Raw genomic sequence first — 53951 nt, 5'->3', positions numbered from 1 at the left:
CCTATTGGCGGGGTATGGGTCTCAACTATCCTGAGCACCGTATCAATATTATCGATACTCCTGGGCACGTCGATTTTACGATCGAAGTAGAGCGTTCTATGCGCGTTTTGGATGGCGCTTGCATGCTCTACTGCGCGGTTGGTGGTGTTCAGCCCCAGTCGGAAACGGTGTGGCGCCAGGCTACGAAATATGGCGTTCCCCGCATCGCGTTCGTAAACAAAATGGATCGGACGGGGGCGGACTTTTTTAAGGTTTATAAGCAGATGCGTGAGCGTCTGCGCGCGAACCCGGTTCCGATTCAAATTCCCGTTGGTGCTGAAGATTCGTTCAAAGGCGTAATCGACCTTGTGAAGATGAAGGCTATTGTGTGGAACGAAGAAGACCACGGCGCGACGTTTGTGTATGCGGACATTCCCGCAGAGCTCGCGGACGCTGCTGTTGAGTGGCGGGAAAAGATGGTCGAGGCTGCGGCCGAGGCTGACGAAGAGTTGATGAATAAATATCTGGAGCAGGGTGAGCTCTCTGAAGACGAGATTAAAGGCGGGCTCCGTAAGCGGACTATCGGCCTCGAAATCGTTCCAATGCTCTGTGGCTCCGCCTTCAAGAACAAGGGTGTGCAGGCCATGTTGGACGCGGTTGTCGACTATCTGCCGTCCCCGGTGGATGTGCCTCCTATAAAAGGAGCGGATGCGGATTCCGGGCAGCCTGTTGAGCGCAGATCGGAAGATAATGAGCCGTTTTCGGCGCTTGCGTTCAAAATTATGACCGACCCGTTCGTGGGTACCCTGACCTTTGTTCGGGTTTATTCGGGTGTATTGAGCTCCGGCGATAGCGTAATTAATTCGCAATCCGGAAACAAAGAGCGCATCGGTCGATTGTTGCGCATGCATGCCAATACCCGTGAGGAGATAAAAGAGATTCGCGCTGGCGACATTGCTGCCTGCGTCGGCTTGAAGGATATTGTTACCGGGACGACCCTTTCGGCTGTGGATAAGCCGGTGGTTCTCGAGCGAATGGAGTTCCCTGAGCCGGTAATATCGGTTGCGGTGGAGCCGAAAACCAAGAGTGACCAGGAAAAGATGGGGCTCGCGCTGCAGCGACTGGCTCAGGAAGATCCGTCTTTTCGCGTTCACACTGACGAAGAGTCGGGGCAGACCATTATCTCCGGCATGGGGGAGTTGCACCTGGAGATTATCGTCGACCGAATGAAGCGCGAGTTTAAGGTTGAAGCCAACGTGGGTGCGCCCCAGGTGGCCTACCGGGAAACCATCCGCAAGTCGGTCGAGCAAGAGGGGAAATACATTCGCCAGACCGGTGGGCGCGGTCAGTATGGGCACGTGTGGTTGCGGATCGAGCCGTTAGAGACTGGCGGTTACGAGTTTGTCAACGGGATCGTAGGCGGCGTTGTTCCGAAGGAATATATTCCGGCGGTGGATAAAGGTGTGCAAGAGCAACTGCAAAATGGTATATTAGCCGGCTACCCCGTTGTTGACGTAAAAGTCACGCTGTTCGACGGTTCGTACCACGACGTAGACTCCAGCGAAATGGCATTTAAGATCGCTGGCTCGATGTGTTTCAAAGAGGGTGCCCGTAAGGCCAATCCGGTCCTGCTTGAGCCCATCATGAGTGTGGACGTCGAGACGCCGGAGGATTATATGGGTGATGTCGTGGGTGACTTGAACAGGCGGCGCGGCATGGTGCTCGGGATGGAAGATAATGCCGGCATCAAGGTGCTGAAGGCGGAAGTTCCCTTGGCGGAAATGTTTGGTTATTCGACCACTCTGCGCTCATTAAGTCAGGGTCGAGCCACTTACTCGATGGAATTCAAGAAATACCAAGAAGCCCCTGCGAACATTGCGGACGCGGTGATTAAGAAGGCATCTGTGGGTTAATGTTTAGAAAATAAGAAGTAGCGAGGTATCCAGGTCGTGTCCAAAGAGAAATTTACGCGCACAAAGCCGCATGTGAACGTCGGGACGATTGGTCACGTTGACCATGGCAAGACGACCCTGACGGCGGCTCTGACCAAGGTGGGTGCGGAGCGCTTTGGTGGCGAATTCAAGGCATACGATCAGATCGATGCGGCGCCGGAAGAGCGGGCGCGCGGCATTACGATCGCGACGGCGCACGTGGAATATGAATCCCCCACACGACACTATGCGCACGTCGACTGCCCCGGTCACGCCGACTACGTCAAGAACATGATTACCGGTGCGGCGCAGATGGATGGTGCCATTCTGGTGTGCTCGGCCGCGGATGGTCCGATGCCGCAGACCCGTGAGCACATCCTGTTGGCGCGTCAGGTTGGGGTGCCCTATATCGTAGTCTTTCTGAACAAGGCCGATATGGTGGATGATCCCGAGCTGCTCGAATTGGTCGAGATGGAAGTGCGCGAGCTGCTGTCCAAGTACGATTTCCCCGGAGACGACACTCCGATCGTGCGTGGCTCGGCGCTGAAGGCGCTGGAAGGGGATCAGAGCGAGATCGGTGTGCCGGCGATTTTGAAGCTGGTGGATGCGCTCGATGCGTATATTCCGGAGCCGAAGCGCGACATTGAGAAGCCGTTCCTGATGCCGATCGAAGACGTGTTCTCGATTTCGGGGCGCGGCACGGTGGTGACGGGGCGGATCGAGCGCGGCAAGGTCAAGGTTGGGGACGAGATTTCCATTGTTGGTCTGCGTGAGACCACCAAGACTACCTGCACCGGTGTCGAGATGTTCCGGAAGCTCCTGGACGAAGGGGTGGCGGGCGATAACGTTGGGGTGTTGCTGCGCGGCACCAAGCGGGAAGATGTGGAGCGTGGTCAAGTGTTGGCGGCGCCGAACACGATTACCCCGCACACCCATTTTGAAGCGGAGATTTACGTGTTGTCCAAGGAAGAGGGTGGGCGTCATACCCCGTTCTTCAATGGCTATCGGCCGCAGTTCTACTTCCGGACGACGGATGTGACGGGGGCGGTGGAGTTGCCGGAAGGGGTGGAGATGGTCATGCCGGGGGACAACGTCAAGATCACGGTGAAATTGATCGCGCCGATCGCGATGGAGGAAGGCTTGCGCTTTGCGGTACGCGAAGGCGGCCGGACCGTCGGGGCCGGTGTCGTGTCCAAGGTGTTGGAGTAATTCTGTGCAAAAACAGCGAATCAGGATCCGTCTGAAGGCGTTTGATCATCGACTGATCGATCAGTCTGCCAGCGAAATCGTTGAAACGGCCAAGCGAACCGGTGCCCAGGTTTTGGGACCGATCCCCTTGCCGACCAAAAAAGAGCGCTACACCGTTCTCATCTCGCCACACGTCAATAAAGACGCGCGCGACCAATACGAACTGAGGACCCATAAGCGTTTGATGGACATCGTTGAGCCGACGGATAAAACGGTTGACGCTTTGATGAAGCTCGACCTTGCTGCCGGCGTAGACGTACAAATAAAGTTGAATTGACGTATTTAGGAGCGATCGATGGCGTTAGGTTTGGTTGGGCGGAAGTGCGGCATGACCCGTATTTATGCCGAAGACGGCTCCGCAGTGCCGGTTTCCGTAATCCATGTGGAGCCGAATCGCGTCGTGCAGGTCAAGGCATTGGATACAGACGGTTACCGGGCGATTCAGGTGACCGCTGGGGTTAAGAAGAGGTCCCGTTTGTCCAGGCCGGAGGCCGGGCACTACGCTAAGGCGGGTGTCGAGGCTGGGCGCGGTTTATGGGAATTTCGTGTAGAAGAGGGCGATGCGGGTCAATACTCGGTGGGCTCCGAGGTGGGCGTAGACATTTTCCAGGAAGGGCAATACGTCGATGTTCAGGGTATGAGTATCGGTAAAGGTTTTGCGGGTGTGGTTAAGCGTCACAACTTCAGAACCCAGGATGCTACGCACGGAAACTCGTTATCGCATCGTGCGCCGGGTTCTATCGGTCAGAACCAAACGCCTGGTCGCGTTTTTAAAGGCAAACGAATGGCCGGACACCTTGGTAGTGTCACGACCACCGTGCAAAGTTTGAAGGTGTGCGCGGTTGATAAGGAGCGCTCGTTGCTTCTGATCAAGGGGGCTGTGCCAGGCGCGAAAGGTGCCGAGGTCTTAATTAAGCCGGCTGTTAAGAAGTAAAGAGGGTAATATGGGGTTGCAGATTCCATCGGCTGTCGATGGCGGCACGCCGCTCGAAGTCTCCGAGGCAGTGTTTGGGCGGGATTACAATGATTCTCTTGTTCACCAGCTAGTAGTTGCGTATTTCGCTGGAGCTCGATCCGGTACAAAAGCGCAAAAGACGCGCTCAGAAGTTAGCGGCGGCGGTGCGAAGCCGTGGCGACAAAAAGGCAGTGGTCGTGCTCGTGCCGGTACAACTCGAAGCCCTCTCTGGCGTACGGGCGGTGTTACATTCGCAGCGCGTCCCCGGTCCTATGAACAGAAACTGAACAAGAAGATGTACCGGGCTGCTATGCGGTCGATTCTGTCCGAGCTGTTGCGTCAAGGGCGGTTGTATATCAGCGATGATATTCATCCTTCGGCTCCTAAAACAAAGGAGTTTCTTCAGAAGCTTCAAGGTCTCGGATTTAAGCGAGGGTTGGTTGTTACCGATGCGCTTGATGAAAACTTGTTCTTGGCTGCGCGGAATCTCCAAGACGTGTTGGTGTGCACTGCCAGCTCCGTGAATCCGGTGGCCCTCGTACATAGCGAGAAAGTGATTTTGACGTCACAAGCAGCAAAGCAACTTGAGGTCGGCCTAGCATGAGACAGCTGGAACTAATGAGCGTCATCGAGGCGCCAATTATTTCGGAAAAGAGCACTGCGGCCGCTGAAAAAGCAGGTCAGGTTGCTTTTCGTGTAAAACGGACCGCGAGTAAACCTCAGATTAAAGAGGCCGTTGAACTCATGTTCAATGTTAAGGTGGCCTCGGTTCATGTCCTGAATGTGGGCGGAAAAGTTAAGCGATCCGGGCGGTTTATAGGTAAACGTTCCGACTGGAAAAAAGCGTACGTGAAACTGAAGCCGGGATTCGATATCGATCTGTCCGTAGCGTAGGAAAAACGCGAGAACATAGAACAGTAAATAATTGCGGGAATTTCAGATGGCGCTAATTAAATCGAAACCCACCTCGGCCGGTTCACGGTTTGTGGTTCGAGTACGGACAGAAGGTCTTCACAAGGGGAAGCCTTATGCAGGTCTCGTCGAAAAAAAGACGAGAAATTCCGGTCGAAACAATCAAGGCCGAGTGACGACGCGTCATAAAGGCGGCGGCCACAAAAAGTTTTATCGTGTGATCGACTTTAAACGGGACAAGCTGGAGATACCCGGCCGAGTTGAGCGTATAGAGTACGATCCGAATAGAACAGCTCATATCGCGCTCGTGGTTTACAAAGATGGCGAGCGGCGATACGTCATTGCGCCCAAAGGGGTGACCGTCGGGGCCGAGGTTGTCTCATCGGAGTATGCGCCCATACGCCCTGGCAACTGTTTACCGATTAGAAACATCCCCATTGGTACGCTGATTCACTGCATCGAGCTCAAGCCGGGAAAAGGTGCTCAGCTAGCACGTAGCGGAGGTGCGTCCGCGCAACTCGTTGCAAAAGAGGGTGCGTACGCAACTATCCGCCTGCGGTCGAGCGAGATGCGCAAGGTGCTTGCCGAATGCAAAGCCGTGATCGGTGAAGTTTCAAATCACGAACATAACTTGATTTCTTTAGGTAAGGCTGGAGCTACCCGATGGCGCGGTATTCGGCCTACCGTGCGCGGCGTGGCGATGAATCCCGTCGACCACCCGCACGGCGGTGGTGAAGGTAGAACTTCTGGTGGCAGACACCCGGTATCTCCATGGGGTGCGCCAACCAAAGGGTATAAGACGCGAAACAACAAACGCACCGACGCCATGATCGTGCGGGGTCGTAAGCAAAAATAGATATGAGAGGTAGAAGACGTGCCACGTTCGATTAAGAAGGGACCGTTTGTCGATTATCACCTACTTAAAAAGGTAGCGGACATGGGGCAGTCTGGGGCGAAAAAGCCCATAAAGACTTGGTCTCGCCGTTCGATGATCATCCCTGAGATGATCGGATACACCTTGGCGGTACACAATGGCCGCCAACACGTTCCAGTGCTCGTGACCGACAACATGGTGGGGCACAAGCTTGGAGAGTTTGCCCCGACTCGAACGTACAAAGGCCATCAAGCCGACAAGAAGACAAAGTGATTGGAGGCGGTGAAACATGGCAACGGTAGCGAAGCTAAACAATACGCGCGTATCTGCTCAAAAGTGCAGGTTGGTGGCCGATCAAATTCGGGGACTGAGGGTCGACAAGGCGATCGATTTACTCAGCTATAGCACGAAGAAATCTGCGCGAATTTTAAAGAAAGTGCTGGAATCTGCGATAGCGAACGCCGAGCACAACGACGGCGCCGACGTGGACGAGTTGTTAGTCAGTGTGATCGAAGTGGCCGAGGGCCCTACGCTGAAGCGCATGTCGCCACGTGCCAAGGGGCGTGCTAATCGTGTCCTCAAGCGTACATGTCATATAACGATTCACGTCTCAGAGCATCGATAAAGGATATTTATGGGGCAGAAAGTTCATCCGACCGGGATACGGCTCGGCTACATCAAAGATTGGACCTCTCGCTGGTACGCGTCCAGCAAGGACTACTCGGCGTTTCTCTTCAACGACTTGAAGGTACGGGAGTTCCTAAAAAGGAAACTTGGACACGCATCGATCAGCCGTGTCCAAATTAACCGGCCGGCGAACAATGCGCATATCACCATCCACACGGCAAGACCTGGTCTAGTCATTGGAAAGAAGGGTGAGGATATCGATGCCTTGCGTCGAGAGTTGTCATCGATGATGGGCATTCCCGTTCAGGTAAGTGTAGAGGAAATTCGTAAACCTGAACTGGACGCTCAACTCGTGGCGGAAGGCGTTGCCCAGCAGTTGGAAAAGCGAATCATGTTCCGGCGTGCGATGAAGCGCGCCGTGACCAACACTCTTCGGCTTGGTGCCGAAGGAGTGAAAATTAACGTAAGCGGGCGGCTGAACGGCGCAGAAATTGCACGTAGTGAGTGGTACCGCGAGGGACGTGTTCCTCTTCACACCTTTCGTGCCGATATCGACTATGGGTTCGCCGAGGCGAAGACAACTTACGGAGTCATCGGAGTGAAAGTGTGGATTTTCAAGGGCGAGGTTTTTTCAACCGGAGAAAGCGAATCCAAAGGCGTCGCTTCATCTGAGGTATAACCGGGGCTAGTAGACCATGTTGCAGCCGAAGAGAACGAAATATAGAAAACAGCAGAAAGGCAGAAACACAGGCCTCGCCACCAAAGGTAACCGGGTCAGTTTCGGCGAGTTTGGTCTGAAGGCCGTGGAGAGGGGAAGGATCACTGCGAGGCAAGTTGAAGCCGCGCGCCGTGCTATCACACGACATGTTAAGCGTGGTGGAAAGATGTGGATTCGCGTATTTCCCGATAAACCGATATCGAAAAAGCCGCTCGAAGTTCGAATGGGGAGTGGAAAAGGAAGCGTGGAGTACTGGGTCGCGGAGATAAAGCCTGGCACGATGCTTTACGAGCTTGAGGGAGTGAGCGAAGAGTTAGCGCGTGAAGCGTTCGAGCTTGCCGCAGCTAAGCTTCCGATAAAGACAACTTTTTCGTTTCGGACGGTCATGTGATGAAAGCCAGCGAACTTAGATCGAAAACCGAGGGCGAACTTAAAGAAATGCTGCTCGAACTTCACCGAGAGCGCTTTAACCTCAGGATGCAAAAGGCTACCGGTCAATTAACCAAATCGGATCAACTGCAAGGGATTAGGCGGGACATCGCCAGGGTAAATACGGTTCTAACCGAAAAGAGCTTTTCAGTATGAGCGAAACAGTCAAGACGTCCCGTACCATCACGGGAAGAGTTATCAGCTCCAAAATGGATAAGACGATCACGGTTCTGGTGGAGCGGTTGGTATCTCATCCAGTTTATGGAAAGTTCGTACGTCGAACGAGCAAGGTGTTGGCCCATGACGAGAATAACGAGTGTCACGAGGGTGACGTCGTAGTTGTTTCTTCCTGCCGTCCGCTATCGAAGAAAAAGGTTTGGATGCTGGACAGAGTGGTCGAGCGGACTAAATGACAACGAGAAGGGCAACGGCAATAAATAAGGGGTATCGAAGATGATTCAGATGCAAAGCAACCTGGATGTGGCTGATAACAGCGGCGCTAAAAAGGTCATGTGCATCAAGGTGCTCGGTGGTTCGCATCGCCGGTATGCAAACATCGGCGACATCATCAAGGTTAGCGTTAAGGATGCTATTCCTCGCGGACGCGTTAAGAAAGGCGAGGTTTACAATGCCGTGGTTGTGCGGACAAGAAAAGGCGTTCGTCGGACAGATGGATCGGTTGTCCGGTTCGACGGCAATGCGGCAGTGTTGCTTAACAATCAGCATCAACCCATCGGCACGCGCATTTTCGGGCCGGTTACGCGAGAACTGCGGTCCGAAAAGTTCATGAAGATCATTTCGCTCGCACCTGAAGTACTTTAACGAGGATCCTTGCGTCATGCGAAAGATTAAGAAAGGCGATCAAGTTGTAGTGCTCACCGGGAAAGACAAAGGGAAGCGGGGTGCGGTCTTGTCGGTGTCCTCGGACGATCGGGTCGTCGTCGAAGGTATCAACCTGGTTCGGAAACACCAAAGACCGATTCCGATGAGGGGAATAAATGGCGGAATAGTTGAAAAGGCTATGCCGATTCACCGGTCTAATGTGGCACTGTATAACCCGGGAACAAACAAACCCGATAAAGTGGGCTTTCAGCTTTTGGCCGACGGTAGAAAGGTTCGTTATTTCAAGTCCACGAACGAAGTTATTGACGTTTGATTTTGCGGATAACAGAAATGGCTAGGCTTCAATCTATTTACAAAGAACAGGTAGTTCCGCAGCTGATCAAGCGATTTAACTACCAATCGGTAATGCAAGTTCCGCGACTGGAAAAGATCACCCTTAATATGGGAGTAGGCGAAGCCGTAGCCGACAAGAAGATACTCCAGAACGCGATGGAAGACCTGCAAAAGATCTCCGGCCAAAAACCCATCGTAACGATCGCCAGAAAGTCAATCGCCGGGTTCAAGATCAGAGAGGGCATGCCCATAGGCTGCAAAGTAACGCTGCGGCGTGATAGGATGTATGAATTTTTGGATCGGCTTGTCAATATAGCGATACCGCGGATTCGAGATTTCCGCGGATTGAGCCCAAGGTCATTCGACGGTCGTGGCAACTATAGCATGGGTGTCCGGGAGCAGATCATCTTCCCCGAGATTGATTACGACAAAATCGACGCTATACGCGGTATCGACATAACCATTACGACTTCGGCTGGCAGCGATGACGAAGCCCGTGCGCTGTTGGAGCAGTTTAAGTTTCCGTTTAGAACATAGGAACGGCAATGGCAAAAAAATCTATGATCGCACGAGAAAAGAAGCGTCAAGCGTTGGTTAGCAAGCACTACAAAAAGCGGGCTGAGCTGAAAACCATCGTTCAGAGTGTGTCGTCGACGGATGAAGAGAAATACCAAGCGCAACTAAAGCTTCAACAGCTCCCCAGAGACGCGTCGCCGTCGCGCCTCCACAACCGGTGCAGTTTGACCGGTAGGCCGCACGGGTTCTATCGGAAGTTCGGTCTCGGACGGAATAAGCTGCGTGAGTCGGTTATGCGCGGCGATGTGCCGGGCGTGACGAAGGCAAGCTGGTAAGAGTGGATCGTCGACCCAATCACCGTCTGAGCCCAACCGTTTTGTTTACGGAGAATTTGAAATGAGTATGACCGATCCGTTGGCTGATATGATCATCCGTATAAGAAACGGGCAAGCCGCCGGAAAAAACGAAGTCGTTATGCCGTCGTCGAACGTTAAAATCGCAGTATGCCGCGTATTGAAGGACGAAGGCTACATCACGGATTATCAGGTAAGCCAGGATGCCGGGAAGGCCTCGCTTTGTGTGCAGCTCAAGTATTACAAAGGGCAGCCCGTTATCGAGCAGTTCGAACGCGTCAGTAAGCCCGGCCGTCGTATTTACCGATCGAAAGACAAGCTTCCCCTGATTCTGGGCGGGCTAGGTACGGCGATCGTGTCCACCTCGAAAGGCGTTATGACAGACAAGGATGCACGAGAGGGTGGGCATGGTGGCGAGGTCCTCTGTCTGGTGTCGTAATCGAGCATAGAGACTTATCAATGTCCAGAATAGCAAAAAATCCGGTCGCTCTTCCGAAAGGAGTGGAGGCTAGCATTTCCGGTGACGTAATCACCGTAAAGGGTGCTAAAGGTGCGCTGACTCGCAGTTTGAGTCCCAAAGTTCGAGTTGAAATCGCAGACGGTCATATATCGATTTTAGCCGATAAAGCCGATAGACAAGCTAATGCGCTTGCTGGTAGCACGCGTGCAAACATTGCGAATATGGTAACGGGCGTGAGCGTTGGCTTCGCTCGTAAATTGACGATGGTTGGCGTTGGCTATAGGGCTCAAGCGAAAGGAGACGTATTGAGTCTCTCGCTGGGATTTTCCCACCCTCTTGAGCTTACCGCTCCGGAGGGTATTACGATCGAAACGCCCTCCCAGACCGAGATTGTGGTCAAGGGGTGCGACAAACAGCGGGTGGGTCAGGTTGCTGCCGACATCAGAGCATATCGACCACCGGAGCCTTATAAGGGAAAAGGTGTTCGATACGCGGAAGAGGAAGTCGTCAGAAAAGAAGCGAAAAAGAAGTAGGTGATTGATGGATAAGAAATCGGCGAGATTGAAGCGGGCGACGAAAGCCAGAGCGATCATCAAGTCATTAGGCGTGAATCGGCTTACCGTCCATCGGACGCCGCGTCATATCTATGCACAGGTAACGAGCGCCGATGGGGCGCTGGTCCTCGCGTCGGCATCTACGTTGCAGCCGGATATCAAGGCCAGCTTGGCGTCGACCGGAAACGTTGAGGCGGCCAAAGCGATTGGCAGGCTAATAGCGGAACGGGCGCTGTCGGCGGGAGTATCAAATGTGGCCTTCGATCGATCAGGATTCAAATATCACGGTCGTGTCAAAGCATTGGCTGACGCCGCGCGTGAAGCCGGGCTTGGGTTTTAGGGGGAGTTATGGCGAGCCTAAACGTTCAGAGCAGTTCGGCCGAAGGGTTTCAGGAAAAGTTGGTCGCGGTCAGGCGCGTCGCCAAAGTTGTAAAGGGCGGCCGTCAGTTCGGGTTCACCGCGTTAACTGTTGTTGGTGACGGGAATGGTCGGATCGGGTATGGCTTGTGCAAAGCGCGCGAAGTTCCTGTCGCGATCCAGAAGTCAATGGAGCAAGCCCGGAGAAATATGCGTAAGGTGAGCCTCAACGGTGACACCTTGCATTACGCAATCACTGCTAGCACTGGGGCTGCCAAGGTATTTATGCAGCCGGCATCTCAAGGTACCGGGATCATCGCGGGAGGTGCGATGCGCGCGGTATTCGAGGTTGTTGGCATACATAATGTGCTTGCCAAGTGTATTGGAACAAATAACCCCATTAACGTCGTTCGCGCAACGATTAAAGGACTGACGGAGATCAGAGACCCTCGTTCCATCGCAGCCAAGCGCGGGAAATTGGCAGATAATCGTTCGGGGAAAGATAAATGAGCGAGAAGCAACTCAAAGTTACGCAGATAAAGAGCGAGATCGGGCGTCTTAAGTCTCACCAGGCGTGTCTTCGCGGGCTTGGCATCAGACGTATGCACCGACCGGTATACGTTAGCGCAACACCGGCTAACTGCGGGATGATCAACAAGGTTGCGTACATGCTCAAGATTGAGGATGCTTAAATGTTCCTAAATTCGATTAGGCCGTCGGAAGGCAGCAGAAAAAAGAGAACCCGCGTCGGGCGCGGCATTGGCTCTACATTGGGTAAGACCAGCGGAAAAGGACATAAAGGCCAAAAAGCCCGAGCCGGAGGCTTTCATAAGGTAGGATTCGAAGGCGGACAGATGCCGCTTCAACGGAGACTGCCGAAAGTCGGATTTAAATCGAGAGTAAAAGCGTTCGTCGCTGAGGTTCGGTTAAACGAACTTAATCGGCTGGCTGGCGAGAAAGTCGATATCCAAGCGTTAAAGGCGGCAAATTTGGTTCCGGCGCAGGCTCGCTCTGTCAAGGTTATTGACTCGGGAGAGTTGACGTCCTCGGTGACCCTTGTCGGCATTAAAGTTACGAAGGGCGCGCGTTCAAAAATCGAAGCGGCTGGCGGCACAATCGAGGCATAAGTGAGCATCGCGAACTCCACCCTAAGCGAAAGGTTTGGTAGGCTCACAGAGCTTCGCCAACGGCTTCTCTTCGTAATCGGCGCTCTCGTCGTTTACCGAATTGGGGCACACGTTCCCATTCCTGGAGTTGATCCAAAGGCTTTGGCTGCGATGTTCGCGCAGCAAGGCGGGTCGATACTGGACATGGTGAACATGTTTTCAGGGGGCGCGCTGAAGCGCCTGAGTATATTTGCTCTTGGGATCATGCCGTATATCTCGGCTTCAATCATTATGCAATTGATGGCAGGCGTAATCCCGAAGCTGGAGCAGATAAAAAAAGAGGGTGAGTCAGGGCGGAAAAAAATCAACCAGTACACAAGGTACGGCACCGTTTTTCTCGCAACGTTCCAGGCCATCGGAGTCGGGCTTGCGCTACAAAACCAATCCGCCTCAGGTGTCCCTGTCGTTATTAGCCCGGGAATTCACTTCCTGTTTATCACGGCTGTGTCGCTGGTCTGCGGAACCGTGTTTTTGATGTGGCTTGGCGAGCAGGTTACGGAACGAGGGATTGGAAATGGGATATCTATCATAATTTTTGCCGGTATTGTGGCTGGGCTTCCGTCGGCAGTTGGCGGCACCCTCGAATTAGCGCGAACCGGTGAATTGAGCATGATGAGTATCGTCGCTCTGTTTGGTATTGCGCTAGCAGTAACGGCGCTCGTCGTGTTTGTTGAGCGGGGGCAGCGGCGGATTACCATTAATTATGCGAAACGGCAGGAAGGACGGCGGATGTATGCTGCTCACAAGAGTTTTCTGCCCTTGAAGTTGAATATGTCGGGTGTGATACCGCCGATATTTGCGTCTAGTATCATCCTATTTCCTGCAACGTTGGCGGGTTGGTTCGGAAACACTAAGAACCTTGGTTGGCTGCAGGATATCGCCACAACTTTATCACCCGGGCAACCGCTATACGTGTTGTGCTACGCCGGCGCGATCGTCTTTTTTTGCTTTTTCTATGCCGCGTTGGTGTTCAACTCGAATGAAACGGCGGAGAACCTGAAGAAATCGGGCGCGTTTATTCCGGGTGTCAGGCCTGGCCAGCAAACCGCAGCCTATATTGATGCCGTGATGACGCGTTTGACATTGGCGGGCGCCATTTACATTACCGCTGTATGCTTGCTGCCCGAATTTTTAATCGTTTATTGGAACGTGCCGTTCTATTTCGGCGGAACCTCTCTGCTGATCATAGTGGTGGTGGTAATGGATTTTATGTCACAAATCCAAACCTACATCATTTCGCACCAGTATGAAGGTTTACTAAAGAAGTCCAATATCAAGCTCAGTTAACCTGGTTTTAGAATCACGGTTTACAATCATCAGGGGAATTTTAATGAAGGTTCGTGCGTCAGTTAAGAAGATCTGCCGAAACTGCAAGATTTTGAAGAGAAAAGGGATTGTTCGCATAATATGTAAGGATGCGCGTCATAAGCAGCGCCAAGGCTAATCATTGAATAGCGTATTCTTAAATGACGTGGTATGATGCGAGATTCAGCCTAAGTCTAGAGAGTTGATGTGGAGGCAGGATAAATGGCACGAATTGCGGGAGTTAATATCCCGGATCACAAGCACCTAGTTATTTCGCTTACGGCGATTTATGGTATCGGCAGATCTAGGGCATCACTGATTTGTGAGAATGTTGGTCTGAGCCCCTCGGTTAAGGTCAGGGAACTCGGGGACAGTGATATCGAGCGCATCCGCGAGGAAGTTGCGAAGTTTGTTGTGGAAGGGGATCTTCGGCGCGAGAGCGCGATGAATATCAAGCGCCTAATGGACTTGGGTTGTTATCGTGGAATGCGGCATCGGCGAGGTCTCCCTGTTCGCGGGCAACGGACCCGTACTAACGCACGAACCAGAAAAGGTCCGCGACGGCCGATTCGCAAATAAATCTAAAGAGTGGTTTCGAGGTAAGACATCGACATGGCTGCATCTAGTCGTCCCGCAAAACGGATTAAACGAGATATTTCTGACGGAGTTGTTCACATCAGCGCGTCATTCAATAACACCATAATAACGATTACAGATCGTAAGGGTAATGCGCTCGCATGGGCAACTGCTGGGGCCTCGGGGTTTCGCGGGTCTCGGAAAAGCACGCCGTTTGCTGCTCAGGTCGCCGCAGAAAAGGTGGGAAGCATAGTAAAGGATTATGGCGTGAAGAATCTGGATGTGCGAATAAAGGGACCTGGGCCAGGCAGAGAGTCGGCGGTAAGGACGCTCAATAATATGGGATTTAAGATCACGAATATTATTGATGACACACCGATACCGCACAATGGGTGCCGTCCTCCAAAGAAACGGCGGGTATAAGCAGAGGGGCGAAAAATGGCTAGATATCTAGGGCCGAAGTGCAAGCTCAGTAGAAGAGAAGGCACGGATCTGTTTCTTAAATCGCGCGGCAAGTCGCTCGAAGGAAAGTGCAAGCTCGATCAACAGCCGGGGCAGCACGGCCAGAAGCGCGCCCGTATGTCGGACTACGCAACTCAGCTCCGCGAGAAGCAGAAGCTGCGCAGAATTTACGGCGTATTGGAGCGCCAATTCCGGAATTATTATAAGGCCGCGTCGAGCAGAAAGGGATCAACCGGCGAAAACTTGCTGAACCTGCTCGAGTCTCGTTTAGATAACGTGGTCTATCGCATGGGTTTTGCTTCCACCAGGGCCGAAGCGCGCCAGCTTGTTAGCCACAAAGCGATTACGGTTAATGGCAAGGTCTTGAATGTGCCGTCCTACCAAGTCGCGCCAGGAGATGTTGTCTCAGTACGGGAAAAGGCAAAGAATCAGCTAAGAGTTAAAGATGCACTGCAAGTTTTGGAACAGTATGGATTTCCTGCTTGGGTGGATGTCGACGCAAAGCAAATGCGGGGCGTGTTTAAGTCAGTGCCTGAACGTAGTGATCTGGGCGCTGAAATAAACGAGCAACTGGTTGTCGAGTTGTACTCCAAATAATTGTTGTTCCTAATCGATGCAAAACTACTTGGCGAATCTAATTAAACCGCGGTTGGTTGACGTCAATCCCATAGATCGAAACAGTGCGAGGATTGTAATCGAGCCTCTGGAAAGGGGGTTTGGTCATACCCTGGGCAATGCGCTGAGGCGAGTTCTGCTCTCCTCGATACCCGGCTGTGCAGTTACGGAAGTAACAATAGAAGGGGTATTGCATGAGTACTCTACGATAGATGGCGTTCAAGAAGACGTTATTGACATTCTTTTGAACCTTAAGAACCTCGCGATTCGTATACCGACCGGACAAGAGGTTACGCTTAAGATAAACAAGTCGGGTCCTGGCAAAGTTACCGCAAGCGACATAGAGCTTACCCACGATGCGGAAATTCTTAACCCGGAGTTGGAGATCGCGAATCTGACGCACTCCGGGAAGTTAAGCATGACGCTCAAAGTTGAAAAGGGTCGAGGATATCAGCCGGTGGGCGCGCGGAATTCCGGGCAGGCGGAAACCGCAGTTGGCGTGCTTAATATCGACGCTTCTTTTAGCCCGATTCGGCGCGTCTCGTATTTGGTAGAGAACGCTCGTGTCGAGCAGCGTACGGATCTAGATAAGCTTATTCTGGAGCTGGAAACTAATGGGACGGTTGATCCAGAAGAAGCGGTTCGACAAGCTGCATCGATTTTGAACGAACACCTATCGGTATTCGTTGCCCTCAAAAGTGAGGAGACGCCGAGAATCAGCGAAGAAAGGCCGCAGTTCGATCCGTTGCTGCTTCGGTCGGTTGATGATCTCGAACTGACTGTTCGCTCCGCTAATTGCTTGAAGGCGGAAAACATATTCTACATCGGCGATCTGATTCAAAGGACCGAAGTGGATTTGCTCAAAACCCCAAACCTTGGAAAGAAGTCGCTGACTGAAATTAAGGATGTTTTGGCGACGAAGGGTTTGTCACTTGGCATGCGACTTGAAAATTGGCCTCCCGAGGGTCTTAAACGTGACCAACAAGACTCTTAAATTTGTGTGGGTGTAACAAATGCGGCATCGTAATTCGGGTAGAAAACTAAATATTACCGGCAGTCACCGAAACGCCTTGTTTCGAAACCTAACTGCCTCCTTGATCCAACATGAGATCATTCAAACGACTTTGCCGAAAGCGAAAGAGATCAGGCGGTTTGCTGAGCCTTTGATCACCTTGTCGAAGAAGAATAGCGTAGCCGCACGACGCCTTGCGTTTGCGCGTATCAGAGACCGTGACGCAGTTGTAAAACTGTTCGACGAGTTAGGACCCCGATTTAAGGATCGGCCGGGTGGCTATTTAAGGATTTTGAAATGCGGTTTCCGCAGGGGCGATGCCACACCCATGGCATACGTAGAACTTGTTGATCGGTCAAACGCATAAGAGCCGGACGCCGGCTAAGGTGCAAGATTGGCCTGAATGGCCAATGTCGTTGGCCCGCTTATGCGGGCCAATTGCTCTGCAGCAAAGTAAAGTTTTCCGCATTGCCTAGCCTACTCATATAACGTAGGAAGCGGCTGAGAAAATATCGGTCGCTCATTTATACTACCGTCACCGAGCGGAATTTTCGGCATCTAACGGTGCTCTTGCGCGGGAACTCCGTCATGCAATATAAGCCCCTTATCATGGGGATTCTGAACGTAACTCCAGATAGCTTTTCGGATGGTGGCCGGTATTGTGTGCCAGCGGACGCGTTATTGCATGCGCAACGTATGGTATTAGAGGGTGCGGATATCATCGATATCGGTGGGGAGTCTACGCGGCCCGGCTCAGAGCCGGTTAGCGAAGAGGAGCAACTTAGCCGCGTCATTCCGGTCGTTCGTACTTTGCGCAGCCATTTGCCGTACAATGTGATGTTAAGCGTCGATACGACAAGAAGTCGCGTCGCAGAGGAAGCGATATCTGCTGGCGTAAACATGGTGAATGATATCTCGGCCGGTAGGGATGACCCAAGGATGTTCTCGGTAGCAGCAAAGGTTGGTGTGCCGTTGGTACTTATGCATATGCAGGGCGAGCCAAAAGGTATGCAAGATAACCCCGTGTATACGGATGTAGTCGAAGAAGTATTGGTGTTCTTAATGGAACGGGCAGAAGCTGCAATGAAAGAAGGGGTTGCGGCCGAGAACATTGTCATCGATCCTGGCATCGGGTTTGGAAAGCGGAAAGACGACAATCTGCGGTTGATTAAAGAGCTAAGTCGCTTCGTGGCGACGGGTTATAAGGTTTTATTAGGGACAAGCAGGAAGCGCTTTATGGGGGCGATCTGCGGCGAGAGTCATCCGCCGGAACTGGTGGGGGCGACGATAGCAACTACTGTTCTTGGAGTATCGGCTGGAGTGGCTTTGTTTCGCGTGCACGATGTTAAGCCCAACCGTCAGGCTGCGGATGTGACCGCGGCGGTTTTGCGGATGTGAATTGGCGGCACGATGGCGAACTGTCAGTTAGTCCCGGCGATTCGGCTAAGTTATTAAATGCAAACCGCTAAATCAATAGGTGACGCAGTTGAGCTCAGGCTGCTTGTATGGGTATCGACTGACCCGTCCGGACGATTTGGTTGTGTTCTCCAAGATAGATCAGTGTGGGTTTATAGCCGATGAGTTCGCTCTGATTTAACCCTACGTAGGCGCATATAATCATGATGTCTCCAGGAGCAGCAAGACGAGCGGCAGCGCCATTGACAGAAATTACGCCCGATCCCTCTTGTGCGCGAATGGCGTAGGTAGTGAACCTTTGCCCGTTGTTAACATTATAAACGTGGATTTGTTCATATTCTCTGATTCCCGAGCGTTCGAGTAGCAAACCATCAATGGCACAAGAGCCCTCATACTCGAGTTCGGAGTGTGTCACTCGAGCTCTGTGTAGCTTTGCTTTGAGCATCATCGTTTGCATACGGTAAACCTGTGAGTAGGCTCGTTCGAGTCGGGGATTATCCAGAAAAAGCTAGACAGTAGCAACCCGGCGTAGAATTAGTCGGCTTGGCGAAACCATTCATTATAGGTGATTAAGGCAGAACGTCGCAAGGAAAGTGCCAGCGATCTTGTCTCTTGGCCGGAGGGGCTGTTATGGATGATTTACCTTAGGCACTGAGGTGTCAGCGGTCGCCAAGGTCGGAGTGAAACGGGATGTCGGATGGAAGTAGTGCTAGTTTTATACGGTAGGCCTAACTTATTTAATTTTGTGCGGTCTTATTTTCGTGGTTTTAATTTGCAGTGGCCAGCTCGCTCTATGTGCCCGTAAATTCTTTAACAGTAGAATATGGCGATTACCAATGACCAAGAAACGGATGCAGAGAATCGTACTGGATCTTGGCCGGGAAAATGCCTGGTTATTTTTAACGAAGCGAATTCGGTAATATCTCTCGAGTTAACGTCACTAAAAGCATGTAGGAGTAAATTGATGGGTATCGGTATATGGGAGCTACTGCTCCTTTTCTTGATCGTACTGTTGTTGTTCGGCACCAAACGACTACGTAACATTGGCGGCGATCTGGGATCGGCAATAAAGAGTTTTCGTAGTGCGATGAGCGAGGGGGACGAAGAGAAATCCGGGAGGACGATCGACGGAGAGGCGGTCCACGAGAACAAAGACAAGACGACCTAACAACGATTCAAAAAAGCATGTTCGATATTGGCTTTTGGGAATTGGTCTTGGTAGGTGTCGTATCGCTTCTGGTGTTCGGTCCGGAGCGTCTACCCAAGGTGGCAAGAGAGGTCGCACTGTGGGTTCGAAGGGCTCGTGCAATGGCCGCTTCGGTGAGGCAAGAAATTGACCATGAGCTTCAGTTGCAAGAGTTGCGTCAATCTTTATTAGAAGAAAAGAAAAAGGTGGAGTTATTATCGACTCCGGTGCGACCTGGCAAAAAGAAAGATCGCGTGTCGATATCTGATCCGAACGAAACGGACGAAAAAGAGCCTGCTTCTAAGCACCGCGATGGTGAACTATAAAAAGTATAGTCGGGGACAGATGCAAGACACCGAGCAACCTTTTATTTCTCACCTAGTAGAACTACGGGATAGACTGCTGCGGTGCATACTCGTGGTTTTGTTTGTTTTTATGAGCATGGCCTATTTTGCCAACGAGATCTACGCTTATTTGGCAGGGCCGCTCATGAAGCATTTGCCGCCCGGTTCGCAAATGATCGCGATCGATGTCGCCTCGCCATTCCTGACACCGTTCAAGCTTACGCTGGTGGCGGCGGTTTTCCTGTCGATACCGTATATTCTTTACCAAGTTTGGGCCTTTGTCGCGCCGGGCTTATATGAGCATGAGCGCCGTCTGGTGCTGCCGCTTCTGTTTGCAAGTACAGTGCTGTTTTATGGGGGTATGGCGTTTGCCTATTATCTGGTCTTCCCTCTGATTTTCGGGTTCCTGACCGCAACGGCGCCGGCGGGAGTAGCGGTAATGACCGATATTACGCATTACCTGGATTTCGTACTAACTTTGTTCTTCGCTTTCGGGGTCTCGTTTGAGGTTCCAATTGCGACCATCGTGCTAATTTGGAGCGGCATTTCTACCCGAGAGAGCCTGTCCGAAAAACGGCCTTACATTATTGTGGCCGCTTTTGTCATCGGAATGGTGCTTTCACCTCCCGACGTGGTTTCGCAAAGTCTTTTGGCAGTGCCCATCTGGCTGCTGTTCGAGTTGGGGCTTGTATTTTCGCGATTGTTTCGGCCTAGACGCATAGAGCAGATTCCAAACCTCCAAGACGAGTAAGGTCAGACCATAGCCGTCAATCCGCTGTTGCTGACACCGATATGATTTTTCTATTTACCGATTTCGGTTCAGAGGGGCCGTATCTTGGGCAAATGGAAGCGGTGCTGCGATTGCGGGCGCCGGGAGTCGACATTGTAAATCTCGTTAGCAACGCACCCATGGGCGAGCCCCGGTGGAGTTCATATCTACTCGCAGCCCTGTGCAAACAACTTCCGACCGGTAGCGTATTTCTTGCCGTGGTCGATCCCGGCGTCGGCGGTGAACGGTTGCCGGTTGTTCTACAAGCGGATGGGCAATGGTTTGTGGGGCCGGATAACGGTCTCCTCAATACTGTGGCAGCGCAATCGGCCGAAGCGGAATGGCGGGTGATCGATTGGCGTCCAAGGATGCTCTCGTCGAGTTTCCACGGCCGCGATCTTTTCGCTCCTATCGCTGCACGCATTGCCACCCATGACTTCAGCTGGGCGAGCCACAACCATCAGAAACCGGATCTGATCGAATGGCCGTCCGATCTCGCCGAGATCATCTATTTCGATCACTACGGCAATGCCATTACTGGAATGCGGCACAGGACTGAATACTGCGGAATGACGCTCTGTGCAAATGGCCAGTCGTTACGGCAGGCTAACACATTTTGTTCGGTTCCCGCCACCCAAGCCTTCTGGTATCAAAACTCAATCGGACTGATTGAAATCGCAGTCAACTGTGGACGCGCCGATCGAGACTTAGAGCTGTCCCTCGGTACGGCCATTTCGTTCAAGGCTTAAGATTGTTGGTCGCTGGAGCGTTTAACGTCCATGTTCCTCGAGAAAAGAGAGCAAGCGTTGGCGGTTTTTCTCTTGACCAAAGGTGGCGATGTGAAATCCTTCGGTGACCCAGAGCGACTTGGGTTCGCCGGCCGCTTCGAACAGCGCGATGCTGTGACGGGCCGGCACTATGTCATCGGTTTCGCTGCAGATGATGAGCAGCGGCAATGGTGATATCTCGGCGATATTTTTGATCGGGCTATAGTCGTCCGGCATCAGTCGGGAGAGCGGATATTGTAGCGGCCACGTGATCGGGAATTGGGCCAGTTTGTCACGGGTGATTTCGCGATAGCTGGCAAACGGCGCATCCAAAACGATCGCAGTTAAGCGTTGGCGCGTTTCCGGACTCGCGCCCGCGAAGTAGGCGCCCAAGTTTGCACCCAGGCTTTGGCCTAAAAGGAAAAGGTTTCTGTTCGCTACGCGAGGCTCGCTCAAAAGCCATTGAAAGCCTGTAGCCACATCGGTCAACACTTCCGGCAGACCTGGCGAGCCGTCGGATAGTCCATAGCCGCGATAGTCGAGGAGAAACACCTGATATCCTTTTTCCGGCAGCCAGGCGACGCTATAGATGTGAGTGCTGATGTTCTGGGCATTGCCGTGGAGGAAAAATACCGTTCCGCGCGGGCCGCCGCGAGCAAACAAGAACCAGCCGTGTAATTTAATCCCGTCTGGGGTGACCAGGTTCACATCTTCGTATTTCAGGCCTAAGGCATCGGGTGTGAGCCGCATCGCCCGGTCCGGATAAAAAAGCAGGCTGGCGCATCCGGAAAGGCTAAGGGCGAACGGAATAATCAAAAGATTTCGGAAAAAGCATCGGGACACGGTAATGCTCCATCAGCGCCGGATGCAAATACGCGGCAATATTTGTTCGACTCTCAAAAATACCGCCGCACCGACAAAAGAAATTCACTCGCATAAGTACGCTCTCCCCGGTCTCGGCCGAGACGCAGGTTCAGCGCATAGTCCTTGCCTAGATTCACCGTATGGTCCAAGCGCAATCCGCCCGTGCAATACTCGTCTTCCACGATATAGCAGTCAATTCGAAAATCCAGCAGTCCCTGCCCGCCCAGGCCGCGATACAGCCAGCCGATGCGGGGGCCAAGCCCGATATCGACGTTCGGTCGAACCGACTCGCTTACTTCAAGCGTGCCGTTCACTAGGCCGAAGATCATTCCGTCGCCGATGCTGTAGCTCAAACCGACGCCTCCGTCCAGATAGCCGACCAACGGTCGGCCGGTTTCAAGCAATTTTCGCCGGGCGCCGAGGCCGACGGACCAGGACAAGGGCTGGATAAACTCTGTGCGCGGGGTTAATGATGCGATATTGATGACATCCACGGCTTCGACGCGGAATCTCTCGTCTTCGTAATACCGGACACTGGCATCGAGAAATTTGATCTGGGCTCCCAGCCGGTAGCCGGCTAAAGGATCGGTCAGATCGTGATAGGCGGAGCGCAATCGGAATGAGCCGAACGCCGTATGATCGAAAAAACCGAAGCCGAGGTCGGCGCGCCAAGGCTTGTGCCCTTCATCATCCCGAGTGGCCGGACGCTCCGGCGGTTTTAGCGGTGAAACGTCATCGATCCGGCTGCGGGCCAGCAGGAGTTTATAACTCAGACCGGCAACACGCTCCCTCGGCAATTTGTCGGCCAACGACCGGTAGCGCAAAGACTCGTATGCCGTCTCCAGTGTAGCCGCTTGTTCGGCGGCAGACATCGGTCTAAGAGCAGCGCTGTCCAGCGCGATTTTTCCATCTGCCAACTGTCTGGCCACGCGGCGTTGGTCAGACGTGAGCTGGCGGGTATGCTCGTTCAACACCGTTGCCGCGGATGGACGGTAATCCACATGCTCGACCAATCCCGCATCAACGATGGCGCGCACGGTATCCGAGGGAATGGAGCGGTAGGGAAATTTCTCCCGAAGCGCAAGAGCCGGACGCACGACATCCAGCAAGCTCAAAATACGATAAGAGCAGTTTTCTCCGATAAAGTAATAGTCGAACCGAATCGGCCGAATTTCCCAGACGTGACGGATCAGTTGCGCGGTTTCGGCGGGCGACAGGTTAAGGGAATATTCCCAAATATCGCGGTTTTCGAAGTCGCTGTATTCCTTAACTTTTTCATAAAACGGCTGTACCGAAATCACGCCCGGATAGCCACCGAACAGACCTCGGTACGCGTAGAACAATTCGTTGTCCGCCACATTCACGTCCGCCGCATAATTGATCGTATGGGCCAGCAGACGTGCATTTTCATCCTGATTTTCGCGGTCCAGGCGCAAAAAAGTATGCCCGAACATGGATGACGGGCTGTTCAGGTAGGATGCGGGAAAGATCAGGCTTACCGAATGGGCCTTCAGGGTCTCGGTCCATTCGGAAAACGCTTTGCAGTCGTGATCCGAAGATAGCGAACCGCCGAAATCGAGCCGGCTTTTTAGCCAATGATAACGAGCGGGAAATCGGCACCGAGGGTGCTCGTCTCCGTCTCCTGGCGCAAAATAGGCTAGAAGGGTGGCGGATAATTCCGCGTCGGGATCGTGTTGACCCGTTTCGGCAAGAAAAAAGGCCGGGTCGTCCGCATCGCTGGCCCAGTCTCCGAAGGGAGTGCGCCGGTAATGGCCCAGGGCCAGCCAGGTAGGGTCGTCGTGCAGACGCATCGCTCGCGCCTGTCGAAGCAGTATCGAGGGATTTTCCGACCCAAAGGCGCGGAAAGCTGCCGTCTGAAATGTCAGAGCAACAACGAGGCATAAGAGCGACTTCACGGCGGATGAAAGAAGAGGCGCTTCATATTTCGGGGAGCGCCTCGCAAGCTAGGGATCAGCCGACGTACTTCGCCAATGCGGAGTCGGACTTCATCACGACGATCAAGGCGTCCATTACCTCGTCGCTGGTAACGGATTCTCGCGGATAAATCACGGCGAAATGTTTCTTGACCAGCGCGAAAAAGGCCAGGCGATCTTCTTTTGCGATGCCCATAACTTCGGAAAGCCCGGCAAGTGTTTCGCCGTTTCCGCGAGACATGTCCTCGGCCAGCTTGGTCATGTTGGCCCCGATGTACATGCGGCCGCCCCTGTAGCGAATGGTTTGGTTGGCGTCGCAACCGTTGGTGCCGGAGGATATACCGAAAGTGTTGTTGCCGAAGCTGCCATTGGTGGTAATCGCGAGTGAATGGGCGCCGACGCCGCTGTTGCCGTCGAACAGCAACGCTCCCCAGCCGCAACCACTCGCGCCATCTCCCCTGGGACCGGCTCCTTGGGTATGGCTGGTCGCGTGGGCTAGGATAGGACTGATTAACAACAAACCACCCATCACTGTCATCATCTTTTTCATTGGAATTCTCCTTGAGGTTGTTGAACTTAGATCGACACGGGGCGCGAAATGAAGCGCCATTCCCTTAATACCAGATTGTGCCGAAGCTTGTAAATTTATCTGCTGGTTTAAGTCGAGTTTGGAGCGGATTTCAATGTTTCAGTCCGGCAAATTGGCGCGACGTTTTGCAGGCAGGTCGTATTGCAGGAATTCTTCTGGCAAAAACTAGAGATGGAACGCCGGCTCCAAAAGAGTTACGGTTTGTATACAGGAGAATACAGTTGCTTCATTTAAATACCTTAGCGCTTTGCGTATAGTTTTTGCGCAACATTCATCCTAAAAATAGTGAATAACACCCGTGGCAAACAGGCCATTAACGAAATATCAAGACAAGATCATCTCCCACGGCGCCAGCCTCCTCAGGCCGCACTATCCATTGATCGACCGTTTTAGCGATGCCCGAATTATCGCTATTGATAACGGCCGTTCCATAACTTTGGGCGAATTTTTCCGGGAAGTAATCAATCTGGCGGCAAATCTCCCCGATCGTCCTTACATGGTCAATCTCTGCGAGAACCGATACCGGTTTCTCGCGGCTTTCGCCGCAGCCGTGTTCAAAGGGCAGATCAACCTGCTGCCGCCGAGCCGGGCACCTAGGGTCTTGCAGCAAGTGACGGAACAATATCCGCAGCTCTATTGTCTAGTTGACGGTCCGGAGTCTCCGGAAGGACTTGATACGATCGTCCGTTACGATTGCAGCCCACGACAGACGCCACGCCAGGACGCTTACATCCCGGAAATTCCGGGAGATCAAGTAGTTGCAATCGCGTTTACGTCCGGTAGCACAGGCCAGCCGAAAGCTCACGTCAAAACGTGGCTGAGCTTTTGCGAGAGTGCGAAACTGATCGGGGCTGGCCTAGGTTTGAGGCCGGAGCAGTCGGCTAGTGTCATCGCCACGGTACCGCCGCAGCACATGTACGGTCTCGAGACCAGTATTCTTCTGCCGCTTTGCCTTGGCGGAATGGCGCTGCACTCCGGTAAGCCTTTTTTTTCGGCCGATATCCGCGCCGCTTTGGAATTGTGCCCGGAGCCGCGAATCCTCGTAACGACGCCGGTGCACATACGGGCACTGATCGAGGCCGGGGAAGATCTTCCGGAGATCGAGCTCATCGTCTCCGCTACGGCACCGCTTTCTCGCGACTGGGCAGCCAAGGCGGAAGGTCTGTTTCGAACCCGCGTGCTGGAGATTTACGGCTGTACGGAAGCGGGATCGATTGCCTCCCGCCGCACGAGTCGAGACGACATGTGGCATGCGTTCGACGGCGTGCGTTTTCAGGCGAAAGGTGGCGAATCATGGGTCGATGCCCACCATCTTCCCGGACCTGTCGTGTTGAACGATTTGATCGAATGTTGTGGCGCTCGGCAGTTCAAACTGTTGGGACGCAACGCGGATCTGGTCAACATCGCCGGAAAGCGCACCTCGCTCGGTGCTCTGAATCATGTGTTGAACGAGATAGACGGGGTCCGGGACGGGGTCTTTTTTTTGCCGGATGGCCCTGAAGGGACCGTCCGCCTGATCGCTTTCGCCGTAGCTCCCGGCAAGACTAAGGAACAGCTGCTTGCAGAATTGCAGGCGCGTCTCGATCCGGTTTTCCTGCCTCGCCCTTTGTATTTGCTGGACAAATTGCCTCGTTCGGAGACCGGCAAGTTGCCCCGACAAACTTTGGCCGAGATGGCGGAGCAATTGTCGACGATTTGACCGTGGTGTTCTGCTTCGGTACTCGACGAGGAGTCGAAACGCTCTCCTGGGATAAAAAAGCCCCGCAGTGTGAGCAGGGCTTCGCATTTTCGAGGACAACCAACCCGTTTATTTAACCTTGATCAGTTCTCGCCCTTCGCTGTCGAAATGGCAGATGCCTGCGACGAAATATTTACAGTCCGGCGATTGCTCGACCTTGGCACCGTCATTGGACAGCAAAATCCTCAGCGCGCAATAGTGAGCTTCGCCTTCTGCCTGTTTTTTCAGCACGATCTCGTTTTCGCTGACTGCCTTGGCTTCGCCTGAAATTTCCGCGGAACATGATCTCCGGCCTTCCTCGGTCGAACCGGTGGGCTCGAAATCCACGTCCATGGTCACCTTGATGTCGTCTCCGAATTTGCGGATTTTAAGATGCTGGACATGATCGCCCTCACGACGGATGTAATGGTCCGTGGAGGCGAAAACATTTGCCGAAAACAACAGGGCGAAAGTCAAAAACAGGCTCTTCTTCATGGTATTACCTCGTAGTTGGGATGGAACTCTCCCGAATGGATTTGCGCGTCTCGGAATTCGATCAATCGCGTAGCAGTTCGTTGATACCGACTTTACTGCGGGTTTTTTCGTCCACCTGCTTGATGATGACTGCGCAATAAAGACTATGGCTTCCATCCTTCGCGGGCAGGTTTCCGGATACCACCACCGAGCCGGCCGGTACGCGTCCGTAAGTGATCTCGCCGGTCATTCGGTTGTAGATCTTGGTACTCTGGCCGATGTAGACACCCATGGAGATGACCGAACCTTCTTCGACGATCACCCCTTCGACGATCTCCGAGCGCGCACCGATGAAGCAGTTGTCCTCGATGATGGTGGGCGCAGCCTGCAAGGGTTCCAGCACGCCGCCGATACCGACGCCGCCGGACAGGTGCACGTTCTTGCCGATCTGGGCGCAGGAGCCCACCGTCGCCCAGGTGTCGACCATCGTGCCGGAATCGACGTAAGCGCCGATATTGACGAACGACGGCATCAGCACGACACCGGGGCCGATGTAGGCGCCGTGCCGGACGGTCGCCGGCGGCACCACGCGGGCGCTCATGGCGGCAAAGTGTTCCGGCCTGAAGCCGCCGAATTTCGGTTCGACCTTGTCGAAATATTTCGTCTCGCCGCCTTCCATGATGCGGTTGTCGGAGATCCGGAAAGACAGCAGCACGGCTTTCTTGAGCCATTGATTGACGACCCAATCCCCGTTTTTCTTTTCGGCGACACGGGCGCGTCCGCTGTCCAGCAACGTCAAGGCTTCCTGAACGGCTTCACGGATCACCGCGCTGGTCGAGGTCGGAGTGAGCTGGGCTCGGTCTTCAAAGGCTTCGTTGATGATGTTTTCTAAGGACATGGCTTTACTTTTCGATTTACATGGATTGAATGAACTCTCGAATGCGGTGGGCCGCCTCCACGCATTCCTCCAGAGGGGCGACCAAGGCTATCCTGACATGATTTTGGCCGGGATTGATCCCATGCGCTTCGCGGGACAGAAAACTGCCGGGCAGCACGGTCAGATTTTGCCGCGCATAAAGATCCTGCGCGAATTGGCAATCATCGCGGTGGACATCGGGCCAGAGATAGAAGCCGCCTGGCGGTATCGACAGATCCAGATGGTCCTTCAGAACGTCGTGGACTGCGGAGAACTTCCGCCGATACGCCGCTCGGCTTTCCGTGACATGCTTTTCATCTTGCCAGGCTTTGATGCTCGCGTGCTGAACCGGCAGCGAGAGCGCGCAGCCGTGATAGGTGCGATACCTCTGGTACTGCTTGAGGATATCGGCATCCCCGGCAACGAAACCGGACCGCAGTCCCGGCGCGTTGGAACGCTTGGAGAGGCTATGAAACACGACGCAGCGCTTGAATTCCGTATTGCCCATGTCATGGGCAGACTGCAGCAAGCTTGGAGGCGGAACCGATTCGTCAAGATAAATCTCGGAATAACACTCATCCGAAGCGATGATGAAATCATGGCGCTCGGACAGATTGATGAGCGCTCTATGCGTCTCGGCGCTAATGACGGAGCCTGAGGGATTGCCGGGCGAGCAGATGTAAATCAGCTGGCAACGTTCCCAAATCTTGTCCGGCACCGATTCGAAGTCCGGCAGATAGCCTGTTTCTCGTGTCGTATTGAGAAAATAGGGTTCCGCACCGCCCAGCAGGGCTGCGCCCTCGTAGATCTGATAGAACGGGTTGGGCATCAATACCAGCGGTTGCTCGGCGGCATCGATGACATACTGAGCGAACGAGAACAACGCCTCGCGGGTCCCGTTGCAGGGCAGTACGTGGCGTTCCGGGTCCACGCTCGCCGGAGGCAGGGAAAACCGGCGCGACAGCCAGTCCGCGATGGTTCGGCGCAGTTCCAAGAGCCCCTTGGTGGCCGGGTAATTGGCCAGCCCGTGGAGGTGCGCGATCAGGCTTTCGGCAATGAAGTGAGGCGTCGGATGCTTGGGCTCGCCTATCGACAGGGCAATATGAGGCTTGTCGCCCGGGGGAGTAATTCCTTGCTTGAGTTCGGACAGCTTTTCGAACGGGTAGGGCTGTAGTTTTTGCAGATGAGGATTCATGCCGGACGGTTCGGTTCCATAGTTCAGCGCCTTACCGCTTAAAAAGCGGGGCCATAGTATAAGGGCATACGAGGGCGGTTCCAACTTGCGCGATCAAACCGCGCAAATTGTGGACGGACGGCCCGGCATCCCGCAACTGGACGCCGGGCTGCGGCTAACCGATGCCGTTTAGCCGCGCCCGAATGAACGGCACGACTTCCTCCAGCGGAATTTGAATCGCTTCGGCATCCCGTCTCCCCTTGTATTCGGCCTGATTCGATTCGAGCAGACGCTCGCTGACGACCACCCGATGCGGAATGCCGATCAGTTCCAAGTCGGCGAACATGACGCCGGGACGAGCCTTTCGGTCGTCGAACAAGACTTCGATCCCTTCGTTCCGAAGAGAGCGGTACAGATGCTCGGCGATCTCCTGCAGCCGTTCCGATGTGTGCATGTTGATCGGCGCGAGAGCGACCTGGAACGGTGCGAGCGCTTCGGGCCAGACGATTCCCCGTTCGTCGTGGTTCTGCTCGATGGCGGCGGCGACCACGCGTGACACGCCTATGCCGTAGCAGCCCATGATCAGCGCCTGGTTTTTTCCTTCTTCGTTGAGCACCGTGGCCTGCATCGCTTCGCTGTATTTGGTGCCGAGCTGGAAGACATGCCCGACTTCGATGCCGCGTGCGATGCGGAGATTTCCTTTGCCGTCCGGGCTAGGATCGCCTTCCGTCACCTTGCGGAGGTCGTGGACATGTCGGGGCGCCGGTTGGTCTCGGTCCCAGTTGACGCCGATCAGATGGAACCCCTTCTCGTTGGCGCCGCAGACGAAATCGCTCATGGCCGGAACGGGGCGATCGGCGATGACGTTTATGGCTCCTTTCGCGCCGGGCATTTGGACCGGGCCGATGTAGCCCGCCCGAGAGCCCATGTGCTGCTCGATTTCATCGTCGGTGGCAAAGCGGAAACTGCCGAGGATCTTTCCGGCCTTCACTTCGTTGAGCTCATGATCGCCCCGCAGCAGTAACAGGCAAAACTCTTCCCACTCCCTATCGAGGTCGCGCTTGCCGATCATCACGGCGATGGCCTTGACGATTTTTTCAGCAGGGACGTTCAGGAATTCCGCTACCTCGGCAATACTGGTCTTGCCAGGGGTAGCGATCTTCTCCATGGGACGGCTCGCAGGCGCACGCGCTTCGGCGGGAGCGATAGCTTCGGCCATCTCGATATTGGCGGCATAATCGCTCCGGTCGGAAAAGGCGATGGCATCCTCGCCGGAATCGGCCAGCACGTGAAACTCATGGGACATGCTCCCGCCGATAGCGCCGGTATCGGCCAGCACCGCACGGAATCGCAGTCCCAGCCGTTCGAAGATACGGGAGTAAGTCTCGTACATCCGGTCGTAGGTTTCCTGCAAGGAGTCCTTGTCGAGATGGAAAGAGTAGGCATCCTTCATCAGGAATTCGCGAGCCCGCATGACGCCGAACCGCGGGCGGATCTCGTCCCGGAATTTCGTTTGAATCTGGTAAAAGTTGACCGGCAACTGCTTGTAGCTTTTGATTTCGCTGCGGACCAGATCGGTGATGATTTCCTCGTGAGTGGGACCTAGGCAGAAATCGCGCTCGTGGCGATCCTTGAATCGGCAGAGTTCCGGGCCGAACACATCCCAGCGCCCCGATTCCTGCCAGAGCTCCGCGGGTTGCACCGCCGGCATGAGCACTTCCAAAGCGCCGCTGCGATCCATTTCCTCGCGGACTATGTTTTCCACCTTGCGGAGTACGCGCAGCCCCAGAGGGAGCCACGTATAAAGACCGGCGGCTAGCTTGCGGATCAGACCGGCGCGCAGCATCAGCTTATGGCTGACGATTTCGGCATCGGCCGGGGTTTCTTTGATGGTGTTGAGCGGAAATTGGCTAGTGCGCATGATGGATGGAATACGTCCAAATGAGAAATGATTCTATTGTATCGTCAGCCAGCACGGGCCGTCAGCGAAGATTGAATCGTGCAGGTCGATTTTTTGAGCGCGAGAACAGAGCGACCGGAAAACTTGCTTGTTCTTTCGTGTTTTCGCAAAATTCGGTCCTGCCGCTCCTGTTATTCCTTCATGGACTACTTTGTCGATTCTTTTTTTGCCGCGCTCCGTCTAATCTTTCAGTTCGATCCCGAGGTTTACCGAATCGTCTGGACATCGCTCGAGATCTCGCTTACCGCAACCGTTTGCGCAGCGCTTCTCGCGGTTCCGGCCGGCGTCTGGTCCGCATCTATTGAATTTAAGGGAAAGCGGCTCCTGCGGCGGAGCTTGAACGCCTTGATGGCGATGCCGACGGTTATGATCGGCCTGATTTTTTACGGGTTGTTCAGCCGTCGCGGGCCGTTGGGCGAGTTCGCTCTTTTGTACACCCCGACGGCCGTCATCATAGGCGAGGCGGTGCTGATTTTTCCGCTCATCATGAATCTTGCGATGACCGCCGTCGAATCCGCCGATCCGCGTCTGCTGCCTACGTTGCGCTCTTTAGGCGCCAGCCCGGCGCAGCAGTTCGGGCTGGTATTGTCGGAAACCCGCTTGGCCCTGTTGGTGGCGGTTGCGGCCGGTTTCGGGCGAGCCATCGGAGAAGTGGGAACGGCGATGATGTTGGGCGGGAACATCCAGGGGCTTACCCGTACCATGACGACCGCCATCGCGCTGGAGACGAGTAAAGGCGAGTTCGAGCTCGGTTTGGCTTTGGGCATGATGTTGCTGCTGGTCGCGTTTTCGGTGAATTGGCTACTGCAATCTGCGGACCGGAGTGCCGGTTGAAGCGAGCGTATTGGCTGGAGCACGTGGTTTTTGCTTATGGCGATAAGCCGGCGTTGACCATCGATCATCTGGCGATCTCCGCCGGCCGGATTACGGCGCTGATCGGTCCGAACGGCGCCGGTAAGAGCACGCTTCTCGAGCTGCTCGCTTTTCTGATTCATCCGGATGCCGGCGAAATGTATTTTTTCGGTCAGCCGGTCAGGCGAGAGGACGTTCTGGCACTTCGGCGCCGCGTTGGGTTGGTGGCCCAAAGTCCTTATCTGCTTCAGGGTAGCGTGATGGATAACGTGGAGTTGGGACTGAGGCTGCGCGGTATCGGAAAGGAACAGCGGCACCGCAGGGCAATGGATGCAATGGAGCGAGTGGGACTTGCCGGATTCGAAAAGCGATCCGTCAGGGCGCTTTCCGGAGGCGAGAAACAGAGGGTTGCCTTGGCGAGAGCGCTGGCTCCGGCACCCGAAGTGCTGTTGTTCGACGAGCCATTTACGTATCTCGATCAAAGTAATGTGCGCTTGGTCGAGCAGGTGCTCTCGAATTATGCGCGGCAAAGTGGGAACACGGTGGTGTTCAGCACCCATGAGCAGGTGCAGGGTATCGCGCTCGCCGACGAGTCCATCAGCCTTTTCGCCGGAAGATCGGTCGGGGCGCCGCTCGTCAATTTGTTTCGCGGAGCGCTACGAAACGGCGTGTTCGACACCGGCAAGCTGGCGATACAGGTGCCGCGTGCGCTGGATCAGGGATCGCATCTCTCCGTCGATCCCGAGGAGATCGTGCTCTCCCCGGAACCTCTGAATTCCAGTCTCCGTAATTCGTTTCGCGGCCGTATCATCATGATCGCGGAAGAGGCGGGGCGGGCGAGGATTACCATTGATATCGGCGAGAAACTTAACGCCCGGATTACACTCGAATCGCTGCAAAGCCTCGGTTTGGAACTGGGGAAGGAAGTTTGGGTCAGTTTTAAAGCCACGGCGGTGAAAGTGTTTTGACCGTTCGGAGTCCGCCGCAGTGTTCTCGACGTTTTAATCAAGTCAGGAAAACGCGTATTTACGCCGTATGACGGATTGGCTATGGTGAAACCATAATTATTAACCCGGCCTATAAATATAGGCCGGGTTAATCCGGGGCAGGGATGCCCCGGCGCGGCGACAAGCCGCGTGAGCCCAGGCCGGGCTTGTACCGGCCTGGGCGGCGGCCCGAAATACCAGGAGGGTATTTACGGGCCTGATTAATAAAATTCATAAAGCAGATAATCCGATACGCCAAAATGTGGCTACAAAAACGAATCGCGTTAAAACCGCGAGCGCGCGGTTTTCACCTAATCACCGAAGAATTGCTGGGGCTTTTGCCTGAATTGAGGAAATTCCGCATCGGTATCGCTCATTTTTTCATTCAGCATACCTCCGCATCGTTGGTTCTCAATGAAAACGCCGACCCGAGCGTGCGGCGCGACCTGGAAACTCACCTGAGAAGTCTGGCGCCCGACGGCTCGGCTCATTACACCCATACCTTGGAGGGGGAGGACGATATGCCGGCCCACATCAAATCCTGTCTGATGGGCTCCAGCGTAACCGTTCCGGTCGGCGACGGGCGATTGCTGTTAGGCACCTGGCAGGGCATCTATTTGGGCGAGCACCGTGATCTTGCAGGGTCGCGCTCGGTGGTCGCCACTTTGAACGGGGAAACGTTTTAAACCTGGAGTGATCAATGAAATTTTTGCGTTTGATGCTACTAACGGTAGTTCTGTCGCCGTTTTCGATCCGTGCTGAAGAGAGCGTATGGGACAAAGGCGTACCGGTCCTCGAGAACCCGGTGGAAATGACCGTTTATCGCAGCCCTACTTGCGGCTGCTGTGGAAAATGGCTGGAGCACATGAAAAAACATGGCTTTACCGTGCGCGATATCAAATCCAACGATATGGACAGGATCAAGAAAGAACTGGGAGTGCCGGAGAATTTGCAATCCTGCCATACCGCGCTGGTCAACGGTTACGTAGTCGAAGGCCATGTTCCCGCTGCGGATGTCCAGAAGCTGTTGCAAGCCAAGCCCGAGGCGGCGGGATTAGCCGTTCCCGGCATGCCTGCGGGTACGCCTGGAATGGAAATGGGCGGGAAAAAGGATCCGTTCGCCGTGCTGCTCTTCGACAAGAAGGGGAGGGTGAGCACGTTTCAGGAATACCGATTTTATTGATCTCTCCTAAGAGACAGGGAGGGCCGTCATGCTACTAGCGGGCGACGTGGGTGGAACGAAAACGATCCTGGCTTTGTACGACGGGGGGCTGGAAGGACTGCCCGCATCAATATTGAGGGAGGAGACCTATCCGAGTGCGGGATATGGCTCGTTCGAGGACATTGTTAAAGATTTCTTGAGGGATCAGAGCGAACCGCTGGACGCCGCTTGCTTCGGAGTCGCGGGCCCCGTCGTCGACGGCCGCTGCCAAACGACCAATCTACCCTGGTTGATTGACGAGAGGCGCCTGATGCCCCTGCTGGGCATCTCCAAGGTGAAATTGCTGAACGACCTTCAGGCCATGGCCTTAGGTTTGCTCTGGCTGCGGCCCGACGAGTGGGTCGAGCTGAATCCCCGTGCAGTGCCCGCAACCGGCAACCGGGCGGTCATCGCAGCCGGTACCGGGCTCGGCCAGGCGGTATTGTACTGGGATGGTCATCTCTATCGTGCATTGGCAACCGAAGGCGGGCATGGGGACTTTGCGCCCAACAACACCATGGAAGACGGCTTGCTTGTATATCTTCGAAACAAGTTCGGAGGGCACGTGAGTTATGAACGGATCTTGTCCGGACCGGGAATCGTCAATGTCTACGAGTATCTACGCGACATAAACTATGCGCCCGAATCGCCCGAATTGGCCGGCGCGATAAAGAAGGCGGAGGACCCCGCACGGGAAATCACCACGCATGCCTTGCATCGGGGAGATGCGCTGTGTCGGGGAACTCTGGCCCTGTTCGCGCGCATTTTTGGTGCGGAGGCCGGCAACTTGGCCTTGAGGTGTTTCGCTACCGGCGGCGTGCTGGTCGGCGGCGGCATTGCGCCAAAGATTCTGCCCGCACTACAGGACGGCCATTTCATGCAAGGTTTTTGTGCTAAAGGCCGGCTTTCCGAGTTTCTCTGCGCTGTCCCGGTCCGTGTTGCCTTGAATTTTCACACTGGGTTGATCGGGGCGGCCGATTTTGCGGCACGCATGTTGCTTGAAAAGTCCTGAGACGCTTGATGGCTGGATTTCCTTAAGGCTGGTTTGGTCCTTGTAATGCAATCATCAACTTCGTATCTCAGAATTAATCGATTTCCGGAGGAGGTTCGTTATGCGTGTCGATGAAGTTCGGGAGATCGCCAAACGTATGGGCTTGGTTCCAGGCCGCATGAACAAGCGGGATCTGATCCGAAAGATCCAGATTGTCGAAGGAAACTTCGACTGCTTCGGTACGGCTCGCGATGCTGCCTGCGATCAGCATGGTTGTTTATGGCGAGAAGAATGTTTTTCACAGGCTAAAAAGGAGAATTAGAGCCTATCCCAGTAGGAACAAAAGCGTGATGAGCGACCTCTAATGCCGAAATTTCGAGTCAAGAGGGGCTCTTATGGGACTGGTGACGAAAGATGATGGCTGGCGCATTCCGGATGAGCTGTGGGAACGGATGGAACCGCTCTTGCCGCCGCGTAAACCGCATCCGCTCGGGTGCCATAACCCGCGGGTGCCGGACCGACAGGCGATGAATGCGATCTTGTTTGTGCTCCGGACCGGGTGTCAGTGGAATGCGCTGAACGCCACCGGGATTTGCTCCAGCAGTTCGGCCCATCGCCGCTTTGTCGAGTGGACCGAAGCCGGGGTGTTCCAGGCGTTCTGGCGCGAAGGACTGCTGACTTATGATGCGTTGAAGGGCTTGGACTGGTCGTGGTTGGCCATGGATGGGGCCATGACGAAAGCGCCGTTGGCGGGTTCAAAAAAACGGGACCGAATCCGACCGACCGGGGCAAACAAGGTGCGAAGCGAAGCCTGTTAACCGATGGCGCGGGCCTGCCGCTGAGTGTGGTGATTGCCGGCGCCAATCGGCACGACCTGAAGCTGGCGCGGTCCACCTTGGCGGCCATCGGCGTCCCGCGCCCTGTACCCACGCCGGAGCAGCCGCAAGGCTTGTGCCTGGACAAAGGCTATGACTATGACGAGGTGAGGGACTTGGCCAAGGCCTTTCAGTTTACCGCTCACATTCGAGCGCGCGGTGAGGAGGCCGAAGCGATCAAGAAGGAAGCCGGTTTCAAGGCGCGGCGCTGGGTGGTCGAACGGACCCACAGCTGGCTCAACCGATTCCGCCGGATTTTGATCCGCTGGGAAAAACGAACCGACACCTATCTTGCCATGCTGCACTTGGCCTGCGGCATCATTACTTGGCGGGCAACGGGTCTACTGGGATAGGCTCTTAGGGGCTTTCAATTAATCGATAAGTTCGTTCCAAGGAAGTTGAGACGCGTAGTCGCGCTGTTTTTATGCATCTGAAACCAAGGAGAGATTGATGATCGCTGCAGAGCTATTGAATTTAGCCCGCCATGAGGGTATCCGAGACCTCGAATATTTCCGTACAGAAAAACAACTCGTGTGGGCTATCCAACGAGCCAGGGGTAAAGCCGCATGTTTTTTGTCCGAGGATCGCATGGAGTGCAAAGAATTCGAGTGCCAGTGGCGCCGGGAATGCCTTAAGCTGGTTGCCGAATGGCGCCGGTGAGCGATCTCGCGGACCAGACCTTCCGGTCTTGGATTCGCGTGGCAAAGCGCGAACAAGATTGTCTGCATCGGGGCGGAGGCACAAACCTCCGCCTCGCTACGATATTGAGGCCGATTCAGTCGGGCTCTGATGTTCACTTTAGAATCGCGGAGATGTCGGCCTCGATAATTGTTTTTGCTGACTGATCGCTCGACAGAGTATGTGGCTCTGGGTTACACGCCAAAGCGTCGACTACGGTTAGACTAGAGAATAAGCTCGAGTCGTTCTGAGGATGGCCTGGTTCCTCCGAACGTATACAATCGTTCATAAGTTTCAAGTCTGTAGAGCTGCATACTGCTATGAGAATCGGGGTACCTAAAGAAATCAAGAATAACGAAAACCGCGTCGCGCTGACGCCGCATCAAGCATCGATACTTGTCGAGGCGGGGCACGAAGTTTTGATCGAAACGAATGCGGGGCTCGGTTCCGGATTTAAGGATGAGGAATACGTTCGGATGGGCGCTCGTATTTGCGGCGTCGAGGACGCATGGAATTCGGACTTGGTTCTCAAGGTCAAAGAGCCGATAGAACCGGAGTACCTTTTTCTCCGAAATCAGATCGTGTTTACCTTCTTCCATCTTGCGGGGGCTCCTCGCTCGCTCACTGAGATCTTACTGGAACGCCGCACTATGGCGGTGGCATACGAAACCTTGGAGGACAGATCCGGTCGATTGCCGATTCTCGCTCCCATGAGCGCGGTCGCGGGTAATATGGCGGCACTGGTCGGTGCTTATTATCTGGCCGAGTTCAATGGCGGTAGAGGGGTGCAGCTCGGCAAGGTTCTGGGCGCGAGACACGGAAGGGTGTTGATCGTAGGCGACGGGGTCGTGGCTTTTCACGCCGCGCAGACGGCGTGGGGGCTTGGGGCTCAGGTTTCTGTTGCAGGCATCGACAAGGCCAAGGGCGAGCGGATGCAGCGCGAAATTTCAGGGGAACTCGAGTTTTTTGCTTCCGAGCCGGACGTCATTGCACGCCGTATATGTGAAGCCGATTTAGTCGTCGGCGCGGTATTGCGGCACGGGGCCAAGGCAGACTACGTGGTGACCGAGAAAATGGTCGGATCGATGCAGCCCGGTTCCGTGATCGTCGACGTCAGCATCGATCAGGGCGGCTGCGTGGAAACTTCGCGGCCCACTACTCATTCAGAACCCGTTTACGAGAAGCACGGCGTCATCCATTACTGCGTGACCAACATGCCCGGCGCTTATCCCCGGACATCGACGATCGCTTTAACCGAGGCCAGCTTTCCCTATGTCCTCCAGTTAGCCAATCAGGGCTTGACGGCGTTTCGCGAAAATCCAGGGTTTGCCAAGGCCGTAAACACTTACCAGGGACATCTAACCTGCAAGCCCGTAGCCGAAACGTTCGGATTCATCGAGCGATACAGCGCATTTCCCGCATCGTGATCGTTCGGGCGGCGACGAGGCGAGTCAAGCCAAGCGAAAATCAATGCTCGTCTTCTTCGTTTAGAAAGTCGTCCAAGGTGAGATCCCGCTGATCCGGTTCATGCAAATCCGGATCGGTGTAACCGAGGTCATCGATTTCCACGTCATCGAAAGGAGCGCTCCAGTCTTCGGGGGGCTCTATAGGCGCAAAAGGCGATTCGTACCAAGAGGCAAAGTCAAATTCGCCGAGATCGCCGTTGAGATACTGGATTTCGATGGCGTCGTTTTCCTCGTCCAATGCGACAACACGAAACGATCGTCCGGTCTCGGCATCTTGATACCAGTTTTCGAGCAGCGGATCTGCAACCGTCGGCATGGCTTTATCCTCCGATTAGGCTTGGAAACATGGCTTCCAAAAGGTACGACCCATTGATCGGTCGCCGCAAGCATAGCACGAGTCTTTGACGAAAAAACGGGGTTGCGGACTCCGCTATATCTGAAACGGATGCGGAAAAACGTTTAATTTGTTCCCACCAGCGCGATGATCGCTTCGCTCAATTGGCGCTTCTGGAGTTCGCTGTTTAGCGGATGATCGCGATGGTCGGTGATATAGAAAATGTCTTCGGCTCTGCTGCCGATGGTGGAAATTTTTGCATTATAGAGGCGCACGTCACATTCCCTGAACGCTTGGCCGACCTTCGACAAAAGCCCAGGGCGGTCGGTGGCGACCAATTCCAGAATCGAATAACGGTTCTGCGGGTCGTCGTGAAAATAAATTTGAGTGGGTACCGTGAAATGTTTTATTTCCCGCGGTTCGCGCCGATGGACGCGTAGCGGTGTGCAGCTCGGTTGTAGCAGGCATGCCCGCAATCGGCTGCAAATCTGGGCCTGCCGCAGGTGATCGTTGATCGGTTCTCCAGTCTGCTCGAGGACGTGATAGCTGTTCAACACATAGCCATCGGCGGAAGTGATGATCTTGGCGTCGAAGACGGTCAATCCGAGTTGGTCCAAAACCGCCGTACTGTAAGCGAATATGAAATCCTGGTCTTTCGCATACAGGAAAATTTCCGCGCTCCCCCGCTGGCTGACCGGGCGCAACAGGACCAGGGGTAAGTCTCCCGGCTTGCAGGCGCTGATGGCCACGGTATGCCAGGCGATTTCCTCCGCCAAATAGCGCAGAAAATATTCGTCGTTAACCATCTGCCAGACTTTTTCGATGGTTCGGTCGCTGATGCCTAAGCGCCTCAGCAGAGCAAGGCTTTCCGCTTTGACCGCATTGATCTTTTCTTCTTGTTCCAGCGGTTTTGTGAGTCCTCGTCGGAATGTCCACCGCGTCGTGAGATACAGTTCCTTGAGCAGGGCGTCTTTCCACGAGTTCCACAGGTTCGGGTTGGTGGCGCGAATGTCGGCCACGGTCAAGAGATATAGATAATTCAGCGTGTCTTGGTTGCCGATGGCGGTGGCGAACTCATGAATGACGTCTGGATCGCTGATATCCTTGCGCTGAGCTGTCATGGACATGAGCAAATGGTTCTGAACCAGCCACTTGACCAGGTCGGTGTCCCGACGGCTTATGCCGTGGCGTTGGCAAAAACCCTCGGCAATGTCCGCGCCGATGACGGAATGATCGCCGCCGCTACCTTTGGCGATGTCGTGCATTAAGCCGGCAATGTATAGAAGCTCCGGTCTTTCGATGATCTGAAAAATTTCATTGCAGAGGGGATGCTCGGCTCTGTGCTTTTCTAGAGCGAATCGTCTGAGGTTGCGTACTACGAAGAGCGTATGTTCGTCCACGGTGTAAACGTGGAAGAGATCATACTGCATGCGGCCGACGACGCGGCCGAAAGCCGGGAGATACGCGGCCAGAATGCCGTAGCGGTTCATCCTCCGCAGTTGATGCGTGATGCCTCCCGGTTGGCGCAGGATTTCCATAAAAAGCCGGCAAGCTTCCGGATCGTTGCGGAAATTCTCGTCGATCAGGTAGAGATGTTGGCGAATGAGCCGGATGGTCGCGGCGCGTATGCCTAACAAGCTGGCGTTTTGCTGCAATAGGAGAAATATTTGCAGCAGGGCAAGAGGCTGTTCCCGAAAAACGTTCGGGTGCAGTGCCTCGATGTAGTTGTTGACCGCCTGAAAGTTTCTGTTGATCGGGAGGATTACGGCATCTTCATCGCGATGCAGTGCGGCTTCCTTGAACAGTTGCAATAGCATTTCGTTCAGCCGCTCCAGTCCCATGACGGTGCGGAAATAGCGCTGCATGAATTGCTCGACCGCTTGGTTGACGTCCGGATCCTGATATCCGAACTGTAGGGCCAGCTCCTTTTGATACTCGAACAGCAGGCGATCTTCGCAACGCCCGGTCAACGTGTGCAAGGCGAAACGGAGCTGCCAGAGGAAATGCTGCGCTTGCATGAGCTCGCCGTGCTCCGCTTCGGTTAGCCAGCCGTGCAGGAGCAGATCGTTCAGATTCGACGCATTGTAATGGCGCTTGATAATCCATCCGATGATTTGGATATCCCGGAGACCGCCCGGGCCCTCTTTGATATTAGGCTCCAGGTTGTAGGCCGTGTCGTGGTATTTGGCATAGCGTGCGGCTTGTTCAGCCATCTTGGCTTCGAAGAACTCTCGCGAGGACCAGAGATGTTCGGGGCCGATACGCGCCCACAGCTCCTTGAACAACGCCGAGGAACCATGGAGCAGTCGGGATTCCATGAGATTGGTGATGACCGTCACATCTTGCCGGGCCTGTTCCACGCACTCTTCGATCGTACGGACGCTGTGAGCGGGCTTGAGGCCAATGTCCCACAGCAAATTGAAGAAATCGGCCAAGCCTTGCCGGTAGGGCGGTTCTTCGGCTCGATTCGCGCCGCTGTGGTGAAAATCGAGGAGAATCAAAACATCGATATCGGAGTAAGGGTGCAGCTCGCGTCGGCCATAGCCCCCTACCGCAATAAGTGCGAGCTGTTCGGCGTCGGATCCGAGGAAATGATTCCAGCAGGCTCCGAGCAGTTCATCGATGAAATCGGAGCGCGCCCGAATCAGTTCGGCGGCTGGTATGCCGGCGTGAAAGCGCTCGGTTAGCTCCGCATTATTCTGTTGGATATGTTCTCTAAGCGACCTGATGCGCTCGGCGGACGAAAGGATATCGTCATAACGCGGCGAGTTTAAGTCGGCCGTTTTCAATCGCGTGTGCCTCTTCTTGACGCAGGGTGAGGATTTCGTAGCCATCCGCCGTAACTAAAACCGTGTGCTCCCACTGTGCGGACAGGCTGTGGTCTTTAGTTACAGCGGTCCATCCGTCGGGAAGTATTTTCACGTAGCGTTTGCCCAAGTTGATCATGGGTTCGACGGTGAAAATCATACCCGGTTCCAGCATTATTCCGGTATTAGATTTGCCGTAGTGGAGCACCTGGGGGTCTTCATGAAAGTTCCGGCCGATACCGTGCCCGCAGAACTCTTGCACGACGGAATAGCCGTGGGACTCCGCATGACGCTGAATGGCAAAGCCGATATCGCCCAACCGCGCGCCAGGACGTACTTGCTGAATTCCCAGATACATGGCCTCCTGACAGATCTTCACCAGGCGTTTGGCTCGTATGGGCACTTCACCGACCAGAAACATTTTACTGGTGTCGCCGTGATAGCCGTCCTTAATTACGGTGATGTCGATGTTGACGATATCGCCGCTTTTCAGTTTCTTCGGACCTGGTATGCCGTGGCATACCTGATGGTTCACCGAGGTGCAGATGGATTTGGGAAATCCCTTGTAATTCAAGGGAGCGGGAATGGCTTTTTGCACATCGACAATGTAGTCGTGGCAAATTTGATCCAGTTCTTCAGTCGTTACCCCGGGAACCACGAATGGCTCAATCATTTCCAATACTTGTGCAGCGAGTCGGCCCGCGACACGCATTTTCTCAATTTCGGCAGGCGTTTTCAGGATGATGCTCATCGCGAGATTCGTTGATTCGTGTGGCGCTCGGTCGAGCGAGGATGCGGGAAAAGGGTCGGATTGTTGAATAAAGCAGGTTATGGTATAAAGCGCTGCTATTTTTGGCAATAACACACACGTATCGTCACGTCCGGCGGGGTGCCACATCCCCGTGATTTGGTCGCCGGTTGGGGTGCGTGGAGGCTCAACCCATCGCCGGTTCAATCCGGCTCAGCTCTATTAGGAGATTTGAATGTCCAATGTAACCATGCGCCAAATGCTGGAGGCCGGCGTACATTTCGGTCACCAGACGCGCTATTGGAATCCCAAGATGGCTCCGTATATTTTCGGCGCGCGGAGCAACATCCATATCATCAATCTGGAAAAGACTATACCTCTGTTCAATGAGGCCATGAAATACCTCGAACAGCAGGCGGCCAACAGAGGCAGAGTTCTTTTCGTCGGCACCAAGAGAACCACCCGCAAGGTCATCGAAGATGAAGCCAAGCGCTGTGGTATGCCTTATGTGAATTATCGCTGGTTGGGCGGAATGCTCACCAATTTCAAGACCATCAAACAATCTATCGCTCGCATGAAAGAGCTTGAAGCGATGCGGGACGACGGTCGCTTGCAGCGGTTCAACAAGAAGGAAGCGCTCGGCATGATGCGCGAGTTGGAGAAGTTGGAGCATAGTTTGGGCGGGATTCGGGATATGGACCGGCTTCCGGAGGTGTTGTTCATTATGGATGTAGGCTATGAAAAGAATGCCATCAGCGAAGCGAAAAAGCTGGGCATTCCGGTCGTCGGCATTGTCGATACCAACAACAGCCCGGTCGGCATCGACTATGTCATACCGGGCAACGACGACTCCATTCGTGCTGTTCAGCTGTATGCGCAGAGCGCCGCGACAGCCATCCTGCAAGGCAAGGCGCACAGTCTCGATTTTGCCGGAGGGGAAGACGAATTTGTGGAGATGGAGTCAAATACCGAGACGAGTTCGGATTCCGCTGCGGAAGCGGCTAGCGCATATGCCGAGTAAGGCATGCGTTTTTCGTGCCTGAATGCGTTGATACGCTCAAAACGCCTCCATCAGGGGGCGTTTTTATAAGCGTAAATGCTTGAATAGCGATGATAAGCAATTAATGATGAGGTTCGGTCAATGAATATCAGTGCCGCAATGGTGAAGGAGCTCCGCGAACGCACCGGTTCGGGGATGATGGAATGCAAGAAGGCGTTGCAGGATGCCAACGGTGATATGGAAGCCGCAGTTGAGTTGATGCGGAAAGCGGGTCTCGCGAAAGCAGACAAGAAGTCTGGCCGCACTGCCGCCGAAGGCCGTATTTCTACGAAAACGAGTGCTGATGGTAAGCGTGCGGTCATCGTGGAAATCAACTGCGAGACCGATTTCGTCGCCAAGGGCGATGATTTCGTAGAGTTCGTCAATAACGTCGTGCAAACCGCATTGGATTCGACAGCTAGTTCGCTCGACGAATTGCTCGCTACTGTGATGCCGTCCTCGGGATCCAGCGTGGAGGAAACGCGCCGGGCTATGGTTGCCAAAATCGGCGAGAATATCAATGTGCGGCGGTTCGAGAGCATTACATCGGAAAGCGGTAATATCGCGAGTTATTTGCACGGAACCCGGATCGGTGTTCTTGTCGAGTTGGTCGGCGGTGATCAGGAGTTGGGTCGGGATATTGCCATGCACGTCGCGGCTAGCAAACCCTTGTGCGTGGACGAAAAAGGCGTGCCTGCCGAAACGGTCGCCAAGGAGCGGGATATCGCCAAGGCGCAGGCTGAAGCCGAAGGGAAGCCTGCTAATATCGTCGAGAAAATGGTAGAGGGCAAGATCAAGAAATTCCTGGGGGAAGTTACCTTGCTCGGTCAACCTTTCGTCAAAGATCCCGATCAGACTGTCGGTAAGTTGCTGAGTAGCCGAGGAGCTAGCGTAGGTCGCTTTGTACGATTCGAGGTTGGCGAAGGCATAGAAAAGGTAGAAAGCAATTTCGCCGAAGAAGTGATGGCACAAGTAAGAAACAGTTAAACTTTCGTGAGTAAACCTCTGGCGGAGTGCTTTGCACGGCGACCCGTCAGGGGTTTGCGGATAACCAATCGACAACACAGAATTTGAACCGATGAGCGCGCCTAAATACACCCGAATTCTGCTGAAGTTAAGCGGCGAAGCGCTTATGGGTGAACAGGGAAGTGGTATCGACCCACAAACGATTAAGCGTCTAGCGCACGAAATAAATGATTTGTGTCAGATCGGTGTCCAGGTGGGGCTGGTCATTGGGGGCGGCAACATCATACGTGGCTCGGAAAAGGCATCAGAAGGCTTGGATCGGGTTACCGGCGATTACATGGGTATGCTGGCCACAGTCCTGAATGCCCTTGCTATGCAGGACGCCCTTGAAAAACTCGGGCAGCCGGTCCGCGTCATGTCGGCTTTGAAAATCAATCAGGTTTGCGAGGATTACATCAGGCGTCGTGCAGTCCGACACCTTGAGAAAGGGCGGGTAGTCATCTTTGCTGCGGGTACCGGCAATCCATTTTTCACGACGGATTCGGCAGCCAGCCTGCGTGCGATCGAGATCAATGCCGAGTTGCTGATTAAGGCCACTAAAGTGGAGGGGGTTTATTCGGCGGATCCGCTCAAGGATTCCAATGCGCGGTTTTACTCGAGGCTGACCTATGACGAGGCCTTGGATCAACGCCTTAATGTAATGGATGCCACGGCGCTGGTTTTGTGCCGCGACCATAATATGCCGCTGAGGGTGATGAACGTGTTCGATCCCGGGGCCGTCATGCGCGTGGTTCTGGGCGAAGATATTGGATCCTTAATTGAAACCGGTAGATAACCATGATCGACGATATTCAAAAACGGACTGCGGAACGAATGAAGAAGAGTATCGAGGCGCTCAAGCATGAGTTTGCCAAGATAAGGACCGGCCGAGCTCATCCCAGCCTCTTGGATCACATCATGGTGTCTTACTACGGCAACGAGGTACCGTTAACGCAAACGGCCAACGTCGCTGTCGAAGATGCCCGAACACTGACCGTGACCCCATGGGAGCGCAGTATGGTTCAGGCTATCGAAAAGGCGATCATGACGTCCGATTTGGGGCTGAATCCCTCGACTGCCGGTTCGGTAATCCGTGTCCCCATGCCGCCGCTTACCGAAGAACGGCGGCGCGACCTGATCAAGGTCGTGCGTCACGAAGCCGAAAATGCTCGGGTCGCGATTCGCAATATACGGCGCGATGCCAATAATGAGCTCAAGGCTGCGTTGAAGGAAAAGCAAATCTCGGAAGACCAGGAGCGACGCAGTCAAGAGCAAGTTCAAAAATTGACCGATCAGTACATTAAAGACGTCGATGGTTTGCTGAGCGAAAAGGAAGCGGACTTAATGGCAATTTAATCGGTCCCTTCCGGTCGTGTCGAAATTCGGCTCTTTCTTCAATAATTATCAGCCAGTATTCGATGGTGCCCCCGGCGAAACCGATTTCACTCAGGAACGGTTGGGCATCTCGTTTTCCAAAATGATGATCAGTTCGGAACCTAAATATGGAAGTGCCCGCTGTCCCTATCGATGATGACCGGCTGCCCCGCCATATCGCCATCGTTATGGATGGTAATGGCCGTTGGGCAAAAAAGCGTTTTCTGCCGCGTACGGCTGGGCATCGCGCCGGTGTCTCGGCAGTACGAAAGGTTATCGAACACTGTCTGAAGCGCCGAATCGAGGCGCTCACCCTGTTCGCCTTCAGCAGCGAAAACTGGCGGCGTCCTCCGCAAGAGGTGTCTCTGCTCATGGAGCTGTTTTTGACAACCTTGGAGCGGGAAACCGAAAAGCTTCATGAAAATGGCGTCCGGCTTCGGGTGATCGGCGATCGGGCGGCGTTTTCGCCCGCGCTGCAGGAAAAGATTTCGGCCGCCGAAAGGCTTACCAGTTCGAATACCCATTTGAACCTGACCATCGCGGCTAATTACGGCGGCCGCTGGGATATTTTGCAGGCTGCCCGTGCGCTGGCCGAAAAGGTCGCACGAGGCGAGCTGTGTTCCGGAGACATTAGCGCGGATGTCTTTGAATCTCAGTTGACCCTGACGGATCTGCCCGAGCCCGATCTTTTCATTCGCACCGGTGGCGAACAGCGGATTAGCAATTTCTTGTTGTGGCAGCTGGCTTACACCGAACTCTATTTCACGCCTGCCTTGTGGCCAGATTTCGACGAACAATCACTCGAACTCGCGTTGAACGACTACGCAAGTCGACAGCGCCGCTTCGGATATACGAGCGAGCAAGTCGAGGATCTGGTTCCAGAAAACGTTTGCACTAAGACAAGCGAATCCCGTTAATTTTGCTATTTACGAGACAGTCATGCTGAAAAATCGAGTCATTACCGCTTTGGTGCTGGCGCCGCTCATTATCGCCGCGATTTTATTCTTGCCCGCTGACGGTTTTGCGGTGTTTTGGGGCGCGATTATTTTAGCTGGCGCTTGGGAGTGGGCGAATCTTTCCGGTCTCGGTAGCTTATCGTCGCGTCTCAGTTTCGTCGGTGTGGTGTTCGCTTTTCTGCTTGCTGCGCGGTATTTCGCCATCGACTGGGCACCGGGTGAACTGCCTGAGTGGTTTTACTGGCCCGTAGTGGCCTGGTGGTTCGTGTGGGGAATCGCGTTCCGTCGGATACCTGAGCGTTTGGTCAAGATCCAGTATCCGCTTGCTGCGAAACTGGCCGCCGGTGCATTCGTGCTGATCACCGGTTGGATCTTGATGGTCTGGCTGCGCTTGAATTTTCGTCAGGAACAGGTTTTTTATCTGGTATTTCTCGTTTGGGCGGCCGATGTGGCGGCTTATTTTGTGGGTAAGCGCTGGGGCCATACCAAGTTGCTGGAACCGATCAGTCCCGGCAAGACCGTTGAAGGGGTTTATGGGGCCTTGTTCGCTGCGGCGGTCCTGGCAATTGCGGTAGGGCTATTCGCAAAGCTCGAAGCTATCGCCCTTGCCGATTTCGTGTTCCTGTCTTTGTTTACAGTGGCAGCGTCAGTATGCGGCGACCTTTTCGAAAGCCTAGCAAAGCGCGTTCGCGGGGTGAAGGACAGTGGCGCCGTATTACCGGGGCACGGTGGAATTCTCGATCGCATCGATAGCTTGCTGGCGGCAGTTTCGATCTTTTATGCCGGTTCGTTGCTGCTCGGAGTATTTTTGACGGCGGAGTTGGAAACAAATATCGTCATTCCCGAGGAGCTGCCTGCTGAAAGTTCCGGAGACATAACGCCTCATGACGAGGAGGGGACAAACGATGAAGGTTTTGTGGAAGAAGGCGTCGTAAACGAAGAAAAATCTCCCTCGAACAAGGGAGCCCATTAAGATGAAAGGCATTTGCATTCTTGGCTCGACAGGATCCATTGGCGTCAGCACGCTCGATGTGGTTGCACGGCATCCGGATCGTTACCGGGTCGTGGCGCTTACCGCGAATAACAATCTGGACCGGCTTTATGAGCAATGTCAGCAGTTCCGGCCTTCATATGTGGTTCTCCGTAGCGAAGGGCAGGCTGAAGAATTGAGACGGCGGCTCTGTGCTGCTGGGCTGCCGGATACCGAAGTGCTAAGCGGCACGAAATCTCTGGAAGAGGTGGCCATGTTGCCTGAAGTGGATGGCGTCATGGCCGCTATTGTCGGGGCGGCGGGGCTTTTGCCGACTTTGGCGGCGGCAAGAGCCGGCAAGACCGTATTCTTGGCGAACAAAGAGGCGCTGGTGATGTCGGGGCAGCTTTTCATGGCCGAGGTTGCCAAGTCGGGCGCCAAGCTGCTGCCGATCGACAGTGAGCACAATGCCATTTTTCAGTGCATGCCGGCAGATTACTGCGCCGGTCAGACGGCTTCCGGCGTCCGGCGGATTTTGCTTACCGCTTCCGGCGGTCCTTTTTTGCGTAAGCCATTAGATGAGTTGGACGACGTAACGCCGGATCAAGCCGTGGCTCATCCCAACTGGGTTATGGGGCGGAAAATTTCGGTCGATTCGGCTACTATGATGAACAAAGGGCTAGAAGTGATCGAAGCATGCCTGTTGTTCAACATGCTGCCTGAGCGCATTCAAGTCGTTATTCATCGGCAAAGCGTCATTCATTCGTTGGTCGATTATGTCGACGGGACGGTGCTGGCGCAAATGGGTAGCCCGGATATGCGTATTCCCATCGCCCATGCCTTAGCTTGGCCGGAGCGATTCGAGTCTGGGGCGGAACCTCTGGACCTATTCAGTGTCAGACAATTGGACTTCGAGGCACCGGATGAAGCTCGTTTTCCATGTTTGAGTTTGGCTTATCAAGCTGTTCGTGCAGCCGGAACGATGCCGGCTATTCTAAATGCCGCGAACGAAGTGGCCGTTTCGTCGTTCTTGGATCGTAAGATACGGTTCACGGATATTCCAGAGACAATCAAGCATTGCATGGCGACTATTGTGCCGGGCCCCGCCAATACAATCGATGCCGTTCTCGATGCGGACCGAATCGCTCGCTCGACGGCCGAGTCATATATCAATCGGCTAGCGGTGTATTAACGCTCCCATGTTTTCGCTCCTTCATACGCTTTTTTACTTCATCGTAGCGTTAACAATCCTGATCGCCTTTCATGAGTTGGGCCATTTTTGGGCTGCGCGGAAATTAGGAGTTAAGGTTATCCGGTTTTCGTTGGGGTTCGGGAAGATTCTCTGGCGTCATCAAAGAACGCCTGATAGCACCGAATTCACCGTGGCGGCGCTTCCCTTGGGCGGCTATGTGAAAATGGTGGATGAACGGGAGGGAACAGTAGCACCGGCTGATCTGCCTTATGCTTTCAACCGTCAATCTCTAATTCGTCGCGTAGCGATTGTATTTGCAGGACCGTTCTTCAATTTCATTTTAGCGATTCTGGTCTACTGGGCGGTTTTCATGATCGGCGAAACCGGCATGCGCCCCGTGTTGGGACCCGTGGCCAGCGGCTCGTTGGCGGCTCAGGTCGGGTTTGCGGAAGGCGACGAGATTGTGGCTGTGGCAGGTGAAGCGACGCCTACCTGGAACCAAGCCATGGGCGAATTGCTGGAGCGAATCATGGAGGGTGAAGCGATTCCCGTCGACGTCAAGACGAAGGGCGGTGAACAACTGCAGCGAACCCTGACGGTACCGGAGGAACTCGCACAGCAGCCTAATTTATTGTATCAGCGCCTGGGCATTCGTCCTTGGGAGCCGGATATTCCGCCGATTATCGATAGGGTCGAGCCGGGCGGTGCGGCGGAGAGAGCCGGGTTGCAGGCTGGCGATAGGCTGGTAAGTGTGGACGGCAGACCGATTAGGACATGGCGGGAGTGGGTGGATCATGTGCGCGCCCATCCCAACGCTTCGCTCGAAGTCGTCGTGGAGCGCGGTGGCGAGCGCTTGTCTCGCTCGGTAACGCCGACGCCGGTTGAATCGGAAGAAGGTCGTATCGGGAGAATAGGCGCTGCAGTTCAGATACCCGAGCACCTTATTGATGCAATGCAGGTAGAGTATCGTCTCGGCGTGCTTCCTGCGTTTGTGGCCGCAGTAGAAAAAACCGGCGATTACTCCGTTTTGACTTTGAAAATGATCGGGCGGATGCTGGTCGGTAAAGCAGGCATCGAAAACCTGAGTGGTCCGATCAGCATCGCTCAGTATGCCGGAAAATCGGCGAGCATAGGCTTTAGTCAATTTCTTAAGTTTCTCGCCATTGTCAGCGTCAGCTTGGCCGTGTTGAATTTATTGCCGATTCCCGTGCTCGACGGCGGACATCTCATGTTTTATCTGGTCGAGGCTGTCAAAGGCAGTCCCGTGTCGGAGCAGACGCAAGCGTTCTTTCAGCAAATCGGCTTATTCATTCTGTTATCCTTGATGAGTCTGGCATTCATTCTCGACATCGAGCGTTTGCTGACATAAATCGAAACCGAAGCAACCCACGGATACATTCATGAAAACACATTGGGGCGTCGCATTCTTGGGCATGGCGGCTCTTTTTTTCGGGCCGGCCTATGCCGACAATAAAGCCATTGAACAAGCGTTAAAGGACGCTTTGCCCGGAGTCAAGCCGGATTCGATCACACCGTCCGCCATGTCGGGGCTTTACGAAGTCGTTGTTGGGCCGAAGCTGTTCTATGTTTCGGAGGACGGTCGGTATTTGTTTCAGGGCTCGATGATCGATATTAAGGCGCGCGAAGATTTAACGGAAGGCAAGCTGGCCGACGCTCGAGTCAGTTCTCTGAAAAAAGTCGGCTCAGACAACATGATAGTCTTCAAGCCTAAGAGTTCGAAGCACTTGCTATACGTGTTCACCGATATCGATTGCGGCTACTGTCGAAAACTGCATTCGGAGATCGATCAGTATCTAACGGAAGGTATCGAGATTCGTTACCTGTTTTTCCCGCGCGCTGGCGAAGGCTCTGATTCCTACAAGAAAGCGGTGTCGGTGTGGTGTGCGGACGATCGCAACGCGGCTTTGACCAAGGCGAAGCGTGGCGAGACCATCGAAAACCGGCAATGCGACAACCCGGTAGATCGGCATCTGACACTGGGAACGCAAATGGGCGCCGCCGGAACGCCCATGCTTGTCACCGAGAAAGGGAACATACTGCCGGGATACGTGCCGGCTAGTCAATTGGCCAAGATTTTGGCTCAAGAGAGCGAAAAATAAGCGCCCATTTAGGCGTGGTCGACTCCAGCGTCTTGCTCTCAGTTCGTCAAGTCCTTTAGGGTGAACAGCAAGTCCAAGGCCTGTTTGGGTGTGATTTCTTCGGGTCTGATCGTTCTGAGCAGATCCAACGCAGGGTGAGGCTCGGCATTCGCGAAAAGGTCGAATTGCCGTGCTTCGCTTTGATGTTCCGCATAGGTCTGGTTCTCCAGAACCGTCAACTTCTTGCGCGCGTTGTCAATCACCGTTCTCGGCACGCCAGCCAGAGCAGCCACCTGGAGTCCGTAGCTCTGGTTGGCCGGGCCGTCCTTGACGGCATGAAGGAACACGACCCCATCGCCGTGCTCTACTGCGTCCAGATGGACGTTCTGTACCCCGGGGCACTCGTCAGGCAGCGTAATCAATTCGAAGTAGTGGGTCGCAAAAAGCGTGAACGCCTGGATCTTGCGTGCCAAGTAGTCGGCCGTTGCCCAGGCCAGTGCCAAGCCATCAAAGGTGCTGGTGCCGCGACCGATCTCATCCATTAGCACGAGACTTGATGATGTCGCGTTATGAAGGATGTTCGCGGTCTCGGTCATCTCGACCATAAATGTCGATCGGCCGCTGGCCAAGTCGTCGGAGGCACCGATCCGGGTGAAAATCCGGTCGATCGGGCCTATCATCGCCGCTTCCGCAGGCACGTAGCTGCCGATATGAGCCATTAAGACGATAAGTGCGGTTTGGCGCATATAAGTGGATTTCCCGCCCATATTGGGGCCGGTGATAATGAGCATGCGGCGGTCGGAGTTGAGTTCCAAATCGTTGGGGACAAACGGCGTATCGGCAACCGTTTCGACGACGGGATGGCGGCCGCCTGTGATGCGAATGCCTGGTTCCTTGATTAGTAGGGGCATGGTGAGGTTCAGGCTTTCGGCGCGCTCGGCCAGGTTGGCCAAGACGTCCAGCTCCGAGAGCCCTGAAGCGCAGTCCTGCAGCGCTTTTATCGACGTGCCAAGAATATCCAATAGCTCGTCATAAAGGGCTTTCTCAAACGCTAGGGAGCGTTCCCGTGCGCTCAGCACCTTATCTTCAAAGGCTTTTAGTTCTGGCGTGATATAGCGCTCGGCACCCTTCAAGGTTTGGCGCCGGATGTAGTCTGCCGGGACCCTGTCGGCCTGCGTGCGGGAAAGCTCGAGATAGAAGCCTTGCACACGATTGTATCCGACCTTTAGGTTTGATAGCCCAGTTCGCTGGCGTTCCCGCTGCTCGAGGTCAACCAGGAAGCGTTCCGTGTTTTGGCTGAGGTTGCGTAGTTCGTCCAGTTCCGGATGGTAACCTTCGGCAATGACGCCGCCATCGCGGATCAGCATAGGCGGGTTTTCTATGATCGCGCGATCGAGCAGTTGGTAAATTTCAGGCTGCTCTCGAATCCGCTGCCGTATGTCCGTAAGGAGCGTGCTCTCCAGGGTTTCGAGCTGATTTAAAAGCTCGGGTAGCGTACCCAACGATGCTCGCAATACCACGAGATCCCGCGGCCGCGCCGATTTGAGCGCGATGCGGGCGACGATGCGTTCAATGTCCCCGACTGATGTAAGCACATCGCGAATGGAAGCGTAATTCCTATCTTTGCGTAGTGCCTCTATGGCCTCGTAACGCTGATAAAGAATGCGTTGATCTCGTAGAGGATGATGGAGCCAGCGTCGCAGCAGGCGTCCGCCCATGGCGGTTGATGTGCGGTCGAGTACGCCGAACAGGGTAAGATTGACCCGACCCGACGGATGAAAATCCAATTCCAAGTTGCGCCGGCTTGCCGCGTCCAGGATGATGCTTTCCTCGCCAGTTTCTGTCCGTAGCCCTTGGATGTGGGGCAGCGCGCTTTTTTGGGTGTCCTGAACATATTGAAGCAAACAACCTGCGGCGGCGATCGCCGCGGGCGAACCTTCGCAGCCGAAGCCGGAGAGATCTTGAGTTTTGAATTGACGAAGCAATCGATGACGTGCGCTCTCGGCGTCGAAGTGCCAAGACGGTCGCCGGGTGATCCCACGCCTTGCGGCTATGGTCGGTGGTGGCGACCATTCTTCGCTGATGAGTAGCTCAGAAGGATTTAAACGCTCCAGTTCGCCGGCTAATCTCTCCAGGCTGGTGACCTGCTGAACTGTGAATCGTCCGCCGGCCAGGTCTAATCCGGCGAGACCATAAATTTCGCCGAGTTGGACAATGGCGACCAATAGATTCTCTTTGCGATCCTCCAGCAAGGCCTCTTCGGTCACTGTGCCGGGGCTGACGATGCGTACGACCTTGCGTTCGACGGGACCTTTGGAAGCGGCTGGATCTCCAATTTGTTCACAGATCGCAACCGATTCACCGAGTTTGATCAGTCGAGCGAGATAACCATCGACGGCATGATAGGGGACACCCGCCATAGGTATGCGTTCGCCGGCCGATTCGCCCCTAGCGGTCAAGGTGATGTCCAGGAGTTGTGCGGCTTTACGCGCATCCTCGTAGAAGAGTTCGTAAAAATCCCCCATTCGGAAAAAGAGAAGCTGCTCGGGGTGTTCGGCCTTGATGCGCAGGTATTGCTGCATCAGTGGAGTATGTCTGGAGAGTGTGGTCGCTTGATCGGTCATCAGAGTAGTTTATCGGATAGAATAAAGGTCTGCGATTGAACGAATGGCTGACATATGGCGGAGGACGAAGCGTTATACGCGTTGGCGCGCGAGGTTGGGCAGATCCTGAGGCTTCAGGGGCGAGTGCTAGTCTTGGCCGAATCTTGCACCGGCGGGTGGGTGGCCCAATGTATCACCGATGTGCCCGGAAGCTCCGCTTGGTTCGATAGAGGGTTCGTCACTTACAGCAATCAAGCGAAGTACGAGTTGCTGGGCGTGCCGAGCGAAATTATCCAAGTTTATGGCGCTGTCAGCGTCGAGACGGTGCGAGCCATGGCTGCGGGTGCCTTGAGTCATAGTGCGGCGGGCGTGGCGGCGGCCGTTAGCGGAATCGCCGGGCCGACCGGCGGTACGCCGGATAAGCCTGTGGGCACCGTATGGTTCGCTTGGCAGCGGGGCGATGGCATCTGCCGCGTAAAACACATGCAGTTCGGCGGTGATCGGCGTCAGGTCAGGCGGCAAGCGGTTAGAGTCGCGCTTCAAGGTATTCTTGATGTCTGCCGAGATTAAAACGCTTCGTTTGTTTTTCGCTCTTTGGCCAGACGGGGCGGTACGCGCTTCACTGGCGCAGCTTGTCGATACGCTCAAGCAAACGGCTACGGCTAAGTGGGTAAAGGGGGAAAATCTTCATATTACACTGGCTTTTTTGGGAGAAGTGAATGAAGATCGGTTGCCGGTGGTCAGTCAGGTTGGCGACAGCATTGTCGGACAGTCATTTGAGCTGAGTCTCGATCGAATCGAGTTTTGGCCGAAAAAGGGAATTATCTGCCTGTCGCCCCTGAGTGCGCCGGAAGCGCTGAACCATTTGGCAAACAGTTTGACTGCCGGTCTCGGTCGAATTGGGTTTGTCATGGAAAACAGGCCATTCCGGGCGCATCTGACGCTGGCCAGGAAAGCTTGCCGCGACAGTGTGTCGTCACAGAGTATCGACGATCCGATCCGTTGGCGCGTGAGTTCGTTCAGTCTGATCGAGTCCCAAATTAGCCGCGCCGGCTCAGTGTATCTGGTGCGGAAGAGCTGGAACCTGCCGAGTTTTCAGGCTATTCCCGACGATTCGTCTGTGAGATAATTAGTAATTATTTACAACGGTTTAGTCAGTATTAATCTAATGGACGAAAACAAAAAGAAAGCGTTGAGTGCAGCGCTTTCGCAAATCGAAAAGCAGTTTGGCAAAGGGTCCGTGATGCGGATGGGGGATGTCCCCGCGATGCGTGACCTCGAAGTCATTCCCACGGGCTCGCTGTCTCTCGATATCGCATTGGGCTGCGGCGGTTTGCCTCGCGGACGTATCGTAGAAATATACGGTCCCGAATCATCCGGCAAGACGACTCTGACGCTCGAAGTCATTGCTCAGGCTCAAAAGCGGGGCGGGGTTGCGGC

The 53951-nt window shown here is 54.4% G+C and carries 67 protein-coding genes and 1 pseudogene (2 of these 68 cut by a window edge); 56 read left to right on the top strand and 12 right to left on the bottom strand.

The window, feature by feature from the left end:
- From fusA to folP, 31 genes are all read left to right on the top strand, one after another.
- Positions 1–1892 carry the 3' portion of an elongation factor G gene (fusA, locus tag ACR2TX_RS02105; protein WP_077728353.1) on the top strand. Its footprint begins 208 nt before the window's first position, so only the last 1892 of its 2100 coding nucleotides appear in the window; the start codon falls outside the window, past its left edge; it ends in the stop codon at positions 1890–1892.
- 36 nt (positions 1893–1928) lie between these two features.
- Entirely contained in the window at positions 1929–3119 is a 1191-nt protein-coding gene (tuf, locus tag ACR2TX_RS02100) for an elongation factor Tu (RefSeq protein ID WP_086133754.1), read from the top strand.
- Between the two features lie 4 nt (positions 3120–3123).
- Entirely contained in the window at positions 3124–3435 is a 312-nt protein-coding gene (rpsJ, locus tag ACR2TX_RS02095; RefSeq protein ID WP_026609162.1) for a 30S ribosomal protein S10, read from the top strand.
- A gap of 18 nt (positions 3436–3453) precedes the next feature.
- Positions 3454–4092 (top strand): 50S ribosomal protein L3, encoded by a 639-nt coding sequence (gene rplC, locus ACR2TX_RS02090; protein ID WP_086135207.1) that lies wholly within the window; start codon positions 3454–3456, stop codon positions 4090–4092.
- 22 nt (positions 4093–4114) lie between these two features.
- Entirely contained in the window at positions 4115–4717 is a 603-nt protein-coding gene (gene rplD, locus ACR2TX_RS02085; protein WP_434132390.1) for a 50S ribosomal protein L4, read from the top strand.
- A complete protein-coding gene (gene rplW, locus ACR2TX_RS02080) occupies positions 4714–5007 on the top strand; it encodes a 50S ribosomal protein L23 (protein WP_086135208.1) in 294 nt (97 codons plus the stop codon). Before rplD ends, rplW begins: the two co-directional genes overlap by 4 nt.
- Before the next feature lie 46 nt (positions 5008–5053).
- The gene (gene rplB, locus ACR2TX_RS02075; protein WP_077731313.1) at positions 5054–5881 is read left to right on the top strand and encodes a 50S ribosomal protein L2; all 828 of its coding nucleotides are present in this window, start codon (positions 5054–5056) and stop codon (positions 5879–5881) included.
- An 18-nt stretch (positions 5882–5899) separates the two neighbouring features.
- Positions 5900–6172: a 30S ribosomal protein S19 gene (gene rpsS, locus ACR2TX_RS02070; protein WP_077731312.1), complete on the top strand. Its 273-nt coding sequence runs from the start codon at positions 5900–5902 to the stop codon at positions 6170–6172.
- 16 nt (positions 6173–6188) lie between these two features.
- Positions 6189–6524, top strand: coding sequence for a 50S ribosomal protein L22 (gene rplV / locus ACR2TX_RS02065; RefSeq protein ID WP_077731311.1), 336 nt, complete (start codon positions 6189–6191; stop codon positions 6522–6524).
- Positions 6525–6533: 9 nt separating this feature from the next.
- Positions 6534–7205 carry a 30S ribosomal protein S3 gene (rpsC, locus tag ACR2TX_RS02060; protein WP_077731310.1) on the top strand — a complete coding sequence of 224 codons (672 nt, stop codon included), beginning with the start codon at positions 6534–6536 and terminating at the stop codon, positions 7203–7205.
- A gap of 16 nt (positions 7206–7221) precedes the next feature.
- Positions 7222–7635: a 50S ribosomal protein L16 gene (gene rplP / locus ACR2TX_RS02055; RefSeq protein WP_077731309.1), complete on the top strand. Its 414-nt coding sequence runs from the start codon at positions 7222–7224 to the stop codon at positions 7633–7635.
- Positions 7635–7829: a 50S ribosomal protein L29 gene (rpmC, locus tag ACR2TX_RS02050; RefSeq protein ID WP_077731308.1), complete on the top strand. Its 195-nt coding sequence runs from the start codon at positions 7635–7637 to the stop codon at positions 7827–7829. Before rplP ends, rpmC begins: the two co-directional genes overlap by 1 nt.
- Positions 7826–8086: a 30S ribosomal protein S17 gene (rpsQ, locus tag ACR2TX_RS02045; protein WP_086135209.1), complete on the top strand. Its 261-nt coding sequence runs from the start codon at positions 7826–7828 to the stop codon at positions 8084–8086. The genes rpmC and rpsQ overlap by 4 nt, the downstream gene beginning before the upstream one ends.
- Before the next feature lie 40 nt (positions 8087–8126).
- A complete protein-coding gene (gene rplN, locus ACR2TX_RS02040; protein ID WP_077731306.1) occupies positions 8127–8495 on the top strand; it encodes a 50S ribosomal protein L14 in 369 nt (122 codons plus the stop codon).
- Between the two features lie 16 nt (positions 8496–8511).
- The gene (rplX, locus tag ACR2TX_RS02035; RefSeq protein ID WP_434131032.1) at positions 8512–8829 is read left to right on the top strand and encodes a 50S ribosomal protein L24; all 318 of its coding nucleotides are present in this window, start codon (positions 8512–8514) and stop codon (positions 8827–8829) included.
- Positions 8830–8846: 17 nt separating this feature from the next.
- Positions 8847–9386 (top strand): 50S ribosomal protein L5, encoded by a 540-nt coding sequence (rplE, locus tag ACR2TX_RS02030; RefSeq protein WP_077731304.1) that lies wholly within the window; start codon positions 8847–8849, stop codon positions 9384–9386.
- A gap of 8 nt (positions 9387–9394) precedes the next feature.
- Positions 9395–9700 (top strand): 30S ribosomal protein S14, encoded by a 306-nt coding sequence (gene rpsN / locus ACR2TX_RS02025; RefSeq protein ID WP_077731303.1) that lies wholly within the window; start codon positions 9395–9397, stop codon positions 9698–9700.
- Between the two features lie 61 nt (positions 9701–9761).
- On the top strand, positions 9762–10157 hold the full coding sequence (rpsH, locus tag ACR2TX_RS02020; RefSeq protein WP_077731302.1) for a 30S ribosomal protein S8: 396 nt from the start codon (positions 9762–9764) through the stop codon (positions 10155–10157).
- Between the two features lie 20 nt (positions 10158–10177).
- Complete coding sequence (gene rplF / locus ACR2TX_RS02015; protein ID WP_077731301.1) at positions 10178–10711, top strand: 50S ribosomal protein L6; 534 nt, start codon at positions 10178–10180, stop codon at positions 10709–10711.
- A gap of 7 nt (positions 10712–10718) precedes the next feature.
- Positions 10719–11072 carry a 50S ribosomal protein L18 gene (gene rplR, locus ACR2TX_RS02010; protein WP_077731300.1) on the top strand — a complete coding sequence of 118 codons (354 nt, stop codon included), beginning with the start codon at positions 10719–10721 and terminating at the stop codon, positions 11070–11072.
- A gap of 8 nt (positions 11073–11080) precedes the next feature.
- Positions 11081–11599: a 30S ribosomal protein S5 gene (gene rpsE, locus ACR2TX_RS02005; RefSeq protein WP_086135210.1), complete on the top strand. Its 519-nt coding sequence runs from the start codon at positions 11081–11083 to the stop codon at positions 11597–11599.
- Positions 11596–11781, top strand: a complete 186-nt coding sequence (gene rpmD / locus ACR2TX_RS02000) for a 50S ribosomal protein L30 (protein ID WP_077731298.1) — start codon at positions 11596–11598, stop codon at positions 11779–11781. Before rpsE ends, rpmD begins: the two co-directional genes overlap by 4 nt.
- The gene (gene rplO, locus ACR2TX_RS01995; protein WP_077731297.1) at positions 11782–12216 is read left to right on the top strand and encodes a 50S ribosomal protein L15; all 435 of its coding nucleotides are present in this window, start codon (positions 11782–11784) and stop codon (positions 12214–12216) included.
- Positions 12217–13542, top strand: coding sequence for a preprotein translocase subunit SecY (secY, locus tag ACR2TX_RS01990; protein WP_077731296.1), 1326 nt, complete (start codon positions 12217–12219; stop codon positions 13540–13542). It begins immediately after the preceding gene.
- Positions 13543–13585: 43 nt separating this feature from the next.
- Positions 13586–13699 (top strand): 50S ribosomal protein L36, encoded by a 114-nt coding sequence (rpmJ, locus tag ACR2TX_RS01985; protein ID WP_077731295.1) that lies wholly within the window; start codon positions 13586–13588, stop codon positions 13697–13699.
- A gap of 83 nt (positions 13700–13782) precedes the next feature.
- On the top strand, positions 13783–14139 hold the full coding sequence (rpsM, locus tag ACR2TX_RS01980) for a 30S ribosomal protein S13 (RefSeq protein WP_077731294.1): 357 nt from the start codon (positions 13783–13785) through the stop codon (positions 14137–14139).
- Positions 14140–14172: 33 nt separating this feature from the next.
- Complete coding sequence (rpsK, locus tag ACR2TX_RS01975; protein ID WP_077731293.1) at positions 14173–14559, top strand: 30S ribosomal protein S11; 387 nt, start codon at positions 14173–14175, stop codon at positions 14557–14559.
- 15 nt (positions 14560–14574) lie between these two features.
- The gene (gene rpsD, locus ACR2TX_RS01970) at positions 14575–15195 is read left to right on the top strand and encodes a 30S ribosomal protein S4 (protein WP_077731292.1); all 621 of its coding nucleotides are present in this window, start codon (positions 14575–14577) and stop codon (positions 15193–15195) included.
- 16 nt (positions 15196–15211) lie between these two features.
- A complete protein-coding gene (locus ACR2TX_RS01965; RefSeq protein ID WP_077731291.1) occupies positions 15212–16207 on the top strand; it encodes a DNA-directed RNA polymerase subunit alpha in 996 nt (331 codons plus the stop codon).
- 19 nt (positions 16208–16226) lie between these two features.
- The gene (rplQ, locus tag ACR2TX_RS01960) at positions 16227–16592 is read left to right on the top strand and encodes a 50S ribosomal protein L17 (protein WP_077731290.1); all 366 of its coding nucleotides are present in this window, start codon (positions 16227–16229) and stop codon (positions 16590–16592) included.
- 221 nt (positions 16593–16813) lie between these two features.
- On the top strand, positions 16814–17623 hold the full coding sequence (folP, locus tag ACR2TX_RS01955; protein WP_156880772.1) for a dihydropteroate synthase: 810 nt from the start codon (positions 16814–16816) through the stop codon (positions 17621–17623).
- A 94-nt stretch (positions 17624–17717) separates the two neighbouring features.
- On the opposite strand, the gene panD is transcribed toward folP, so the two are convergent.
- Positions 17718–18098 carry an aspartate 1-decarboxylase gene (gene panD, locus ACR2TX_RS01950; RefSeq protein ID WP_156880771.1) on the bottom strand — a complete coding sequence of 127 codons (381 nt, stop codon included), beginning with the start codon at positions 18096–18098 and terminating at the stop codon, positions 17718–17720.
- A 507-nt stretch (positions 18099–18605) separates the two neighbouring features.
- On the opposite strand from panD, the gene tatA reads away from it, so the two are divergent.
- From tatA to ACR2TX_RS01930, 4 genes are read left to right on the top strand one after another with little or no spacing between them, the layout of a single operon-like run.
- A complete protein-coding gene (gene tatA, locus ACR2TX_RS01945) occupies positions 18606–18809 on the top strand; it encodes a twin-arginine translocase TatA/TatE family subunit (protein ID WP_077731287.1) in 204 nt (67 codons plus the stop codon).
- A gap of 17 nt (positions 18810–18826) precedes the next feature.
- Positions 18827–19153: a Sec-independent protein translocase protein TatB gene (tatB, locus tag ACR2TX_RS01940; protein ID WP_077731286.1), complete on the top strand. Its 327-nt coding sequence runs from the start codon at positions 18827–18829 to the stop codon at positions 19151–19153.
- A 19-nt stretch (positions 19154–19172) separates the two neighbouring features.
- Entirely contained in the window at positions 19173–19922 is a 750-nt protein-coding gene (gene tatC / locus ACR2TX_RS01935; protein WP_077731320.1) for a twin-arginine translocase subunit TatC, read from the top strand.
- Positions 19923–19963: 41 nt separating this feature from the next.
- The gene (locus tag ACR2TX_RS01930; protein ID WP_156880770.1) at positions 19964–20689 is read left to right on the top strand and encodes an SAM-dependent chlorinase/fluorinase; all 726 of its coding nucleotides are present in this window, start codon (positions 19964–19966) and stop codon (positions 20687–20689) included.
- Between the two features lie 21 nt (positions 20690–20710).
- Here ACR2TX_RS01930 and ACR2TX_RS01925 read toward each other — a convergent pair whose 3' ends face one another.
- From ACR2TX_RS01925 to ACR2TX_RS01915, 3 genes are all read right to left on the bottom strand, one after another.
- Positions 20711–21550: an alpha/beta hydrolase gene (locus tag ACR2TX_RS01925; protein WP_434131028.1), complete on the bottom strand. Its 840-nt coding sequence runs from the start codon at positions 21548–21550 to the stop codon at positions 20711–20713.
- 53 nt (positions 21551–21603) lie between these two features.
- Complete coding sequence (locus tag ACR2TX_RS01920) at positions 21604–23382, bottom strand: Lnb N-terminal periplasmic domain-containing protein (RefSeq protein WP_086135213.1); 1779 nt, start codon at positions 23380–23382, stop codon at positions 21604–21606.
- 160 nt (positions 23383–23542) lie between these two features.
- Complete coding sequence (locus ACR2TX_RS01915) at positions 23543–24055, bottom strand: DUF3015 domain-containing protein (RefSeq protein WP_168183888.1); 513 nt, start codon at positions 24053–24055, stop codon at positions 23543–23545.
- Between the two features lie 337 nt (positions 24056–24392).
- On the opposite strand from ACR2TX_RS01915, the gene ACR2TX_RS01910 reads away from it, so the two are divergent.
- Complete coding sequence (locus tag ACR2TX_RS01910) at positions 24393–25793, top strand: AMP-binding protein (RefSeq protein ID WP_434131024.1); 1401 nt, start codon at positions 24393–24395, stop codon at positions 25791–25793.
- 108 nt (positions 25794–25901) lie between these two features.
- On the opposite strand, the gene ACR2TX_RS01905 is transcribed toward ACR2TX_RS01910, so the two are convergent.
- The 4 genes from ACR2TX_RS01905 to ACR2TX_RS01890 all read right to left on the bottom strand — a co-directional run bounded on the left by ACR2TX_RS01905 (position 25902) and on the right by ACR2TX_RS01890 (position 30296).
- Positions 25902–26306, bottom strand: a complete 405-nt coding sequence (locus ACR2TX_RS01905; protein WP_077731281.1) for a hypothetical protein — start codon at positions 26304–26306, stop codon at positions 25902–25904.
- A gap of 61 nt (positions 26307–26367) precedes the next feature.
- A complete protein-coding gene (gene dapD / locus ACR2TX_RS01900; RefSeq protein WP_086135216.1) occupies positions 26368–27183 on the bottom strand; it encodes a 2,3,4,5-tetrahydropyridine-2,6-dicarboxylate N-succinyltransferase in 816 nt (271 codons plus the stop codon).
- Between the two features lie 16 nt (positions 27184–27199).
- Entirely contained in the window at positions 27200–28396 is a 1197-nt protein-coding gene (gene dapC / locus ACR2TX_RS01895) for a succinyldiaminopimelate transaminase (RefSeq protein ID WP_077731279.1), read from the bottom strand.
- Positions 28397–28550: 154 nt separating this feature from the next.
- Positions 28551–30296 carry a proline--tRNA ligase gene (locus tag ACR2TX_RS01890; protein WP_434131020.1) on the bottom strand — a complete coding sequence of 582 codons (1746 nt, stop codon included), beginning with the start codon at positions 30294–30296 and terminating at the stop codon, positions 28551–28553.
- A 180-nt stretch (positions 30297–30476) separates the two neighbouring features.
- Here ACR2TX_RS01890 and ACR2TX_RS01885 point away from each other — a divergent pair, with 180 nt between their 5' ends.
- From ACR2TX_RS01885 to ald, 8 genes and pseudogenes are all read left to right on the top strand, one after another.
- The gene (locus tag ACR2TX_RS01885) at positions 30477–31169 is read left to right on the top strand and encodes an ABC transporter permease (RefSeq protein WP_434114109.1); all 693 of its coding nucleotides are present in this window, start codon (positions 30477–30479) and stop codon (positions 31167–31169) included.
- On the top strand, positions 31166–32155 hold the full coding sequence (locus tag ACR2TX_RS01880; protein ID WP_086135217.1) for an ABC transporter ATP-binding protein: 990 nt from the start codon (positions 31166–31168) through the stop codon (positions 32153–32155). Before ACR2TX_RS01885 ends, ACR2TX_RS01880 begins: the two co-directional genes overlap by 4 nt.
- A 278-nt stretch (positions 32156–32433) precedes the next feature.
- Positions 32434–32859 carry a secondary thiamine-phosphate synthase enzyme YjbQ gene (locus ACR2TX_RS01875; RefSeq protein WP_077731275.1) on the top strand — a complete coding sequence of 142 codons (426 nt, stop codon included), beginning with the start codon at positions 32434–32436 and terminating at the stop codon, positions 32857–32859.
- Between the two features lie 14 nt (positions 32860–32873).
- Positions 32874–33356, top strand: a complete 483-nt coding sequence (locus ACR2TX_RS01870; protein ID WP_086134459.1) for a DUF411 domain-containing protein — start codon at positions 32874–32876, stop codon at positions 33354–33356.
- A gap of 28 nt (positions 33357–33384) precedes the next feature.
- On the top strand, positions 33385–34386 hold the full coding sequence (glk, locus tag ACR2TX_RS01865) for a glucokinase (RefSeq protein ID WP_077731274.1): 1002 nt from the start codon (positions 33385–33387) through the stop codon (positions 34384–34386).
- A 100-nt stretch (positions 34387–34486) separates the two neighbouring features.
- A complete protein-coding gene (locus ACR2TX_RS01860; RefSeq protein ID WP_077731273.1) occupies positions 34487–34687 on the top strand; it encodes a Rho termination factor N-terminal domain-containing protein in 201 nt (66 codons plus the stop codon).
- A gap of 73 nt (positions 34688–34760) precedes the next feature.
- Positions 34761–35593: pseudogene (locus tag ACR2TX_RS01855) on the top strand (IS5 family transposase).
- A 645-nt stretch (positions 35594–36238) separates the two neighbouring features.
- A complete protein-coding gene (gene ald / locus ACR2TX_RS01850) occupies positions 36239–37345 on the top strand; it encodes an alanine dehydrogenase (RefSeq protein ID WP_077731270.1) in 1107 nt (368 codons plus the stop codon).
- 40 nt (positions 37346–37385) lie between these two features.
- On the opposite strand, the gene ACR2TX_RS01845 is transcribed toward ald, so the two are convergent.
- The 3 genes from ACR2TX_RS01845 to map all read right to left on the bottom strand — a co-directional run bounded on the left by ACR2TX_RS01845 (position 37386) and on the right by map (position 41276).
- A complete protein-coding gene (locus ACR2TX_RS01845; protein WP_077731269.1) occupies positions 37386–37700 on the bottom strand; it encodes a DUF6763 family protein in 315 nt (104 codons plus the stop codon).
- A 143-nt stretch (positions 37701–37843) separates the two neighbouring features.
- Entirely contained in the window at positions 37844–40552 is a 2709-nt protein-coding gene (gene glnD, locus ACR2TX_RS01840) for a [protein-PII] uridylyltransferase (RefSeq protein ID WP_077731268.1), read from the bottom strand.
- The gene (gene map, locus ACR2TX_RS01835; RefSeq protein ID WP_077731267.1) at positions 40473–41276 is read right to left on the bottom strand and encodes a type I methionyl aminopeptidase; all 804 of its coding nucleotides are present in this window, start codon (positions 41274–41276) and stop codon (positions 40473–40475) included. Before map ends, glnD begins: the two co-directional genes overlap by 80 nt.
- 232 nt (positions 41277–41508) lie before the next feature.
- Here map and rpsB point away from each other — a divergent pair, with 232 nt between their 5' ends.
- From rpsB to ACR2TX_RS01790, 9 genes are all read left to right on the top strand, one after another.
- On the top strand, positions 41509–42294 hold the full coding sequence (gene rpsB / locus ACR2TX_RS01830) for a 30S ribosomal protein S2 (RefSeq protein WP_077731266.1): 786 nt from the start codon (positions 41509–41511) through the stop codon (positions 42292–42294).
- A 120-nt stretch (positions 42295–42414) separates the two neighbouring features.
- Positions 42415–43299 (top strand): translation elongation factor Ts, encoded by an 885-nt coding sequence (gene tsf / locus ACR2TX_RS01825; RefSeq protein WP_077731265.1) that lies wholly within the window; start codon positions 42415–42417, stop codon positions 43297–43299.
- A gap of 91 nt (positions 43300–43390) precedes the next feature.
- On the top strand, positions 43391–44113 hold the full coding sequence (gene pyrH / locus ACR2TX_RS01820; RefSeq protein ID WP_077731264.1) for a UMP kinase: 723 nt from the start codon (positions 43391–43393) through the stop codon (positions 44111–44113).
- A gap of 2 nt (positions 44114–44115) precedes the next feature.
- Positions 44116–44673: a ribosome recycling factor gene (frr, locus tag ACR2TX_RS01815; protein WP_077731263.1), complete on the top strand. Its 558-nt coding sequence runs from the start codon at positions 44116–44118 to the stop codon at positions 44671–44673.
- 146 nt (positions 44674–44819) lie between these two features.
- A complete protein-coding gene (uppS, locus tag ACR2TX_RS01810; RefSeq protein ID WP_077731262.1) occupies positions 44820–45608 on the top strand; it encodes a polyprenyl diphosphate synthase in 789 nt (262 codons plus the stop codon).
- 22 nt (positions 45609–45630) lie between these two features.
- Positions 45631–46620 (top strand): phosphatidate cytidylyltransferase, encoded by a 990-nt coding sequence (locus ACR2TX_RS01805; RefSeq protein WP_077731261.1) that lies wholly within the window; start codon positions 45631–45633, stop codon positions 46618–46620.
- 1 nt (position 46621) lies between these two features.
- Positions 46622–47809, top strand: a complete 1188-nt coding sequence (ispC, locus tag ACR2TX_RS01800) for a 1-deoxy-D-xylulose-5-phosphate reductoisomerase (protein WP_077731260.1) — start codon at positions 46622–46624, stop codon at positions 47807–47809.
- A 7-nt stretch (positions 47810–47816) separates the two neighbouring features.
- Positions 47817–49178 (top strand): RIP metalloprotease RseP, encoded by a 1362-nt coding sequence (gene rseP, locus ACR2TX_RS01795; RefSeq protein WP_077731259.1) that lies wholly within the window; start codon positions 47817–47819, stop codon positions 49176–49178.
- A gap of 31 nt (positions 49179–49209) precedes the next feature.
- Complete coding sequence (locus ACR2TX_RS01790) at positions 49210–49929, top strand: DsbC family protein (RefSeq protein ID WP_077731258.1); 720 nt, start codon at positions 49210–49212, stop codon at positions 49927–49929.
- A gap of 38 nt (positions 49930–49967) precedes the next feature.
- Here the strand turns inward: ACR2TX_RS01790 and mutS are convergent, their stop codons facing one another.
- Positions 49968–52532 (bottom strand): DNA mismatch repair protein MutS, encoded by a 2565-nt coding sequence (mutS, locus tag ACR2TX_RS01785; protein ID WP_434131016.1) that lies wholly within the window; start codon positions 52530–52532, stop codon positions 49968–49970.
- Between the two features lie 54 nt (positions 52533–52586).
- Here mutS and ACR2TX_RS01780 point away from each other — a divergent pair, with 54 nt between their 5' ends.
- The 3 genes in view from ACR2TX_RS01780 to recA are tightly spaced (at most 39 nt apart) and all read left to right on the top strand, a layout consistent with a single transcriptional unit that may run on beyond the window.
- On the top strand, positions 52587–53081 hold the full coding sequence (locus ACR2TX_RS01780; protein WP_434131013.1) for a CinA family protein: 495 nt from the start codon (positions 52587–52589) through the stop codon (positions 53079–53081).
- Positions 53065–53640, top strand: a complete 576-nt coding sequence (gene thpR / locus ACR2TX_RS01775; RefSeq protein ID WP_434131012.1) for an RNA 2',3'-cyclic phosphodiesterase — start codon at positions 53065–53067, stop codon at positions 53638–53640. The genes ACR2TX_RS01780 and thpR overlap by 17 nt, the downstream gene beginning before the upstream one ends.
- A gap of 39 nt (positions 53641–53679) precedes the next feature.
- Positions 53680–53951, top strand: the beginning of a protein-coding gene (gene recA, locus ACR2TX_RS01770; RefSeq protein WP_077731254.1) for a recombinase RecA. The gene runs 778 nt beyond the window's last position; 272 of the gene's 1050 nt are visible here — the first part of the coding sequence; the start codon lies at positions 53680–53682; its stop codon lies beyond the right edge, outside the window.

The organism is Methylocaldum sp. GT1BB (assembly GCF_051027545.1).
Classification (GTDB): Bacteria; Pseudomonadota; Gammaproteobacteria; order Methylococcales; family Methylococcaceae; genus Methylocaldum.
This window is presented reverse-complemented; position numbering and strand designations above follow the sequence as displayed.

Bases quoted from the DNA above. Each gene is read 5' to 3' on its own strand.
- rplC (WP_086135207.1), top strand. From the start codon at position 3,454: ATGGCGTTAGGTTTGGTTGGGCGGAAGTGCGGCATGACCCGTATTTAT.
- rplW (WP_086135208.1), top strand. From the start codon at position 4,714: ATGAGACAGCTGGAACTAATGAGCGTCATCGAGGCGCCAATTATTTCG.
- rplB (WP_077731313.1), top strand. From the start codon at position 5,054: ATGGCGCTAATTAAATCGAAACCCACCTCGGCCGGTTCACGGTTTGTG.
- rplV (WP_077731311.1), top strand. From the start codon at position 6,189: ATGGCAACGGTAGCGAAGCTAAACAATACGCGCGTATCTGCTCAAAAG.
- rpsC (WP_077731310.1), top strand. From the start codon at position 6,534: ATGGGGCAGAAAGTTCATCCGACCGGGATACGGCTCGGCTACATCAAA.
- rplP (WP_077731309.1), top strand. From the start codon at position 7,222: ATGTTGCAGCCGAAGAGAACGAAATATAGAAAACAGCAGAAAGGCAGA.
- rpmC (WP_077731308.1), top strand. From the start codon at position 7,635: ATGAAAGCCAGCGAACTTAGATCGAAAACCGAGGGCGAACTTAAAGAA.
- rpsQ (WP_086135209.1), top strand. From the start codon at position 7,826: ATGAGCGAAACAGTCAAGACGTCCCGTACCATCACGGGAAGAGTTATC.
- rplN (WP_077731306.1), top strand. From the start codon at position 8,127: ATGATTCAGATGCAAAGCAACCTGGATGTGGCTGATAACAGCGGCGCT.
- rplX (WP_434131032.1), top strand. From the start codon at position 8,512: ATGCGAAAGATTAAGAAAGGCGATCAAGTTGTAGTGCTCACCGGGAAA.
- rplE (WP_077731304.1), top strand. From the start codon at position 8,847: ATGGCTAGGCTTCAATCTATTTACAAAGAACAGGTAGTTCCGCAGCTG.
- rpsN (WP_077731303.1), top strand. From the start codon at position 9,395: ATGGCAAAAAAATCTATGATCGCACGAGAAAAGAAGCGTCAAGCGTTG.
- rpsH (WP_077731302.1), top strand. From the start codon at position 9,762: ATGAGTATGACCGATCCGTTGGCTGATATGATCATCCGTATAAGAAAC.
- rplF (WP_077731301.1), top strand. From the start codon at position 10,178: ATGTCCAGAATAGCAAAAAATCCGGTCGCTCTTCCGAAAGGAGTGGAG.
- rplR (WP_077731300.1), top strand. From the start codon at position 10,719: ATGGATAAGAAATCGGCGAGATTGAAGCGGGCGACGAAAGCCAGAGCG.
- rpsE (WP_086135210.1), top strand. From the start codon at position 11,081: ATGGCGAGCCTAAACGTTCAGAGCAGTTCGGCCGAAGGGTTTCAGGAA.
- rpmD (WP_077731298.1), top strand. From the start codon at position 11,596: ATGAGCGAGAAGCAACTCAAAGTTACGCAGATAAAGAGCGAGATCGGG.
- rplO (WP_077731297.1), top strand. From the start codon at position 11,782: ATGTTCCTAAATTCGATTAGGCCGTCGGAAGGCAGCAGAAAAAAGAGA.
- rpmJ (WP_077731295.1), top strand. From the start codon at position 13,586: ATGAAGGTTCGTGCGTCAGTTAAGAAGATCTGCCGAAACTGCAAGATT.
- rpsM (WP_077731294.1), top strand. From the start codon at position 13,783: ATGGCACGAATTGCGGGAGTTAATATCCCGGATCACAAGCACCTAGTT.
- rpsK (WP_077731293.1), top strand. From the start codon at position 14,173: ATGGCTGCATCTAGTCGTCCCGCAAAACGGATTAAACGAGATATTTCT.
- rpsD (WP_077731292.1), top strand. From the start codon at position 14,575: ATGGCTAGATATCTAGGGCCGAAGTGCAAGCTCAGTAGAAGAGAAGGC.
- ACR2TX_RS01965 (WP_077731291.1), top strand. From the start codon at position 15,212: ATGCAAAACTACTTGGCGAATCTAATTAAACCGCGGTTGGTTGACGTC.
- rplQ (WP_077731290.1), top strand. From the start codon at position 16,227: ATGCGGCATCGTAATTCGGGTAGAAAACTAAATATTACCGGCAGTCAC.
- folP (WP_156880772.1), top strand. From the start codon at position 16,814: ATGCAATATAAGCCCCTTATCATGGGGATTCTGAACGTAACTCCAGAT.
- panD (WP_156880771.1), bottom strand. From the start codon at position 18,098: ATGCAAACGATGATGCTCAAAGCAAAGCTACACAGAGCTCGAGTGACA.
- tatA (WP_077731287.1), top strand. From the start codon at position 18,606: ATGGGTATCGGTATATGGGAGCTACTGCTCCTTTTCTTGATCGTACTG.
- tatB (WP_077731286.1), top strand. From the start codon at position 18,827: ATGTTCGATATTGGCTTTTGGGAATTGGTCTTGGTAGGTGTCGTATCG.
- tatC (WP_077731320.1), top strand. From the start codon at position 19,173: ATGCAAGACACCGAGCAACCTTTTATTTCTCACCTAGTAGAACTACGG.
- ACR2TX_RS01930 (WP_156880770.1), top strand. From the start codon at position 19,964: ATGATTTTTCTATTTACCGATTTCGGTTCAGAGGGGCCGTATCTTGGG.
- ACR2TX_RS01920 (WP_086135213.1), bottom strand. From the start codon at position 23,382: ATGCGTCTGCACGACGACCCTACCTGGCTGGCCCTGGGCCATTACCGG.
- ACR2TX_RS01915 (WP_168183888.1), bottom strand. From the start codon at position 24,055: ATGAAAAAGATGATGACAGTGATGGGTGGTTTGTTGTTAATCAGTCCT.
- ACR2TX_RS01905 (WP_077731281.1), bottom strand. From the start codon at position 26,306: ATGAAGAAGAGCCTGTTTTTGACTTTCGCCCTGTTGTTTTCGGCAAAT.
- dapD (WP_086135216.1), bottom strand. From the start codon at position 27,183: ATGTCCTTAGAAAACATCATCAACGAAGCCTTTGAAGACCGAGCCCAG.
- dapC (WP_077731279.1), bottom strand. From the start codon at position 28,396: ATGAATCCTCATCTGCAAAAACTACAGCCCTACCCGTTCGAAAAGCTG.
- ACR2TX_RS01890 (WP_434131020.1), bottom strand. From the start codon at position 30,296: ATGCGCACTAGCCAATTTCCGCTCAACACCATCAAAGAAACCCCGGCC.
- ACR2TX_RS01885 (WP_434114109.1), top strand. From the start codon at position 30,477: ATGGACTACTTTGTCGATTCTTTTTTTGCCGCGCTCCGTCTAATCTTT.
- ACR2TX_RS01875 (WP_077731275.1), top strand. From the start codon at position 32,434: ATGTGGCTACAAAAACGAATCGCGTTAAAACCGCGAGCGCGCGGTTTT.
- ACR2TX_RS01870 (WP_086134459.1), top strand. From the start codon at position 32,874: ATGAAATTTTTGCGTTTGATGCTACTAACGGTAGTTCTGTCGCCGTTT.
- glk (WP_077731274.1), top strand. From the start codon at position 33,385: ATGCTACTAGCGGGCGACGTGGGTGGAACGAAAACGATCCTGGCTTTG.
- ACR2TX_RS01860 (WP_077731273.1), top strand. From the start codon at position 34,487: ATGCGTGTCGATGAAGTTCGGGAGATCGCCAAACGTATGGGCTTGGTT.
- ald (WP_077731270.1), top strand. From the start codon at position 36,239: ATGAGAATCGGGGTACCTAAAGAAATCAAGAATAACGAAAACCGCGTC.
- ACR2TX_RS01845 (WP_077731269.1), bottom strand. From the start codon at position 37,700: ATGCCGACGGTTGCAGATCCGCTGCTCGAAAACTGGTATCAAGATGCC.
- glnD (WP_077731268.1), bottom strand. From the start codon at position 40,552: ATGGCTACGAAATCCTCACCCTGCGTCAAGAAGAGGCACACGCGATTG.
- map (WP_077731267.1), bottom strand. From the start codon at position 41,276: ATGAGCATCATCCTGAAAACGCCTGCCGAAATTGAGAAAATGCGTGTC.
- rpsB (WP_077731266.1), top strand. From the start codon at position 41,509: ATGTCCAATGTAACCATGCGCCAAATGCTGGAGGCCGGCGTACATTTC.
- tsf (WP_077731265.1), top strand. From the start codon at position 42,415: ATGAATATCAGTGCCGCAATGGTGAAGGAGCTCCGCGAACGCACCGGT.
- pyrH (WP_077731264.1), top strand. From the start codon at position 43,391: ATGAGCGCGCCTAAATACACCCGAATTCTGCTGAAGTTAAGCGGCGAA.
- frr (WP_077731263.1), top strand. From the start codon at position 44,116: ATGATCGACGATATTCAAAAACGGACTGCGGAACGAATGAAGAAGAGT.
- uppS (WP_077731262.1), top strand. From the start codon at position 44,820: ATGGAAGTGCCCGCTGTCCCTATCGATGATGACCGGCTGCCCCGCCAT.
- ACR2TX_RS01805 (WP_077731261.1), top strand. From the start codon at position 45,631: ATGCTGAAAAATCGAGTCATTACCGCTTTGGTGCTGGCGCCGCTCATT.
- ispC (WP_077731260.1), top strand. From the start codon at position 46,622: ATGAAAGGCATTTGCATTCTTGGCTCGACAGGATCCATTGGCGTCAGC.
- rseP (WP_077731259.1), top strand. From the start codon at position 47,817: ATGTTTTCGCTCCTTCATACGCTTTTTTACTTCATCGTAGCGTTAACA.
- ACR2TX_RS01790 (WP_077731258.1), top strand. From the start codon at position 49,210: ATGAAAACACATTGGGGCGTCGCATTCTTGGGCATGGCGGCTCTTTTT.
- mutS (WP_434131016.1), bottom strand. From the start codon at position 52,532: ATGACCGATCAAGCGACCACACTCTCCAGACATACTCCACTGATGCAG.
- ACR2TX_RS01780 (WP_434131013.1), top strand. From the start codon at position 52,587: ATGGCGGAGGACGAAGCGTTATACGCGTTGGCGCGCGAGGTTGGGCAG.
- thpR (WP_434131012.1), top strand. From the start codon at position 53,065: ATGTCTGCCGAGATTAAAACGCTTCGTTTGTTTTTCGCTCTTTGGCCA.